Below are 57,671 nucleotides of genomic sequence, written 5' to 3'. Positions count from 1 at the left end.
GACTGGGCTGGTCGGCTGACTTGCAGCCTTCTGACATTCAGTTCATCCAGCGCTTGATGAATGACTCCCACGACCTGGGTTTTATCGATACCACGCTCAAGACCGAACAGATCGTGGACACCTCCTACCTGGAAAAAGCCTCGCGCTGAGTCTGTCATGTCCCTGCCAAAACTGAACTGGGGATGGGCGTCGTTGCCATTCCTGCTACTGATATGGATGGCGCTGGCCAGCCGCTTTCCGACCTACGTCCTGCCCCAGCCCTGGGATGTCGCCCGCGAGGCTGTTCGCTGGCTGGGTGATGGTTCCCTCTGGCTGCAAGTCAGAGCCAGCGTTCTGGAAGAGGTCGGTGGTTTCTGCGCTGCAGTGATCGTCGCGATTCTGCTGGGCACTGCCGGTGGTCTGTCCCGGCGTTTTCGCGATTTCGTCTCGCCGCTCAACAGCCTGTTCATGGCCATCCCGCCCATCGCCTGGGCGCCGTTGATCATGATCGTTTTTGGCTTGGGCTATTTCGCCATCGTGCTGGTGATCTTCATCGCGGCGGTGTTTCCCATGGCGGTAACCATTCAGGAGGGCGTGCAGAGCATTGGTGGCGGTGAAGTCCGCGCGGCCCGCACCTTGGGCGCCAATCCCTGGCAGTTGCTGGCCCACGTCTATTTGCCAGCCTCGTTGCCCTTCGTGACGGCTGCTTTGCGCATCGGCTTCAGCCAAGGCTGGAGGGCGCTGGTCGCTGCGGAAATGATCGGGGCGTCGCAAGGCATCGGCTGGATGGTGTCGATGGGCGGCCAGATCGGCAACAGCAGCCAGGTGTTGCTGGGCATTGTTCTGATCGGGCTGATTGCCTGGCTGATGGAAAGCTTTGTGTTCAGGCGCATCGAGCGGCACTACCAGAAATGGCGAGTGCAATGAGTCTGCGGATTTTCTTTCGAACCACCCCAAACCTTCAGTGGACCACTACCGAGGTGTCATGTGAGTAACGCTTTCGATCCCCGCGAAGCCGGGCATTATATTGCTCCGCAAGGCCTGTACGAACGAAACAAGAAACGCCCGTTCCTGGGCAGTATCAGCTGCGACCGTGACACCCTGATCGCCGGCCAATGGGATGAAATCACCCTGGTCTATGAGGTCGGCGGCAGCGGTCTGGCCGATGGCGCCTGGTTGAAGCTGGCGTTCAAGTTCTACTCTGACTGGGCGCTGTTCCAGACCTCGAACCCGACCGGACCCAACTATGTCAGCGCCGAATATCAGGCTGGCGAACTGGCGCCCGGTCAGAGCCAGGCCACGGTGCAACACCTGAAAGTGCGGTTCGACCAGAAGGGCCATGAGCGACCGTTTCAGAAAGCGATCATCATCGACATCATCGACGGCTACCTGAACCCGGGCGATAAAATCACTATTCGCCTGGGGGATCGTCGGCAGGGCGGTGCGGGGACACGGGTGCAGAGTTTTGTTGAAAAAGAGTTCCGCTTCCGTCTGTTCATCGACCCACTGGGCAGTTCGAAATTTGCTGAAGTACCAGGAGATCCCTTGCTGAATATCGTGCCGGGCCCGCCGCAGACGGTGCAGGTGATCGTGCCTCGGTTGGTCAGTGCGAGTGAAGCATTCGACGTGCTGCTCAGGGTCGACGATGCCTGGGGCAATACCTGCCGCAACCTGCCACTGACGGGCCTCCTGACCCTTGTCGACCCTGAAGGGATCGAGCGTCACCAGCCGTTTACCTTGGCCGCCGAAGGATGGGCGATCACTCGTTTGAGCGGTCTCGAACTGGATGCGCTGGGTGAATGGCGCCTGTCGGCCAAGGTTGACGCGCCATTTGTGAGCACGGCTCAGGCGTTCGTCACCGTCGATCAGGCAGGAAAGGCATTGCGTCCGCTGTACGCCGACCTGCATGTGCATTCCGACGACACGGTGGGCACCAACGACACCCTGTACAACCTCAGCTACGGTCGCGACGTCGCCGGGCTCGATGTGCTCGGCTACACCGCCAACGACTTCAACATCACCGAGCAGCGCTGGGATCAGGCGGTCAAGCTGATTCATGAACTGAACGAGCCTGGCCGGTTCGTCTGCTACCCCGGCACTGAATGGTGCGGAAACTCTTGCGCGGGCGGCGACCGTAACGTGGTGTTCCTGCATGACCGAAAACCGGAGTTCCCCTTTGACAATCAAGGTCGGCTGGTCCGTTCTTTCGAATGGAACGAGTTCACCGCGGGCACCATTAAACCGGGCGCCTGGCCGGTGGATGAGCTGTACGCGGCGTACGCCAAGGATCCCGAAGGCCACCTGATGATGCCGCATGTGGGCGGGCGACGCTGCAACCTCGACTGGCACCATCCGGAGCTGGAGCGGTTGATCGAAGTCGGCTCGGCCTGGGGCCAGTTCCATTGGGTTTACGCCGAAGCGCTGGCGCGTGGTTATCGGGTCGGCGCTGCGGCCAACAGCGATGAGCATCAAGGGCGCTGCGGCGGCGGTGTTCCCGCCACGGCCGTGTTCGGCTCTCGTGGTGGGCTGACCGGCGTCATAGCCGATGGTTTTGATCGTGCCAGCGTCGGCAAGGCGCTTCGCGCGCGCCGCACCTTTGCCACGACCGGTGAGCGTTCGTTTGCCAGCCTGCGTCAGGGCAAGCACTTCATGGGCGAAGTCTTCACTGCCGATTCGGATGCCACGCTCGACTATCGGCTGCTGGGCGAGGCGGGCTGGGAGCAGGTCGATCTGTTCGATGGTGAAACGCTGATTTGGTCGCGTAACCTGCATCAGGAGCTGGGGTTCTCCAGTCAACGCATTCGTCTGCGGCTGGGCGGTGCCCGAATCAAGGATCGCTATCGCGGTGCTTACTGGACTGGCGAGATTCGTGTCACCGGTGCGGTGATCAAGGATTTTCGTGCCTTTGGCCTCGACCATCCCGAGCAGACCGTATGGCGTAAGGACGCCACAGGGCTGGCCTTTCGCACTGATACCAATGGCGATACCGACAGCATCGAAATCGACCTGTCACAGTTGGCTGGAGCCAACATCCAGATCAACAGCCGCATCGACAATTACATCAAAGTGGGCGACCCATCAGAGCCACAACCTTATGTGCATGCGCCTACGGTGGTGATAGCGCTGACGGGTGAAGAATTGCTGGCGCACGGGCAAGTGATTGAAGCATTGCCGGGGGCCGAGTTGAAAGTCTCCCTCGAAAGGACCACGGCCGCGCCGTTGCCCCGTGAGCTGCTAGGACAGATCGACCTTGCCCGGTTGAATCTGGAAAAGGGCCGCGAACATCCGCTGTTCATTTGCGCGCGTCAGCGTGATCAATCGAGGGTGTGGACGTCGGCCTTGTTCCTCAGCGTGTAAATCCTCTGGGCGACATCCCCGACAGTTGCTTTGCTGTCCAGGGTTTCGCAGCCAGCCAGCCGATCGCCGGCAATGACACCGAGGCCGGGCGCACGGCGAACCGTCGTGTCGATATTCGCCTGGTGCCGGAAGTGGGGGCCTGTGGGCAACCTTCATGAAACGGTCATGAGGTGGGCAGCTATGCTGAAATCATTACGGGTCATCACCGTCGTGCTGCTTTGTCGCCCCGTCTTCGACGCCGCGCTGTCGCAGCAAACTGGGTCCCTGTAGGAGCTGCCGAAGGCTGCGATAAGGTCGGTACGACCTTCAGCGGTATCAAGAACGCGACCGGTTTCCGGTCGATCGCAGCCTTCGGCAGCTCCTACAGGGGATCAGCGTTTGGTTGAAAATTGCATAAAATTTATATTTATTTTTCAACGACTTATAGGTTGTTTGACAGGAGATTAATCATGAACGGTTTTCTGGTGATTTTCTTTACTCAGCAGAGTCGTCGCTATCAGGGAAAAATGCTGGGTGACTGGGTCGTCGACCTGGCGAAAGAGCTAGGCCTGCGAGGCGCCACGCTGTCGGCCGGCATAGAGGGTTTTGGGCACACAGGCCATCTGCATTCGTCCCACCTTTTTGAGCTTGCCGATCAGCCAACCGAGATCCGTCTGGCGATTACCGAGCAAGAGTGCGTTCGTTTGTTCGAGCGCCTGGAGGCCGAGGATATTTCCTTGTTCTACATAAAGGCGCCGATCGAGTTGGGCACTGTCGGCAAAAAAGCCGATAAATCCAGCCAAGCCTCCTGATGCTGTTATCGGCTGACAGGGATTTCCAGCGTTGCACAAAGCCCCCCGCCCGGAAGATTCTCCAGGCTGACTCGACCTCTCAGGCGGATGGCGATCGTTTGTACGATGGTCAATCCCAGCCCTGCGCCATGGGCATTGCCTCGACTGTAGAAACGCTCGAAGAGCCGCTCTCGATCGGCCTCGTCGATACCTGGTCCCTGATCTTCGACAGCGAGTTTGAAGACGCCATCGACTTCTGTCAGACGAACCGTGATCAAGCCGTGTTCCGGTGAGAAGTTCGCTGCATTAGTCACCAGGTTATTCAGAGCGATGTTAATGGCGGCGGGATCGGTATCAATGAGGTGAGGGGCATCACTGACATCGAAAGACAGCTCAAGGCCCTTGCTCAGCAACCAGGGGGTCAGTTGAATCAGGCTGTCGCGCACCGTGGCCGCCAGGTCGATGGCCTGCAGGGGTGGGGCGACCGCCTGAGGTTCAAGTCTGGCCATGGTCAGCAATTGGTTGACCAGCCGGCTGGTGCGATCCACGCCGACGATCAGATACTCGAGTGACGCGCGCCGTTCTTCCTCGGTGCCTGCCTCCAACAAGTTTTGCGCATGCACCCGAAGTACCGCCAAGGGTGTTCGCATTTCATGGGCCGCATCGGCAATGAAGCGCCGCTCCCGGCCGAGAACCTCTTGTATTTGCGCAAGCATGCGATTGAGTGCTGCCTGCATGGGTTCAAGTTCGCTGGGTAGCGGCTCGATTTGCAGAGGGGCCAGAGAGCCAGAGTGGCGAGCGCGCAGGGTCGCTGCCAGATGGGCCAGAGGCTTGAGCCCCCAACCAATCGCCAGCCAGATCACGGCAACGAGGATCAGGCTGCCGAGCAGATTTGGCCACAGGGTATGCAGCACGATGCGATCGACCAGCTCGAGTCGCACATCTTCACGCTCTCCGACCCAGATGCGCAGGTTGTACTGTGCATCGTCGAGAATGAAGGTTCGCCATTGATGATTTTCCGGGTCAACGAAACTGCTGAAGCCAGCGTTGGAGGGAGCTTGAGTAAAAGTGGGGGCACTGGCGGTGTAAACGAGGCGTTCGCCTTGTTGATTCCATACCTGAAAGGCGATCTTGCTCTCATAGGGATGACCGTTGACTTTAGGCGAGGCCTGGCTGAGTGCCAGGTTAAAGGCCTGGTAGAGCTCTGCATGCTCTTGACTGGCCATCGGCATGCGCATGATGCCTTGCAGCAGTCGAGCGTTCTGGGCCAGTTGGGCATCATAGACCTCGGCAATTTCATGATTGCTGTCATGCAGGTTGAAGAGGCTCATGATCAGCAGGCCGATCAGCAACAGGCCGAGGATCAGCGTCATTGTGCGCCGTCTGATGGACGTCATCGGCGCTCTTCCACCAGATAACCCACACCACGAATGGTCCGGATCAAGCCAGAGGAGAATTTCTTGCGCAGATTATGGATATGCACTTCGAGGGTGTTGCTTTCCGCCTCTTCATTCCAGCCGTAAAGCGACTGGATCAATCGTTCGCGAGTCATGACGCGTCCGGGAGGGGATAGCAGTTCATAGAGCAGCTGGTATTCCTTGGGTGTCAGCGCAACCGCATCCCCATGGTAGGTCACCTGCTGGGTGCTCGGGTCCAGACTGATATCGGCATGTTCGATCAACACCCGTGCGCGACCTGCACTTCGGCGCAGCAGAGCGCGCAGGCGGGCTTTCAATTCAGCAAGATCGAAGGGTTTGATCAGATAGTCATCCGCGCCTGCGTCCAGGCCGGCAATACGGTCTTCGGTGGCATCGCGTGCCGTGAGGATCAACATCGGCAGTGTCGAGCCACTCTGGCGCAAGCGGCGTAACACTTCGAGGCCATCCATTCGTGGCAGCCCCAGGTCGAGCACGGCCAGATCAAAGGTTTCGCTGAGCAGCGAATGTAGCGCGCTGCTGCCATCTTTCAGCCAGTCGACGGTGTAACCCTCTCGGATCAGGGCCTGATGAACACCTTCGCCGAGGGCGATGTCGTCCTCGATAAGCAGTAGGCGCACGGATGGCTCCTGTCAGTTAAGTTTCTTGCCTACAGACTACCGTCGATGCTTTCCAATGCCCAGACCGGACAGGTCTACCCAATCAGGCAGGAGACTGTTCAGGCGTACGAAGAAGCGTTCAGGCCAGCCCGGGTAGAGATCGCGACGATCACCGGCAATCGCATGGACAACCGCCTGGGCGACGGTTTGCGGGTCGTCGACGTTTGATTTCAAGGCGTCGTTCAAGGGTTGCGCCGCAGGGCTGCTCATGGAGGTCCGAACGGTACGGGGCGCCACATACAGAACACCGACACGAGTATCGGCCAGCTCGCGATTCAGGGCTTCGGAGAAGCCGCGCAGGGCGAACTTGCTTGCACAATAGCTGGCGTAACCCGGGTAGCCCATGGCGCCATAGGTGGAGCCGACATTGACCACCATGGCGCTTTTTGCTTCTTTCAACAGTGGCAACAAGGTACGCGTCAGGCAGATCGGGGCGCCGATGTTCAAGGCCAGCATGGCGGTAATTTCGGCGTCATCCAACTGTTCGAGCATGGCGAAGTGGTTGATGCTGGCGGCATTGATCAGCAGGTTCACATCGCCCATCGCCTCGGCTGCCGCGAACACTTTACGGCGGTCAGTGAGGGTGGTCAGGTCAGCTGACACCCAGCGCAGGTGGCGCGGATAATGCGCGAGTAACGGTTCGAGTGGCTCTTTGTGTCGAGCCACAGCCAACACAGTGGCGCCACTGGCGCACAGTGCACTGGCAATGGCCTGGCCGATCTCGCCGCTGGCGCCGGTCAGGACCACCCGAGCCTCAGCGAGCCGCATCGGCGTTTCCGACATGCAGGGGTAAACGGATGTTCCAGTCGAAACCGGGCATTGAGATGACTCCTCCCTTGGTCATAAGGGGTGGAGTGTCGGCGGCAAGTCTTAACGGTGTCTGAAGATGCGTTTGCGCGATCGGCTGGCGGTCTTCAGACTGGCTTAAGCCTGGAGAGTCAAGATGCCCAGGCCTGCAAGGTGATGGTTGGATCACTCAGGCTTTATATAGCCGCCTGAAATATTCGGGCAGCACACTCGACATTTACGAGGTCCGCTTATGAACCGCAGCGCAGTGCCGCAGCGTTATGGAAAACTGTCGATTACCCTGCATTGGCTGATGCTGGCGCTGTTTATCGGTGTCTATGGCTGTATCCAAATCAAAGGGCTTTTACCGCGAGGGGATGCATCAAGGGGCCTGTTTGTCGGGCTGCATGTGCTGTTCGGGCTGGCGATCTTCGCGCTGGTCTGGGTGCGATTGTTGGCTCGCTTGCAACCGAGTCCACCCATCTTGCCGCGTCCTCCCAACTGGCAGACCGGCTTGTCACACCTGACGCATCTGGCGCTTTACGCGCTGATGATCGCCACGCCGATACTCGGCTGGCTGATGTTGGCGGCAGGGGATAAACCTGTACCGTATTTTGGTTTCGTGCTGCCTGCGCCGATCACAGTCGATCCCGCATTGGCGCGGCAAATGAAGTACTGGCATGAATTGATCGGCAGCGCCGGTTACTGGCTGATCGGACTGCATGCCGCGGCCGGGCTTTTTCATCACTATTGGGTCCGTGACAACACGCTGCGGCGGATTTTGCCACGTCTGCGCTGATAGCACTCGTGCTGCCAGACCTTCCCGGGCGGCGCATCAGCTCCCGCTGATCGACAACGCCGCCAGGGCGCCGATCAAGGCTGGCGGCATCACCAGGATACCCAGGCGCAGGAAGTCGATGGCACTCACGTGCTCACCTTCGCGGCGCACGGCGATAAGCCAGAGCAAGGTGGCGAGGGAGCCGGTGATCGACAGGTTGGGCCCAAGATCGACGCCAATCAACAGGGCACTGGTGGTTGGCGTGGGCAGGTGAGCGAGATGGCCTGTCGATCCGGCGATCAAGCCGGCCGGCAGGTTGTTGATCAGGTTGCTCGCGATGGCCACGATGATTCCGGCACCCCAGGTCGCCTGGTGGCTGGAGTGCTCGGCGAGCGACGCCAGTGCGTGTGCCAGGGTATTGATGACGCCGGTTTGCGACAGCCCCTCGACCAATACAAACAAGCCCGCCACCAGCGGCAACACCCCCCAGGACACACCCCTGAGTACAGGCATTGGATTCATTCGCTGACGCATGTGGATAAGGCTCGCCGTCGCGATACCCGCGCAGAAAGTCGGCAGCCCCAATTGCAGATCGAGCGCCGACGCCAGTAGCAACAGCACGGCAGTTAGCACAATGCCAAACGCGGTCAGGCGTGCGCCGCTCGACAGTGGTTGCAACGCGATGACCGTTTCCAACGGTTTGCGAAGATGATCGCGCTGGCAGAAGCGCAGCACGGCGTAGGTCAGGCCGATAGCCGCCAGGGAGGGTAGGGTGAATTGCCATAGCCAGCTGATCAAGGGCGGCATATGGCTGCCGAAAACCACCAGGTTGGCAGGGTTGGAGATGGGCAATACAAAACTCGCGGCGTTGGCAATGAACGCACACACGAACAGGTAGGGCAGCGGCTCTGCCTTGGCCGCTTTGGCGGCGGCGTAAACAGCGGGGGTGAGCACGACTGCGGTGGCATCGTTGGAGAGGAAGATCGTCACCAGCGTACCGACCAGGAATACCAGGTCGAACAATCGCTGTCCCGAGCCCCGGGCATGTTGCGCTGCATACATGGCCAGCCAGTCGAAGAGCCCTTCCTGACGCGCCAGTTCGGCGAGCACCATCATGCCGATCAGAAACAGGTAGACGTCGCCGCCCTTGGCAATCGCGGCCAGGGCCGAGTCGAGCGGAATAAACCCGAGCCCGGTCAACAGCACGGCCGCACTGAGGGCCCAAACATATTCCGGCACATGCCAGGGGCGCAGGATCACCCCACAGATTGCCAGCGCGGCCACAATCCAGATGACCGTGTTTGGATCAAGTACTGGCATGCATGCTCCTTGAATTGAAAGCCGAGAATAGAAAGGCGAAGGTGGTGCGCGGCGAGTGTTGCGCCCAGGAATGATCTCTTCATGGGAAGCAACGTTCGAGAAGGTGAGAGGCGCCCTGTGAGTGACCGGTCACAGCTACGTAGTTTTCCCTCGCCAATGTCAGACAAATCTTCTACCACCGTAGGACTCAGACTTATTAACATGGAAGCGCCTGTGGGCAACGTCTGTCGGTTGCGCTCGATGAAGGCTGACGCTAACCTTCGCGGGTCGCTGCAAAATCAGCGATCGGGTTTGGTCACCCGTCCAATGTCAGGCGCACGAGCGCCAACCTCAGCATCTCAGGCGCTTTTTTTGTGCCCGAGGTAATGCTTCATGGTGGGCTGTGCGTGGGGCACCTTCGGGTGCGCCGGGTGCCTGACTCCTGGTTGACCAACCCGCGTACAGCTCGCCACCTATCGTTTGGTCACGGTAATGGCGGCTCCATCAAGTCAGGAGATCCACCATGGTCAAAATCACCCCCGATCCACCACAGACAAACACTACCCCGCCCCGCAATCGATTCACACCACGTCCTTCTCGCGCCACCCAACATAACCTCCCGGACAGACTGTTCCTGGTCCGCAGCCACATCAGCGCCGAAGAAGCCCTGACCACCGCCAGCGAAATCCTCGACTGCGCCGCCGCCACTGCCTACGAATCCGCCGAACAACTCGACGCCAACAACCGAAAAATGGTCGTGGCCGTCGCGTATCTGCTGGAAACCGCGCAGGAATTGGTGGAAGCCGCGTTGGCGGCTGAACGGCCCGAAACCTGATCGCCGCCTTCGCAGCGGGACGCGTAGTTGCAAGCCTGCTCTCATCAAACAAAAAATAACGCATTGTTTTTTATGCCTTTTATTTGGCCATAACTAACTGCATCCCAAGCTTGTGTGCCTTGCGTTCCAGGGCACGCAGTTGACGGTGTCGACTCTCGGCTTCATAGGCTTCCATACCTCGCTCCACGTAGGGTTGGCCTTTGGTCAACATGACGTAGATCAGGCGGGCCAGTTGATGCGCGGTGGCTTTGATGGCGCACGCGGTATCCATGCGCGCCAACCGGGCTCGATGGCTGGCGCCGATGAAGCTCTTGTCGTTGCGCGCGTTGGACGCGGCCTGCTTCAAGGCCTGCGCGGCTCGATTCGAGACCTTTGGCGGACTACCAGGCAGCTGCCTGCCGCCGGATATCCGGGTCGCAGGTGCCAGGCCGAGCCAGGAACAGAAGTGTTGTTGCGTGGGAAATCGCGATAAATCAGGCCCGATTTCGCTCGCCAGTGCCAAAGCGGTTTCGACGCCGATGGTGGGAATAGCGGTCAAATCAACGCCCATTATTTTTCCCAGCGCACGGTGCAAACGGGCTTGCTCGGCTGACGAGCGGTGCGGGCTGCGCAGTGTCTTGGCCGGCGGCAGAGGTTCATCGTTCAATACCGGCAGTCGATCAATGGCGTGAGCGATGGCCTGATCGCATTCGGCAATTTGCTGTTCCAGAAAATCATGCGTCGCCATTTCCTGAGCCAGGGCATGCAGATGCTCGGTTCGCCAGTTACCGCGCAGGCTGCGGGCAATGGTTTCATGATCGGCCTTGATGTGACCGTTTCGAAAACCGGCCAATACGTACGGATCACGCTCGCCGCCGATGATCGCGTTGAGGATTTTCTTGCCCGTCAGGCCGGTGATGTCACTGATGACAGTGGCTAGCTGGATGTTCATCTGGGTCAAGGCTTTCTGCATGCGATTGACGCTCTTGGCCTGATCGCGAACTTTCATTGCGCGCTGGCGAACCAGAGAGCGCATCGAGCAAATGTCGTCGGCGGGCCGAAAGGCGCCTCTGAGCAAGCCGTGGGTCATGAGCTGCCAAATCCACTGGCAGTCCAGCACATCGGATTTGCGCCCGGAGGTCTGGCGGGTGGCGCGGGAGTTCACCAAATACACCTCGAAGCCCCGTGCATCGAGGATTTCAAACAGCGGTATCCAGTAGACCCCGGTTGCCTCCATGGCCACGACATTGATCTTCAACGCTTCGAGCCAATCGGCTAATGCGAGCAACTCGTCGGTGAACGTTTTAAACGAGCGGACAGGGGTGTCGCTCTGGTCGGGGTTGACCCCCACCCAATGCTCGCGACTGCCAATATCGATACCCGCACAATGAGGGTGAACCACTTCAAAACGTTTCTGCTGGTTCTTGCGCGCCATGACAATTCCTCGCAGGATTGAGGGGCGCGCGGGGAGCACGGTGGCGAATGGATTCACTCTCTCATACGTGGTCACAGCTTGCTGTGCCGACAACGACTCCACGCCGATACCGTGCGGACCACTCTCCCATGCGGGTGCGTACACACCAGTGATGGCTACGGTCTTGGTCCCCGCGCGCGCTTCGATTCTACGACGTGCCCCAGTTTGCTGCGCGACAGCGCGGCGTCGAAGACGCGGCGAGGCCTCCCATCAAACAACCTGTAAACCATTGGGTTTAAAAGATTATTTTTTGGAATGCGGGATCAACTGTGGGAGCGAATTTATTCGCGAATACGGTCTATCAGGCGCCGACGATGCTGGATGTGCCGACGCCTTCGCGAATGAATTCGCTCCCACGGGGATTCAGGGTGAACCCAACACCAAGTTTGCTGCGCGACAGCGCGGCGTCGAAGACGCGGCGAGGCCTCCCATCAAACAATCTGTAATCCATTGAAAAATAAATATGAATTTTATGAAATTTTCAACCAATCGCTGATCTCCTGTAGGAGCTGACTTGTCTGCGATCCAGTGCGAAGCGCTGGCAAAAATGGTGAATTCACCACCGCTGGAAGGTCCTTCGGCCCTTATCGCAGACAAGTCAGCTCCTACCCTCCGGGCAGAATCGAGATCCAGTTTGCTGCGCGACAGCGCGGCGTCGAAGACGGGGCGGGATCTTTCATCAAACACCCTTTAAATCATTGGTTTTAAATAATTATTTTTGGATGTGCAGGACCCACTGTGGGAGCAGGTTAAGTTTCCCCCGCCATCACTGATGTCTGGCGACGGCATGCAGGGGGTATCAGGTCGCGTCATGAAAAATGACGCCGAGGGTATGGCGGCGCCCCGAGTGCAAGCGGCTGACACCGTGGCGCATGTTGACCCGATAAAAGCCTCGTGTGCCCTGTATCGGGCGAACAGAGACCGCGAACACCACGGCATCACACTGGGTGAGAGGAATTACCTGCGGACGGGATTGCATGCGAGGTCGCTGCTCGGTCAAGACGAATTCACCACCTGTAAAGTCCTTGCCCGGTGCCGATAACAGAATGGCGACTTGCAGAGGGAAAACATGCTCGCCATACAGGTCTTGATGCAGGCAGTTGTAGTCGCCAGGACCGTATTGGAGCAGCAAAGGGGTAGGGCGCTTCTGGCCCGCGGCGTGGCAGCGCTCGATAAAGTCTTTGTGCACCAGCGGGAAACGAACAGGAATCTGCATCTGTTGGTTCCAGTCGTTGGCGATAGGCACCAGATGCGGGTAGATCGCGGCGCGCAGGTCCTGGATCAGCGTTGGCAGCGGATAACCAAAATACTGGTACTCACCTTTGCCGAAGCCATGTCTGGCCATCACCACCCGCGAGCGGAAGGGTTCATTCTGCTCATAGAGTGACGCTACGCGGGTGCACGCTTCGGGGGACAACAGCTTGGGCATGACGGCACAGCCATTCAGCTCCAGTTCGCGGCGAATAGCCTGCCAGTCTTGTGCGGCTATTCGCGGAATCATCCCTGATTCGAAAGAGGCTATGTGAGTGCTCATGATCGTGCCCTGGTGCAAAGTGGGTGCGAACAAGTCTAGGGCGGGGCGGAGTGGGGATCACTCCGCGTCTTGCGGTCAAACTCGTGGAGGGTGTGTGGATGATCGCAGTCGCCCTCCTGGGTCAGAGTAGAGGTTGGAGGCTGGTTTTGATGGCTGTGATCACACGGTTACGGCCTTGGTGTTTGGCGTGATACAGGCGTTGATCGGCTACACGAAGAATCTCGTCGATGGTGTCGCCGTCGCGGCCGGACTGCGAGACGCCGATGCTCACTGTGACCACGGCTAGCCGCTGCAGGCCGCTCTCAAAGGCAGTATTTGCAACCTCGGTTCGCAGGCGCTCGGCGATTTCGCGCGCGCCTTCGAGTAAAGTCTGAGGCAGCAGTATCATGAACTCTTCCCCGCCCACTCGGGCAACGCCGTCATACGGCCGGATCGAATCGAGGCATTTCTGCACGAACCCCTTGAGGATGTCATCGCCAACCTGATGCCCGAAGCGATCGTTGATGGCCTTGAAATTGTCCAGATCGAGTGCCAGTACGGAGAACGGCGCACTGCCGCGCTCGACCCGGCCAATCTCGCCTTCGACCTGCTCGATGAACCGACGCCGATTGTCCGCGCCCGTCAGTGGATCGGTCGCCGCAAGGTGCCCGAGTTTTTGATTGGTGCGCTGGAGCTCCTGCAGTGCGGTCTCGGTATACGCCATCGCCTCGGCAAGACGCACCATCAGTTCCTCTTGGCTGTAAATTGTCGAGAACGACCGCGTGGAAAGGAACGCCTGCACCACCCCATAGCTCAACAGGAAGAATCCAGCGGCGAAGATCGCATGAGCGAGCCACCACATGTGGTTCCACGGACGCCCGAGGATGAAGGCGAGGGATGACAACGCGAACGCTGTGACCGAAATGGCGAAAATCACCATCAGCGGCGAACGGTTACGGCGCAGCAGGAGCACTATCACGTTCAATGTGGAAAGAACGAGGGCACCGCCTTCCATCGAGAGGCGCACCGCGAGGTTGCCGGCGATCGGCGAATTCGCGACGTACGCCACTGCCAGGTCCACCAGCAGGAACAGACCTATCCAGGTCAACCACCGGCGGGGCTTCATGCGTTGGTCCGCGGCGTCGGGTGGGCGGTGGTATGACAGCAGTCCGACTAACAGCAGAATCGCCATGACCAGTCGGGAGGCTGGTCCATACAGCAGGAACAGCCAGAGATTGTGGTGTGCGAGCCCAGTGAACGCACCATGCAGCGCGTAGATCAGCACAAACCCGAGAAAGCCGAGCGTCATCCATCGCAACAGCGGTTCTCCGGATGACTGGTAGCAGCGCCACGTTACGTAAGTCACAAACAAGCCTTCCAGGGTGGCTGCCGTGATTGCAATTATATGGAACGTGTGGTCCTCGAATATAAGGGTGGGGTCCTGAAAGAAGAACAGGTAGCCAATCAGATAGGCCGGCATAAGCGCAAATCCTGCGAGGAGCAAGCAGGCATACACCTTGATCACGAGATGTATGGCCTCGGGTGGCTCGCTGGCGACGACGATATTGCTCATGGTTCCCTCCAATTTCAATTTGATTTTGCAAATAGCGGCCCGGCGTCGGTTCTAAAGCCGGATACAGGCCAGCGATACCTCGCATCAATGCGCGTAAAAGTGTTGGACGCTTCCCTCCCTGAGTCGACGTGGTCAACGCTGCGGGCAGCTTCCAGCCCTCCCAAGCTTCTTATTGGCTGCCGATTGGCCGTGAGTCTAGACAACATCTATTGCATCCGAAAGCTGCATGACGGATTCCATATTGATATCAGCTACGACGGGACAGCTTAGCGAGCAGCCCGGCGGCCTGCCAGCGGATCATTAACAATCAGCAGGGGGGCGATTCATTGCGAGCGTAGCAGGTCATTGGCCCGTGACGGTCCTCAATGTCGAGATCTCATCCCATCGGAGCGGCTACCCGCTACCCAAGTAGGATACGGGCCCGGTTCCAGTCTTCGTAGACTGGTGTCTCAGACAGCGCACTTGCGGGAGGCGATATGCAGCAAGCCCAGACCGATGGCGTAGTGAGCGCGATGTCGATGGCAACCGAAGCGCATGAGGTGGCACAGGAGCTGGCGCGGCAGCTATTGCATCCGCATCTGGGTTTTGTGCTGTTCTTCTGTTCGGCCGAATACGATTTACAGGCGCTGGGCGCGGCGTTGCAGCAGAACTTCGGCGGGATCCGCCTGGTGGGCTGTACCAGTGCCGGGGAAATCACCCCCGACGGCTATGGCCGAGGCTGCGTGACAGCGGTGGGGTTTGATTATCGGCATTTTTCCATCGCTGCCGAGCTGATCGATGAAATGGAACACTTCAGCCTGATCGACGCGCAGCAAATGGTTGAAAGGCTGGTCGGAGATTGTCGCAGCAACACCCTGGCGCCGATCAAGGGCAACAGTTTCGCGCTGACCCTGCTCGACGGTCTGTCCAGCCGCGAGGAAATGGTCCTCGCCGCGTTGAGTGCGGCCCTGGGCGATATCCCGCACTTCGGCGGCTCTGCCGGAGACGACAACTACCTGACCCATACCCATGTTTATTTCGGCGGTAAATTCCACAGTGGCGCGGCCGTGGTGCTGTTGGTCAATACCTGGCTGGACTTCGAAGTTTTCACCACTCACCACATTTTGCCGCGTGCGGAAAAACTGGTGGTCACCCGTGCGGACAGCACCATGCGGCGGGTTTACGAACTCAATGCCGAGCCTGCGGCCGAGGAATACGCGCAGATCATCGGCGTGCCGGTGGCAGAGCTCAATCACCGGATTTTTGCCGCTCACCCGTTGGCCGTGCGGATCAACGAGCAGTACTACGTCAGGGCCATTCAACAGGTCAACCATGACCTGAGCCTCAGCTTTTACTGCGCGGTGGAGAACGGCATCGTGCTCACGGCCATGACGCCGGGCCCCTTGCTGCCTAACCTGCAGGCGCTGTTCGGCGGCTTGCAGGAGCGTCTGGGTTCGTTGTTGCTGACCATCGGCTGCGACTGTTTCCTGCGGCGCCTGGAGTTGGAAGACGACGGCAGCGTCCAGCAGATCGGCGCCTTCCTGCGCGAGCAGCGGGTGATAGGTTTCAACACCTACGGAGAGCAGTTCAATGGCATGCACATCAACCAGACCTTCACCGGCGTCGCCATCGGACGGAACCGTGCAGCCTTCCCCCGCTGAGTTGCTGGAGCACATCGCGCAACTGCAACAGGACAATCAAAAGTTGCGGCGGATCAACACGGCGCTGATCGAGCGGGTCGAATCCGGTGTTTCGCGGGGCAATGACTCGTATGCAGCCTTTCAGCATTCGGTGGTGCTGGCCGAGCAGGTCAGGGAGCGCACCGATGCGTTGAACCACGCCATGGCAGAGCTCAAGGCCAGCAATCATCTCCTGAGTGAGGCGCGCCTGCGCGCGGAAACGGCGCATCAGCACTTGGTCGATGCCATCGAAAGTATCTCCGATGCGTTCGTGCTGTTCGATGAGGATCAGCGCATCGTGCTGTTCAACAGCCGCTTCAAAGCGTTCTGGGCCAACAGCCGGGTGCGGATCATCGGCGGCATGCGTTTGGCCGAGGTCAAGCGCCTGATGGCCAGTACCGGACTGTTCATCGAGGAACCGCGTTGCAGCGCCGACCAACACCTGCTGTATCGTCTGAACGACGGCCGCTGGTTGCAGGTCAGCGAGCGGCCTACCCGCGAGGGCGGACGGGTGATCCTGTTTACCGACATCACCGAGGTCAAACTCAGCGAAACCGCTCGCCGCGAACAGGCCGTTGCGCAGAAGTCGCACCTGCTGCAGCGCGCTGTCGATAACCTGTCCCAAGGTGTGGCGATGGTCAACGCCGAGGGGATCCTGGAACTGTGGAATCGTCGTTTTCTGGAATTGAGTGGCCTGGCCCCGGTCGCGGCGCATCGGTCCTTCGCGGAGGTAATTGCTGACAGCGAGCTGAATCTACTGACGCCGGCCAGTCGCGACGCCAACGGTCGGGTGATCCATGAACGCGAGCAACGGCTGTTTGACGGGCGGGTGCTGGAAATTCGCACGCATCCATTGCCTACCGGCGGTTTCGTCAACACCTTCACCGACATCACTGAACGCTATCAGCATGCCGAAGCCCTCAGCGAGAGCGAGCGCTGGATTCGCCTGATCACCGACCATGTACCGGCGCTCATCGCCTACCTGAACGCCGACCTGGTCTATGAGTTCACCAACAAGGTGTATGAAGAATGGTACTGCTGGCCGCGCGGCGTGATGCTCGGACAGAGCCTGCGGGAAGTGCACAGCGAAGAGCATTATCAGCGGCTTGAAACCTATGTCGAGCGTGCGCTTTCGGGGGAGAGCGTGACCTTCGAATTCCCGGAGACCAACATCAACAATCAGGAGCGCTACATGCTGCGCTCCTATGTGCCCAATCGTCTGGCCAGTGGCGAAGTGGTCGGCATTTTTGTGTTGATCCGCGATATCACCGAGCGTCGCCGCACCGCCGAAGCGCTGCACCAGGCCTATCAGAACCTCGAACAGCGAGTCCGTGAGCGCACCACCGAGCTGACCACCCTGAACAGTCAATTGCTGCGCGAGATCGACGAACGCACTCGTGTGGAATCGCGCCTGCGTGAAGCCAAGCTCGACGCCGAGCAGGCCAACCTGTCGAAAACCAAATTTCTGGCCGCCGTCAGCCATGACTTGCTTCAGCCGCTCAACGCCGCTCGCCTGTTTACCAGCGCCTTGCTGGAGCGCCGCGAACCGGTGGCCAACGCGATGCTGGTGCGCAATGTCAGCAATTCGCTGGAGGACGTGGAAAATTTGCTCGGCACGCTGGTGGACATCTCCAAGCTCGATGCCGGGGTGATCAAGGCCGATATTGCGCCGTTTGCCCTGAGCGAACTGCTGGAAAACCTGGCCGTCGAGTACTCACAAATCGCCAGCAGCGAGGGTTTGCGCCTGGAGTTCGTGCCCTGTTCGGTGCTGGTACGCAGTGATATCCAGTTGTTGGCGCGGATTCTGCGCAACTTGCTGAGCAATGCCATCCGCTACACCACCACAGGCCGCGTGGTACTGGGTTGCCGTCGGCATCGCCAGCGTCTGTCCATCGAGGTCTGGGACACTGGCATCGGCATTGCCGAGAACAAGCTGGAGGAGATTTTTCAAGAGTTCAAACGCGGCGATGTGCAACGGCCGAATCAGGATCGCGGGCTGGGTCTCGGGCTGGCGATCGTCGAAAAGATCGCGGGAATACTGGGGCACAAGATCAGCGTGCGCTCCTGGCCCGGTAAGGGCTCGATGTTCGCCATTGAGGTACCGGTGACCCTCAGCGCGCCCAAGGCGCAGGTCCAGTTGCACATGAACGAGCCGATGCTGGAACGGCTGCGGGGGGCGCGGATTTGGGTACTCGACAACGATGCAGCGATTTGCGCGGGGATGCGCACGCTGCTGGAAAGCTGGGGCTGTCAGGTGGTGACCGCGCTGTCTGAGCAGGACCTGGCCCGGCAGGTGGAGAACTACCATGCCGACGCCGACCTGCTGATTGCCGATTACCACTTGGACAACGGCAAGAATGGCGTCGATGCCGTGGCCGCGATCAACGCCCGGCGCGGTTCACCCTTGCCGGCGCTGATGATTACTGCCAATTACAGCAATGAACTGAAGTTGCAAATGCGTGAGCTGGGCCACACCTTGATGCACAAACCGGTGCGCCCCATGAAGCTGAAAACCGCGATCAGCCATCTGCTCGGGCAGCAAGCAGATTGAAGCTGTGGGAGATTCCACCCCGTCTTCGACGCCGCGCTGTCGCGCAGCAAACTGGGGGCCTGTAGGAGCTGCCGAAGGCTGCGATAAGGTCGGTACGACCTTCAGCGATCTCAAGAAAGCGACCGGTTCCCGGTCGATCGCAGCCTTCGGCAGCTCCTACAGGGGATCAGCGTTAAGCTGAAAATTTATGCTTTATTTTTCAACGATTTGATCCAAGGTCATCCGCACAAAAACAAACGCCCCGACAAGTCGGGGCGTTTTTGTTTTTGTGGCATCGGTGAGTTGTACTGACACTTGCTGTGATTTAGGCGCGAGGTGCGGTACTTAAGTTGTGCTCCTCGTTTTAGCACGGTCTTACACCGCATTTGACTGGTTATACCCACTGACCTAAAGCACTGAAACATTGCAGCCAAGGCAGTGTATGGCTAGACGCCAGACCTTTTGATAATCGCCTCCGACATCTCGTCCCTGTTGCGGAGCGCGCCATGCACAACAATAAGAATTATCAACGTCGATTCCTGCCGGTGTTCATTGCCGGCCTGTCCACCCTCAGTTTGAGCCAACTGGCCAACGCTGAAATCATGCTATACGACAAGGACCAAACGACATTCTCCACCGATGGCTACATCAACACCTTTTACGTGAACAGCAAAGTTGACCGACCGGGCGATCAGTTCGATCGTAGTCAGGCCCGGGTGAAAATGGGGTTCTTGCCCAACTACCTCGGCTTCAACATGAGCAAGCAAGTGGACGATCTGAAGTTGGGTGCACGAGCGTCGTTCTGGGTCACTATTAACGATAGCCAGACCAATGGCACTGCTACAGCGATCGATGTCCGCCAGTTCTACGGCACAGTCGCCAATGCGGGATGGGGCGAGGTGCTGATCGGTAAGGACTTTGGTCTGTTTGCGCGCTCCAATATCCTGCTCGACGAATTACTCTCCGGCTATGGCCAGGTCAGCGATAGCCTGGGTCTGGTAGACGGTGGCGGGGTGTCTTTCGGCAATATTGGCAGCGGCTATCCCTATCCTTTCCCCACCTCTCAGATCACCTACCGCTCTCCGGTCATGGATGGGTTACGTGTAGCGGTGGGCATCATGGACCCGGTGGACACCAATAACAGCAGCGCGCTGGGCAAGGCTTACCAGAATAATCCGCGGACCGAGAGCGAGGTTACTTACCAGTTCGATGTGGCCGGGGCGAAAATTTACAGCTGGGTCAACGGCAGCTATCAAACCTCTGACAACACCGATCCGAGCGTGAATTCGGTTACGTCGAAAGGGCTGGGTTATGGGGTTCAGGCGAAGATGGGTGGCTTGTCTCTGACCGGTTCGGGTTTCCGGGCCAAGGGTATCAACCCGTTCTTCACCAACAACGCCGGCGAGGCGACTCTGCGTGAAGTAGACAGCGTTGGCTACTTGCTGCAGGGCTCCTACAAACTGGGCAAAAACCGCCTGGCGCTGTCGTACGGCAAGACCAATGACGATGGCAATGGCGTGGTTGGCACCGGCGCCGATTACGACACCCGTGGTATAGCGCTGTTTCATGACGTCAATGACAGCCTCAAACTGGTCGTCGAGTACAACCAGTTCCAAATCAGGGGGCACGAAACCACTGCCCAGAACGAAAACACCGATACCTTTGCCGTGGGTGCCGTCCTGACCTGGTAACGGTCGCGGTATGCCTTGCTCCCACAGAGGATATGCACCCTACTGTGCAGCCTGCGTGGGAGCAGGCTTGCAACTACGCGTCCCGCTGCGAAAGCGCTGGCTCAGCCATCCGCTCTGGCAGTAAGCACATTCCATGTAGGAGATCCCGCCCCGTCTCCGTCTCCGCGCTATCGCGCAGCAAACACGGCCCCTGTAGGAGCTGCCGAAGGCTGCGAAAGGCCGGGGCCGCGCTCGACCGGACGACCTTTAGCGGTCTCAAGAACGCGACCGGTTCCCGGTCGATCGCAGCCTTCGGCAGCTCCTACATGAGTTCTGTATGCAGCAATCTGTGGCGGATCTCGGACCCGGTGGGAGCGGACTTGTCCGCGAATGATGCGACTCGGTGCGTCGGTAACTCCGCCTTCTCAACGCCGCAGATAAGCCGCGAAATCGATATCCCCGGCGCTGAGAATCGCCTGGACGCGGTTGTGCACGTTGAGCTTGCGCAGGATTGCCGAGACGTGGGCCTTGACCGTGGTTTCGGCAATTTCCAGGGTGTAGGCGATCTGTTTGTTCGATTCGCCCTTGGTCATCCGTTCCAGCACCATCAATTGCTTGCGGGTCAGGGCTTGCAGCAGTTCGGGGGGGAAGCTTGGCGCGTTGTTCATGCTGCGTCGGGTACCGCTCGTCTGCGAACGGATAATGTCCGAGGGCAGGTAGACATTGCCGCTCAGGATCTGCTTGATCGCTTCAGTCATCTGCGCCCGTGGCGAAGACTTGGTGATAAAGCCCACTGCACCATAAGTAATCGCCTGCAGCACGATCTGTTTGTCTTGTTCGGCCGACACGATCACTACCGGGATGGTCGGCGCCTCGTTGCGCAGGTTGATCAGGCCATTGAGGCCGTGCATGCCTGGCATGTTCAAGTCGAGCAGAATCAGATCAAGGTCGTCGTGCTGCTGGGTCAGTTGCAGCGCGCTTTCCAGATCGGCAGTCTCCATCACTTCGCTGCCAGGAAAACCGTCGCTGATCACGTTGGCAATGGCTTCGCGAAACAGAGGGTGGTCGTCGGCAATCAGAATTTTGTACATGGCCTTTCACCTCGTTATTTTGATTATAGTGTGGCGGCGGGGCGCGTCTGTTATTCAGGGAAAAGGCTCAGGTTGAGCCGGTTGCACCGGAAGATCGGCTGCTTGCCAGGCATCGAGACCATCACGGTACCAATAGAGATCGCTATAGCCCGTGACATACGGGATACGGGGCACGCAGCATAAGGAGTCGTTCCTTTTGTTATAGCTGTATTACATGTCACTGCCGGTGCTTTGTGAATGCGACGATAGACAGCAAAACCAGTACTAAAGTACTGGTTTTACTCTGCTTGAGCGCTGTGTACTCAGGTTGCCCGACGCAACGCCGCGTGTTGAGGGTTGAAGGTCAGCACCGCCAGCAACGAAAACAGCAGACACAGGCCCAGACATACCGCCAGTGCCAGTGGATTGAAGCGTTCATACAAGGCGAAGCGCACCAGCTCTACCGCGTGGGTGAAAGGGTTAAGGGCGCACAACCAGTACAGCCATTCGCTGGCTTCGCGCATTTTCCACAGCGGGTAGAGCGCCGAGGACAGGAAAAACAGTGGGAAGATCACGAAATTCATCACCCCGGCGAAGTTCTCCAATTGGCGGATGGCGTTGGACAAAAGCAGCCCAAGTGCGCTGAGCATCAAGGCCACCAGCAACATGGCCGGCAAGGCTGCCAGCAGGCCCCAGGCGGGCGGTTGCACGCCATAGATCCAGGCAATGGCCAGAAAGGCATAGACCTGGAGCAGGGAGATCAACGAGGTGGCGAGCAGTTTGCTGGCCAGTAAAAAAGCGCGCGGCAGCGGGCTGGTCAACAGTACGCGCATGCTGCCCATTTCCCGGTCATAGACCATCGACAGCGAGCCTTGCATACCATTGAACAGCAGGATCATGCAGGCCAACCCCGGAATGATGTAGACCTCATACGGGATGTAGGTGTCATAGGGCTCGATGATCGCGATGCCCAGCGCGGCACGGAACCCGGCGGCAAACACCAGCAGCCAGAGCAGGGGCCGCACCAGTGCACTGAGAAAACGCGTGCGCTGCAGAATGAACCTGAGCCATTCGCGCAGAACGATGCCGCTAAAACAGTGCCAATAAGCGTTCATCCGTTCGCTCCTGCCGTGGGCGCGCCTTGCGCTGTGGGTAACGTAGTCAAACGGTGAAACGCGGTGCCCAGTTCGCCGCCATGTTCGGCGCTCACCGCAGCGGCCTGACCCGACGCCACCAGGCGGCCTTGATGCAGGATCAGCAAGTCATCCTCCATCTGCACTTCATCGAGCAAATGGGTGGCCCAGAGCACGCTGATTTCCTGTTCGCGGCACAGGTTGCGTACATGGTGACCGAGCGCCAGACGGCTGGCCGGATCGAGGCCGACGCTGGCTTCATCGAGCAATAACAGGCGTGGTTCATGCAGCAGCGCGCGGGCAATTTCTATCCGTCGGCGATGGCCACCATTCAGCTCGCGAACCCGTTCACGCCGCCGTTCAGTCAGTTGCTGTCGGGCCAGTTCGTCTTCGACCCGGCGGTTCGCCTGACGTCCGGACATCCCATGCAGCGCAGCGTGGTAGCGCAGGTTCTGTTCGACACTCAGGTCCAGATCCAGTGTGCTTTGCTGAAACACTACGCCCAACTGGCGCAAGGCCGGGCGCGGGGTGTGACGAAGCGAACTGCCGCCGACGCGGATCTCCCCGCGCTGCAGGTCGTACAGTCGGGTCAGCAGCGCGATCAAGGTCGACTTGCCCGCGCCATTGGGGCCGAGCAGCGCCGCGAAACGTCCGGGTGCGAGGCTGAACGCTACATGACGCAGCGCCTCGCGCGGACCATAGGCGAAACTGAGGTCATCCACTTCAAGGGCATTCATGGGGTGACCACCACGCCCCACGGATAACGGCCGACCTTGATCGACTTGGTCACCTTGAGGCTGTTGACATCGATCACTGATACGTCGCCGCTCACACCATTGGTGGCGAGCAATTGGCTTTGGTCTGGGGTAAAGGACATCTGCCAGACCCGACGGCCCACCAGCAAGTAGTCAAGGACCTCAAGCGTTTTGGCATCGACCACTGCTACATGGTTGGCCGGGCCCAGTGCGACGAACGCGTAGCGGCCATCGGCACTGAGCTTGATGCCCACGGGCTGGACCTTGTCCGGGTGCACACCCTTGATCTGGAAGGTCAGGGTCTTGAGGATCTTGCGGGTGGACACGTCGATCACGCTGACGGTGCCGCCCACTTCTGCCGAGGCCCATAGTCGGGAGCCGTCCTTGTTGAATTCGACGAACCGGGGTCGTTGATCCACCAGGGTGCTATCCGTCAGGGTCTGGGTGCTGGTGTCAATCCAATGCAGCATGTTCGTGGTTTCACTGGTGTTGACTGCCCATTTGCCGTCAGGGCTGACGGCCATGCCTTCGGGCTCGACGCCGACATCGACTTGCGCCAGCACCTTGGAGGTATCGGTGTCGATCACGGTCACCAGCGCATCGTCTTCGTTGGAGACATACAGCCAGCGGTCATTGGGGTGCAGGGCGAATTGCTCAGGGTCTTTGCCGGAGGGCAACTCTTTGATGATCTTGTGGGTGGCGACGTCCATGACCTGCACGCGGTCGGAGTCGCTGGCGCAGATGTACAGCAGCTTATTGTCGTGGGATAGCAACAGCCCCCTCGGACGCAGCCCCACGGGCAGGGTTTCGGTGACCTGCAGGGTGTTCATGTCGATCAGGCTCAGGCTGTTGTCTTTTTCGTTGGAAATATAGGCGGTGGCCGCCAGGCTTTGCCCCATGACGAGCAGCAGGGCAGTGGCTATCAGGGTGCGGCGCATGGCGTGTTCCTTTTTGTTGGACTTTCTTGTTGGTGTTCTTCGTTGGAATGGTTTGTTGGCGAGTCGAGTCATTCGAAGTGGCAGGTCACTTCAGGCTTGTCGTAGCCCAGGGTGTCGAGTTCAGTCACCGGATGCAGGAAGCCATCCTGGGGTGAGGTGCTGACCAGCGCCCGGGGCTGAACGATAGGAATCGGTTGGCGCAATTGGCCATTCCACGCGCGATAGCTGAGCTTGCGGCCCTTGAAACCATCCAGCGGTAACTGGTCGCTCAGTTCCATGCGGCGAATGATCATGGGATCGGTCTGGCGCGACTTGGTCACTGCGCTGGCAATACTGCGCACGGCCATCCAGGCGGCGAAATCCCGATCATTCATCCAGCGTCCGGCCAGGGCTTCGAAGCGTTTTTGCAGCTGCGCGGCGCCGTAGGTTTCCACGGTCTTGTGCCATCCCACCGGGGTCAGCCCTTGAGTGCCCGCTACCGGGCGCGGATACCAGGTCTGGTAAGGCACGTATTCACCAAAGTCGCCGCGTTCGTCCGCCACCAGCACCACGTCGTATTCAGTGGTCTGGGTGAACAACGGCATATCGGCTTGGGCGCTGCGGCGCTGGTCGTTGTCAAAGCTCCAGGCTTTCTCGGCGACGATCGTGTGGCCAAAGCGTTTGGCGGCACGGCGCAAGGCGGCGGCATAAGCCTGATCGTCCGGGGTCTGGCCGACAATCAGCAGCCAGCGGTTCCAGCGCCGTACGGTGAGGAATTGCGCGAGGGCGTCGGCGAGCATGGCCCGGCTCGGCAGGCTGTGCAGCACGTTGTTCAGGCAGGCCGTGCTGCGCAGGCTGTCATCGGCGCTACCGGCATTGAACAACAGGCTGTCGGGCAGGGCGGCACTCAGTTGGCGCAGGGTGTCGGCGGGGGCGTTGACGACAAACAACCGCAAGCCTTCTTGATGCAGCGCCTGTGCCGCTTCGAGCAACGCTTGCGGGCTGTCGGCGGTGGCGGCGTGCAGGTTGTAGCTGTGCTTGAGAAAGCGCCCGGTGCTGTTGCTGTCGATGATCGCCAGCTCGGCGCCGCGCAGCCCGGCGTCACGGGGTTCCGGGATGACGTTCGAGAGCACGGGGCCGGTGTCGGGCATAAAGGCCAAATAGCCGATTTCAACCTTGAGCGGTTCATCGGCGGCTTGGCTTTGGGTCGCCAGCAAGGCTGCCGTGGCGATGGCGAGCAGGTAGAACAATCCGTAACTGACAAGCTGGCGCATGGGGTGACTCCACTACAGGTAGCGCCAGCATAGGAACCGATCAGGCCCAGGGAAATATGCAGAAGGTACCAGTCTGCCAGTACCAAGGGAGTAGGCCCGTGAGCCGGCTTTATACGCCTTACTACCAAGGGAGGAGAAGGCGGCCACCAAAGCAGCATTCGGCTGCACGAGCGTGGTTCATAAGATGGCGGCAGAGTATTTGCGTGCAATCCTGAGGGCATAACAATGACAACAAAACACAACGCTTTACTGATCGTGGGTTTGATCGCCGGCCTGGTCGGCAGTGGTCTGGTCTCGGCTCATGGCAACGTCGTGCCGCAAGCGGTGGCCACCGAAGGTCTGACTCCACTGGGCCCTGAGTGGCGCAGCGAAAACCCTTATCGGGACTCCAAGGAGCATGACCGGGCGCTGGAAATCGGCTCGTCCGCCTACAACCAGAACTGCGCGGCCTGTCATGGCCTGGAAGTCATCTCCGGTGGCATCGCCCCTGATCTGCGCAAGCTGGATGTCGGCGCGGCAGGTGATGAGTGGTTCGTCGAACGGGTGCGAAACGGGGCCGTGCGTGATGGTCGGGTGTACATGCCGAAGATGGCCGATTACTTGAGCCAGGAAGCGCTTTGGGCCATACGGACCTATCTGGACAGCGTACACATCGACGGGGAGTGACGGCCATGCGGTTGTTCGCGCTGATGTTGAACAGGCAGTCAAACAGACAGGCGAACAGACTGTTGAATAGCCTGTTGTTGAGCGGCCTGCTGCTGTGTTGCCAGGCGCTGCAGGCGCAAGTTCGCAGCTACGACACGATGATCGAATCCGGGGTGCTCAAGGTCGCGGTCTATGAAGATTTCGCGCCTTACAGCTTCCAGGACAATCAGCAGCCGCGCGGCGTCGATGTCGACCTCGCCGCGGCCTTGGCCAAGGCCCTCGGCGTGCGCCTGGAATTGCTCTGGGCGCCCCCGGGGGAAAAGCTCGACGATGATTTGCGCGACTCCATCTGGCGCGGCAGCAACCTGCGGCACCAGCAGTTGGCCGATGTGATGATGCGGGTGCCCTATGACCGGGATTACTCGCTCAAACGCAACGATCAGGGCGAGTTGGAAAGCGGTCATGTGGTGATGTTCGGTCCCTACCAGAGCGAATGGTGGCAGGTCGCCTATGACCGCCGACGAATGGACGCGGTGCCCAGCGTCGCGGTATTTCAGGAGCATCCCATCGGCGTCGAAGTGGACAGCGTTCCGTCGTTCTACCTGACGTCGGTGTTCAACGGCATGCTCAGCGCCAAAACCCACCACTATCCCAGCGTGCAGCAGGCGTTTGTCGCGATGCAGGGCGCCGAGGTCGACGCGGTGATGGGGATGCGCGGGGAAATCGACTGGCAAATGCACCAGGCCCATGATTCAAACCTGGCGCTGGCGGAAAACGCTTACCCGAACATGGGACGGCAACGTTGGGAAATCGGCATGGCGGTGCATGAAAGCAACCATCAGATGGCCTATGCCCTGGAGGAAGCCCTGGAAACCCTGATCCGCGACGGCAGCGTGCAAAAGATCTATGCCAGTTACGGTCTGCGTTACGAGGTCCCGGAGATGTATCAATAGGAGATCCCGCCCCGTCTTCGGCGCCGCGCTGTCGCGCGGCAAACACGTTGCTGGGTTCACCCTGAACCCCTGTGGGAGCAATCGGGGCGCGTAGTCTCATTCGCGAAGGCGTCGGCACATCCAGCATTGTCGGCGCCTGATAGACCGTATTCGCGAATAAATTCGCTCCCACATTGATCCCGCATTCCAAAAAATAATCTTTTAAACCCAATGGGTTATCTTCTGTTTGATGGGAGCTGCCGAAGGCTGCGAAAGGCCGGGGTCGCGCGCTATGAAAAACACCACATGCAACGGGTCGACGACCGGCCATAAACCGGTCCACCTACTAAGGAACTAGAAAACTCCACATTGCGGGCAATTGTTGTCAAGGCGTCCACCATCAAGAATCTGCGACAGACCGGGACACTTTCCCGAACACAACAAAAAAAAACGCAGAGGTAGCCTTCATGACCCAAGCCGCACGTCGCCAACCCTTCGCTCTGAGCCTGCTCTTGAGTGCCATGCTGCTGTCAGGCACCGCCCTGGCCGGGGTGACAGACCAGGAGATTCTCAACGATCCGAAGAACCCGGAGCAGATCGTCACCAACGGTCTTGGGGTTCAGGGTCAGCGCTACAGCCCGCTGGACATCATCAATACCGACAACGTCAAGGATCTGCGTCCGGTCTGGGCCTTCTCCTTCGGCGGTGAAAAGCAGCGCGGACAGCAAGCGCAGCCGATGATCAAGGACGGGGTGATGTACCTGACAGGCTCTTACTCGCGAGTGTTCGCAGTCGATGCGCGCACCGGCAAGAAGCTCTGGCAATACGATGCGCGCCTGCCGGATGACATTCGTCCCTGCTGCGATGTGATCAACCGCGGTGTAGCGCTGTATGGCGACCTGGTCTACTTCGGCACCCTCGACGCCAAGTTGGTGGCCTTGAACAAGACCACCGGCAAAGTGGTCTGGAGCAAGCAAGTCGCCGATCACAAAGCCGGTTATTCGATCAGCGCCGCGCCGCTTGTGGTCAACGGCAAATTGATTACCGGGGTTGCCGGTGGCGAGTTCGGCGTGGTCGGCAAAATCGAGGCCTACGATCCGAAGAACGGCGACCTGCTGTGGACCCGGCCCACCGTGGAAGGTCACATGGGTTACGTCTACAAGGATGGCAAGGCCATCGAAAACGGCATTTCCGGCGGCGAGGCGGGCAAGACCTGGCCCGGTGATCTTTGGAAAACCGGTGGTGCGGCACCTTGGCTGGGCGGCTACTACGACCCGGAAACCAACCAATTGTTCTTCGGTACCGGCAACCCGTCACCGTGGAACTCGCACCTGCGCCCTGGCGACAACCTGTTCTCGTCTTCGCGCCTGTCGCTCAACCCGGACGACGGCAGCATCAACTGGCACTTCCAGAGCACGCCCCATGATGGCTGGGACTATGACGGCGTCAACGAGCTGATCTCGTTCAACTATCAGGAAAATGGCAAAACCGTTCAGGCCGCAGCCACGGCTGACCGAAACGGTTTTTTCTACGTGCTCAACCGCACCAATGGCAAATTCATTCGCGGCTTCCCCTTTGTCGACAAGATCACCTGGGCGACCGGGCTGGATAAGAACGGCCGGCCGCTCTACAACGAGGCCAGTCGTCCTGGCGCTCCTGGCGCTCCTGGCGCTTCGGGCGGCGAAACCAAAGGGACTTCAGTGTTTGTCGCACCCGCTTTCCTCGGTGCGAAGAACTGGATGCCCATGGCCTACAGCCAGGACACCAAGTTGTTCTACGTGCCGTCCAACGAGTGGGGCATGGAGATCTGGAACGAGGACATCACCTACAAGAAAGGCGCGGCGTTCATCGGTGCTGGCTTCACGATCAAACCGCTTAACGAGGACTACATCGGCGTACTGCGCGCGATCGACCCGGTAACTGGCAAGGAAGTCTGGCGGCATAAGAACTACGCGCCACTGTGGGGTGGGGTCATGGCCACCAAAGGCAACCTGGTGTTTACCGGCAACCCTGAGGGCTTCCTCCAGGCATTCAATGCCAAGACTGGCGAGAAGGTCTGGGAGTTCCAGACCGGCTCCGGCGTCCTGGGTTCTCCTGTCACCTGGGAAATGGATGGCGAACAGTACATCTCCGTGCTGTCCGGTTGGGGTGGCGCAGTGCCGTTGTGGGGCGGTGAAGTGGCCAAGCGAATCAAAGACTTCAACCAGGGCGGCATGCTCTGGACCTTCAAATTGCCCAAAGAGTTAGTGGCCAAGCACTGAGGTTGATCGGTGGGGTCACGACGCGATGTTTCTGACCCCACACGCTTCACTGTTTTTTTACGACCCAATAATCCCCTTGTTGCCTGTTCAACCGACAGGCAACGACCCGTATAGAGGCTTTAATCATGATCTACGCACAACCCGGAACCCCAGGCGCTGTTGTTTCCTTCAAACCGCGCTATGGCAATTACATCGGCGGTGAGTTCGTGGCACCGGTCAATGGCGAATACTTCACCAATACATCGCCCATCAACGGTGAAGTGATCGCCGAATTCCCGCGCTCCACCGCCGCTGATATCGAGCTCGCGCTGGATGCTGCTCACGCCGCTGCCGATGCCTGGGGCAAGACCTCGGCACAGGATCGTTCGCTGGTGCTGCTGAAAATTGCCGACCGCATCGAACAGAATCTTGAAGTGCTGGCCGTTACCGAAACCTGGGACAACGGCAAAGCCGTGCGCGAAACCCTGAACGCTGACGTACCGCTGGCCGCCGATCACTTCCGTTATTTCGCCGGTTGCATCCGGGCTCAGGAAGGCGGTGCCGCAGAGATCAACGAGCTGACCACGGCCTACCACTTCCACGAACCGCTGGGCGTGGTCGGGCAAATCATCCCCTGGAACTTCCCACTGCTGATGGCGGCCTGGAAACTGGCGCCTGCGCTGGCAGCAGGCAACTGCGTGGTGCTCAAGCCGGCCGAGCAGACCCCGCTATCGATCATGGTGTTCGCCGAGCTGATCAACGATCTGCTGCCGCCTGGCGTGCTGAACATCGTTCAGGGGTTTGGCCGCGAAGCCGGTGAGGCCCTGGCCACCAGCAAACGCATCGCCAAGATCGCGTTCACCGGCTCTACGCCCGTAGGCGCGCACATCATGCATTGTGCGGCCGAGAACATCATTCCGAGTACCGTGGAGCTGGGTGGCAAGTCGCCGAATATCTTCTTTGAAGACATTATGCAGGCCGAACCGCAGTTCATCGAAAAGGCCGCCGAAGGCCTGGTGCTGGCGTTCTTCAACCAGGGTGAAGTCTGCACCTGCCCATCGCGAGCACTGATCCAGGAGTCGATCTACGAGTCGTTCATGGTCGAAGTGATGAAGAAGATCGTCAAGATCAAACGCGGCAATCCGCTGGACACCGAGACCATGGTCGGCGCTCAGGCTTCAGAGCAGCAATACGACAAGATTCTTTCGTACTTGCAGATTGCTCAGGAGGAGGGTGCCGTGCTGTTGACCGGCGGCGCGGCGGAACGTCTGGAAGGCGATCTTTCCAGTGGCTATTACATCCAGCCGACGCTGCTCAAGGGCAATAACAAGATGCGCGTGTTCCAGGAGGAGATCTTTGGCCCGGTCGTAGGCATCACCACCTTCAAGGACGAGGCCGAAGCCCTGGCAATCGCCAACGACAGCGAGTTCGGTCTTGGTGCCGGTCTCTGGACCCGCGACATCAACCGCGCCTATCGCATGGGTCGGGCGATCAAGGCCGGTCGCGTCTGGACCAACTGCTACCACCTGTACCCGGCGCATGCCGCGTTCGGCGGCTACAAGAAATCCGGCGTTGGCCGTGAGAACCACAAGATGATGCTCGACCACTACCAGCAAACCAAAAACCTGCTGGTCAGCTACGACATCAATCCGATGGGCTTTTTCTGATCTAAAAGCTTCGCGGGCAAGCCTGCTCCCACAGTCTGCAGCAATACGCAAAACTGTAGGAGCTGACTTGTCTGCGATAAGGTCGGCACGACCTTCCTACGCCCTGTGGGCAGACGCGGATCTCGATTCACCGCAAATTCGATGCATCACCCCCTACCAACGCACCCCCCAAACACCCCCCAAAGTAGCATTCGAACATTCACCCCCGCGTGTATTAATTGACTCACCGGAATTGACCGGCCCAAGAAGAGGATTGACCTATGTGGACCAAACCCGCGTTTACCGATCTGCGTATCGGCTTTGAAGTGACGATGTATTTCGCCAACCGTTGATCATTCAAGTCCCGGCCAATCGTTGCATTGGCCGGGGCATCTCCTGTTCGTTGGAGCACTGTTATGCTCATCCAGATTCTCGGGTCGGCCGCCGGTGGCGGTTTCCCCCAATGGAACTGCAACTGTCGCAATTGCGCGGGTGTGCGCGATGGCAGTGTGCGGGCTGAACGGCGAACCCAGTCCTCGATCGCGCTGAGCGACAAGGGCCAGGATTGGATTCTGTGCAACGCCTCGCCGGACATTCGTGCCCAGCTCGAGGCCACCCCTGTACTGCAACCGGCCCGACGCGTGCGTGATACGGCGATTGGCGCCATCGTCCTGCTCGACAGCCAGATCGATCACTGCACAGGGTTACTCAGCCTGCGCGAAGGCTGCCCGCATGACGTCTGGTGTACCGAAATGGTCCATCAAGACCTGAGCAGCGGCTTTCCTCTCTTCACGATGCTCAGCCACTGGAATGGCGGTCTGCGCTGGCAGCCCATCGAACTGTCTGAAATGGCCTTCAGCATCCCGGCCTGTCCAGACTTGCGCTTGACAGCGATTCCTCTGCGCAGCAGCGCCCCCCCTTATTCACCGCACCGCGGCAATCCCCACCCCGGCGACAACATCGGCCTGTTCATCGAAGACCTGAGCAGCGGCGGCACGCTGTTCTATGCGCCTGGCCTGGGGCAGGTCGACGACGCGCTTTTGAGCTGGATGCGCCGGGCCGATTGCCTGCTGGTGGATGGCACGCTGTGGCGCGACGACGAAATGTGCGTGTGCGAGGTGGGCGACAAGCTGGGCAGCGAGATGGGGCACCTGCCGCAAAGCGGGCCAGGTGGCATGCTCGAAGTGCTTGATGGTCTACCGCAGGCGCGCAAGATTCTGATCCATATCAACAACACCAACCCGATTCTCGACTGTGATTCCGTCGAGCGGGCGCTGCTTGAGCGACGAGGCATTGAAGTGGCCTTCGATGGCATGAGCATCACCTTGTAACGCTTGGCAACAGACCACAACAACAATAAGGAGTTTGGCATGCACCAGACCGTGATGAGCCCGGCCGCGTTCGAACAGGCGCTGATCGCCAAGGGCGCTTATTACCACATCCATCATCCCTACCATCAGGCCATGTACACCGGCCGCGCCAGCCGCGAGCAGATCCAGGGCTGGGTCGCCAACCGGTTCTACTATCAGGTCAACATTCCGCTCAAGGATGCTGCCATTCTGGCCAATTGCCCGGATCGGGAAACCCGGCGCCTGTGGTTGCAACGCATCCTCGACCACGACGGCGCACCGGGTGAAGAGGGCGGCATCGAAGCCTGGCTGCGCTTGGGCGAGGCGGTCGGCCTGGACCGCGAACAGATTCTGTCTCAGGAGCTGGTATTGCCCGGTGTGCGCTTTGCCGTGGACGCCTACGTCAATTTCGCCCGCCGCGCCGGATGGCAGGACGCCGCCAGCAGTTCACTGACCGAGTTGTTCGCGCCGCAGATCCATCAATCGCGTCTCGACGCCTGGCCGAAACACTATCCCTGGATCGAGGCCAGTGGTTACGACTACTTCCGCCTGCGGCTGAGCCAGGCCCGCCGAGATGTCGAACATGGCCTGCGCATTACCCTCGAACATTGCCAGACCCTTGAGCGGCAGCAGCGCATGCTGGAAATCCTGCAATTCAAACTGGATGTGCTGTGGAGCATGCTCGACGCCATGAGCATGGCCTATCAACTGGATCGCGCGCCTTATCACACGGTCACCGCCGAGCGCGTCTGGCATCGGGGCATTGCCCTGTGAGTACGATCAAGCGCGAGAGCATCCCGACACTCAGGCGCGGCTTTCGCCTGCAATGGGAACCGCGCCAGGGGTGTCATGTGCTGCTTTACCCGGAAGGCATGGTCACCCTCAACGACAGCGCCAGCGTCATTCTCGGCAAGGTCGATGGTCAACGCAGCGCGAACCTGATTATCGAGCAACTGTGCGCAGGTTTTCCCGACACTCCCGGGGTCGATGAAGACATCCTGGCCTTTCTAGAGGTAGCCCATGCCCAGCATTGGATTGAATTCAGCTAACCCGCCCGGCCCGCCGCTCTGGCTGCTGGCGGAATTGACGTACCGCTGCCCGTTGCAGTGCCCGTATTGCTCCAACCCGCTGGATTTTGCCCAGCAGGGTGCGGAGTTGAGCACCGCCGAGTGGATCGACGTGTTCCGCCAGGCGCGGGACATGGGCGCAGCGCAGCTGGGCTTTTCCGGTGGCGAGCCGCTGGTGCGTCAGGACCTGGCAGAGCTAATCAAGGCCGCGCGGGACATGGGTTATTACACCAACCTGATTACCTCCGGCATCGGCCTGACCGAGCAGAAAGTCGCTGATTTCAAGAAGGTCGGGCTGGACCATATCCAGATCAGTTTTCAGGCCGCCGACGAAGAGGTCAACAACATGCTCGCCGGCTCGAAAAAAGCCTTCGCGCAGAAGCTGGCGATGGCGCGTGCGGTCAAAGCCCATGGCTACCCGATGGTCCTGAACTTCGTCACCCATCGGCATAACATCGACCGGATCGAGCGGATTATCGATCTGTGCCTGGAGCTTGAGGCGGACTTCGTCGAGCTGGCCACCTGTCAGTTCTACGGCTGGGCCGAACTCAACCGCGCGGGCCTGTTGCCAACCCGGGAACAACTGGAGCGAGCCGAACGCATCACCAATGAGTACCGCGCGCGGCTGGCACTCGATAATCACCCCTGCAAGCTGATCTTCGTCACCCCGGACTACTACGAAGAGCGTCCGAAGACCTGCATGAATGGCTGGGCCAATCTGTTTCTCGACATCACCCCCGATGGCACCGCGTTGCCGTGCCACAGCGCAAGACAGCTGCCGGTGCAGTTCCCGAACGTGCGTGAACACAGCATCAGCCACATTTGGAATGAGTCGTTCGGTTTCAATCGTTTTCGCGGCGATGACTGGATGCTTGAGCCATGTCGGTCCTGCGACGAAAAGCACAAGGACCTCGGTGGCTGCCGCTGCCAGGCCTTCATGCTGACCGGAGATGCGAGCAATGCCGACCCGGTGTGCAGCAAATCGGAGCACCACGGCAAAATCCTCGCCGCCCGGCTGGAAGCGGAACAACCGATGACAGGCATGGAAGACCTGACATACCGCAATGAAAAGGCTTCCCGACTGATCTTCAAGGCGTAAGCAAATGGTCTGATTGCATTCGTACCAAGATGGGTTAGGCTGGCGCCCATCTCCGATAACAACAAAAACAGGCTTTATATGAGCCACACCATCAGTCAGTTGCGTAAATTCGTTTCTCCGGAAATCATTTTCGGCGCCGGCAGTCGCCACAGCGTGGGCAACTACGCGAAAACCTTTGGTGCCCGTAAAGTTCTGGTGGTAACCGACCCCGGTGTGATCGCCGCCGGTTGGGTGGCCGATATCGAGGCCAGCCTGAAAGCGCTGGACATCGAATACTGCCTGTACAGCGATGTCTCTCCCAACCCGCGGGTGGAGGAAGTGATGCGCGGTGCCGAGCTCTATCGCGAAAACCACTGCGACGTGATTGTCGCGGTGGGCGGTGGCAGCCCGATGGACTGCGGCAAGGCCATCGGCATCGTTGTCGCGCACGGGCGCAGCATTCTCGAGTTCGAAGGCGTAGACACCATTCGGGTGCCGAGCCCACCGTTGATCTTGATCCCGACCACGGCTGGAACCTCAGCTGACGTCTCGCAATTCGTAATCATTTCCAACCAGCAGGAACGAATGAAGTTCTCCATCGTCAGCAAGGCGGTGGTGCCTGACGTGTCGCTTATCGACCCGGAAACCACGCTGAGCATGGATCCGTTCCTTTCGGCCTGTACCGGTATCGATGCGCTGGTGCACGCCATTGAAGCCTTCGTTTCCACCGGCCACGGTCCACTGACCGATCCCCATGCGCTGGAGGCCATGCGCCTGATCAATGGCAACCTGGTGCAGATGATCGCCAATCCTGCCGACATCGCGTTGCGCGAAAAAATCATGCTCGGCAGCATGCAGGCCGGGCTGGCGTTCTCCAACGCGATTCTCGGTGCGGTGCATGCGATGTCCCACAGCCTGGGCGGTTACCTCGACTTGCCCCATGGCCTGTGTAACGCGGTGCTGGTCGAGCATGTGGTGGCGTTCAATTACAATTCGGCACCGGAGCGCTTCAAGGTGATCGCCGAGACCTTCGGCATCGACTGCCGTGGCCTCAATCATCGGCAGATCTGCCAGCGACTGGTGGCGCATCTGATTGCCCTCAAACACTCCATGGGCTTCCATGAAACCCTGAGCCTGCATGGCGTCAGCATGGCGGATATTCCGTTTCTGTCGCAGCATGCAATGGATGATCCGTGCATCCTCACCAACCCGCGCGCGTCCAGCCAGCGCGACGTTGAGGTGGTCTATGGCGAAGCCCTCTGAAGACCAGCAGCGAGCTCTCGCGGGTCTGCTGGGTCTGGGCAATCATTCCGCGCGCAAGAGCCACTACCCGGAACTGGCGGCGCGCCTTGACGAGCTGGAAACCGAGCGCAACCGCTACAAATGGTTGTTCGAGCATGCGGTTCACGGGGTTTTTCAGGCAAGCCTGCAAGAAGGGCTGCGCGCGGCCAACCCGGCATTGGCGCGAATGCTCGGCTACGACGATCCGCAGGAGGTGTTGTTTTCCCTGACAGACCTGGCCAGCAACCTGTTCGTTGGCGGTTCAGCGGAGTTGGCGACCATTGGCGAAGTGCTGCAACGCGAGCGCAGCCTGCTGGGCTATGAGACCCAGTTGCGGCGCAAAGACGGCAGCCATCTCGATGTGTTGATGAACCTGTTGCTCAAACCTGATCAGGACGGCCTGGTTGAAGGTTTCGTTGCCGACATCACTGAACGCAAATTGGCCCAACAGCACTTGCAGCAGCTCAACGATGAACTGGAGCAGCGCGTCACCGCCCGTACCGATGAGTTGCTGGAAGCAAACCGCAACCTGCAGCAGCAGATCGCTGAACGAGAACAGATCGAATCGGCATTGCGCGATGCCCGGGACGCCGCTCAAGCCGCTAATCGCAGCAAAGACAAATACCTTGCGGCCGCCAGCCATGATCTGTTGCAACCGCTGAATGCCGCGCGTTTGCTGGTCTCCACGTTACGTGAGCGGCAACTGCCGGTGGCGGAGCAGGTGTTGGTGGAGCGGACCCATCAGGCGTTGGAAGGCGCCGAAGACCTGCTGACGGATCTGCTGGATATTTCCAAACTGGATCAGGCCGCCGTCAAACCCGACATCGAGCTGTATCGACTCGACGAGCTGCTGGCGCCACTGGCATCGGAGTTTCAATCGGTGGCCGAAGCCGCCGGATTGAACCTGCGGGCGCGGATCGGCGACTTTGCGATACGCACCGATCTACGCCTGTTGACGCGGATTATGCGCAACTTTCTCAGCAACGCCTGTCGCTATACCGCTCAGGGCAGCATCCTGCTGGGCGCGCGGCGGCGTGGCGAGTTCCTGCGTCTTGAAGTCTGGGACACTGGGCGCGGCATCGCCGAAGACCGCCTGGATTCGATTTTTCTGGAGTTCAATCAGTTGGATGTCGGTCGTGCCGCTGACCGCAAAGGCGTGGGCCTGGGGCTGGCGATCGTTGAACGCATCGCCAAAATCCTCGGCTATCGGGTTCAGGTGCGTTCGCAACCGGGGCGGGGTTCGCTGTTTTGCATCGAAGTCCCTTTATCGCGCGAAGTACCATTGCCAGTCAGCGTCGTGGTGCAACAGCATCCCGGTGCCGGCAACCCTCTGCCGGGGCGCCGTCTGCTGGTGGTGGACAATGAACTGAGCATCCTCGATAGCATGGCTGCACTGCTCGGCCAGTGGGGCTGCGAGGTCTTGACGGCCACCGATCAGGTCAGCGCGCTGGCGGTGCTGCAAGGACAGGCGCCAGAATTGATTCTCGCGGACTTTCACCTCGACCACGGCGTCACTGGCTGCGAGGTGGTAAAGCACTTGCGCGAGCATTTCGCTCAACCCATCCCGGCCGTGATGATCACCGCCGACCGTAGCGATCAGTGTCGCCGGTCATTGCAAAAACTGGGTGCGCCGCTGCTGAACAAGCCGGTAAAACCCGGAAAATTACGGGCGGTGTTGAGTCAGTTGCTGGGTTAGTCCATCCTTACCGGCCGCGAGCACAAAGATTGCATAAGAAATCGCCGCCGGACTCTAGGGTCTGTTGACGTTTGGTGACGACCGCGACGGAGGCCCATTTGGCGCAGGGCAAGGCGCGAGGAACGCGGTTTGGTTGTTCCAAATAAGTTCCGAGTAACGCAGCCCTGCGCCAAATGGGCCCCGTCCCTTCGGGTTGCGCGCCAACGTGCGCGAGGCTGCGTTGCGGGATTTGCCAAGGGAACAACCATTAGCGGCATCCCGCGCCTTGCCTCGCACACGTTGGCATCGCAACGCGGTTCGCCACCAAACGTCAACAGACCCTAGGCTCAGGCCTGACACTCTTTTGCAGTGAGAAACAACACAATGCCCATGATTCCCCTGCTGATATGCGACGACTCCAATATGGCGCGCAAACAGCTGTTGAGGGCCCTGCCTACCGATTGGGGCGTGTCGGTGACCCTGGCGGCCAATGGCATGGAGGCACTCGAGGCCATTCGTCAGGGGTTGGGGCAGGTGGTGCTGCTGGACCTGACGATGCCGGAAATGGACGGGTATCAGGTACTGGCTGCGGTGCGTGCGGAAAATTTGCAAGCGCAGATCATCGTTGTTTCCGGCGATGTGCAGACGCAAGCGATACAGCGCGTCCTCGAACTGGGGGCGTTGGCCTTCCTGAAAAAGCCTGCCGATCCCGACGAACTCAAAAAAACTCTCGACAACCTTGGCCTGCTGGGCAAGCCTCAGACCGCTATTGCCGTCGCACGGGCTGTCCTTGAGCCGGCGACCAGCTTTCAGGATGCGTTTCGCGAAACCATCAACGTCGCCATGGGGCGCGCGGGGGCGTTGCTGGCCCGTGTGCTGGGTGTGTTCGTCCAGTTACCGCTGCCGAATGTAAACATGCTGGAGGTGGGCGAATTGCACATGGCGTTGGCCGACGCGCAAAGCGGCGAGCAACTGACGGCGGTCTGTCAGGGGTATATCGGCGGCGGCATTGCTGGCGAAGCGCTGCTGATTTTTCACGGCTCCGAAATCGCCGATATGGCGCAGTTGATGCAGCGGGATTCGGCCGAGTATTCCGATATGGAAATGCTCCTGGATTTGTCGACGATTCTAATCGGCGCCTGCTTGAGCGGAATCGCCGAGCAGATTGACGTGGTATTTTCCCAGGGACATCCGCAAGTGCTCGGCGAGCAGGGGGGGATCGAAGAGTTGATCCGGACCAACCAGCAGCGTTGGAAGAAGACCCTGGCGGTGGAAATCAGCTACAGCCTGGAAGGCCACAATATACATTTCGATCTGTTGATGTTGTTCACCGAAGACTCGGTAGAGCGGCTTTCAAAAAAACTCGCCTACCTGATGAGCTGAACCATGAACGATCGCATTGACATCAAAGAGCTTCATTGGCTGCTGGCTATCGTGCAGAGCATCGACGTGGGTGTCGTGGTGCTCGACCGGGATTACCGGGTGCAGGTCTGGAATACCTTCATGGAAAACCGTTCTGGCGTGGTGCCGAACGTGGCTAACAACCAATCGTTTTTCACGCTGTTCCCCGAGGTCAATCAGGCATGGTTTCGCAAGAAGGTCGACAGTGTGGTGACCCTTGGCACGCCGGCCTTCACTATCTGGGAACAACGACCTTATCTGGTGCACTTCAAGAACTACCAGCCGATCACCGGCCAGGAAGACTTCATGTACCAGAACACCACCCTGTTTCCGCTGCGCTCGACCGACAGCGAGATTGGTCACATTTGCCTGGTGATCTACGACGTGACCGACGTAGCCACCCAAAGGCACCAGTTGCAGGCGGCCAATGGTCAGTTGCAGACGTTATCGAACACCGACCGGCTGACCGGCTTGTACAACCGTGGCCACTGGGAAGAGGCGCTCAAACTCGAATACGCCCGATACTGTCGTTATGACACGCCCATGACGCTGATCATGTTCGACATCGATCACTTCAAGCGCGTCAACGACACCTACGGTCATCAGGCGGGCGACAAGGTGATCCAGCGCGTCGCGGAGACCGTGCGCGAACATGTCCGCGATGTCGATATCGCCGGCCGCTATGGTGGGGAAGAGTTCGCGGTATTGTTGCCAGGCACCCGCCAGGCCGGGGGCATGATCTTCGCCGAACGTCTGCGCAAGGCAGTTGAAGAGCAAGAAGTCATACATGACGGGCAGCGGATTCGCTGCACCATCAGCCTCGGCGTTGCGGATCTGAGCCAGCCGACACCCGACTACAAACACCTGATTGAATGGGCCGACCAGGCGTTGTACGTCTCGAAGGAAACGGGCCGCAATCGGGTGTCGGGGCATGAGTAGGCGGGGGTGTCGTAGGATCAACGCCTACAGGTGATTCGTGATCGCCTTAAATCCTTGGTTTTAAAAGATTATTTTCGGACATACCGGATCAATTGTGGGAGCGAATTCATTCGCGAATACGGTCTGTCAGGCGCCCACGATGCTGGATGTGCCGACGCCTTCGCGAATGAATTCGCTCCCACAGGATTGCGGTGTGTCTGACGGAGCGCGTCAAGCCATTCTGCTCCCACAACCTAGCGCGTCTCCGTCACCTTTTTCAGGAAGCGTGGTTGATCAGGGTTTCTGCCGCGTGCGGCTGCCAGGGCTTCGGCCATCAAATAGAAGCCCTGAATCATTGTCAGCGGTTCGAGCAGTGGATCGTCGGTCGGCACACTCGGCAAGTAGGCGAAGGGATTGCCACGAGGCGCGACCACGAGCACCTGAGCACCGCGTGCCCGCATCTCATCAGCGAAGACCAGCGTTCCAGCCTGTTCAGGACCCGAAGGGGCGAAGACCAACACCGGATAACCTTCTTCAATGATTTCCATTGGACCGTGCTTGACCTCGGCGCTGGAGAACGCTTCAGCCTGGATGCCTGAGGTTTCCTTGAGCTTGAGCGCGGCTTCCTGGGCGATCGGCAGGGCAGGGCCGCGTCCGATGACGATCATTTTGTCGACGTGGGCAAGCACCTTCACAGCGGCGGACCAATCCTCGTTTTGCGCGTCGGCCATCTGCCGGGGCAGCGTCTGCAGTGCGGCTGTCAGCCCCGAAGCCATGCCCAGTTTGTCGCCCAGATAGCCGACGGTCTGGGCGGCGGCCATGAGCATCGCCACATAGCTTTTGGTCGCGGCCACGCTTTGCTCAAGCCCGGCGGGCAGCAGGATGTGTGTGTCGGTGGCTTGCGCCAGCGCCGAGTCGGCGGTGTTGACGAAAGCAGCGGTCACCGCGCCGCGTTGTTTCAGGTAGCGCACACTGGCGATCAGGTCGGGACTCTTGCCGGACTGGGACAGCGCCGCCACCCAGCACTTGTTCAGGCGTAACGGCGGCGTGTGCAGGCTGACCAGGGACAGCGCGATGGAAAGGCTCGGAATGCCGATCTGGCTCATCATCACGTGGGCGAACCAGGCCGCGGCGTGGTCCGAACTACCACGGGCGACGGTGATCATCAGGTCTGGCAGATCATCCGCCAGTTGCTGCGCCAACGTCTGGATGGCCGAGTCGTCGTCCAGCATGCGCTGAAGCATCGTGGGAATGGAGCGGGTTTCATTCAACATCAATGACATGACGAGATACCTGACTCCAGCGATCAGTGGAAGCGCTCGGCGCTGTAGGGCGAAGGGTCGGTAAACGGCATGGCACCGGTCATCATCTCGGCCAGCAGACGGCCGCTGACCGGACCCAGGGTCAGGCCGTGGTGAGCGTGGCCGAAGTTGAACCACAATCCCGGGTGGCGGCTGGCCGGGCCGATCACCGGGCGCATGTCCGGCAGACACGGCCGGCGACCAAGCCAGGGTTCGGCATCGAGACGTTCGCCCAGGGGGTAGAAGTTTCGTGCCAGTTCTTCGCAGCGACGCAGCTGGATTTCATTGATCGGGTCGTCGCTGTCGGCGAACTCGATCCCGGTGGTCAGGCGAATGCCACGGACCATCGGCGCCAGGACATAACCGCCCACCGAGTCGAGAATCGGGCGATGCATAGCGGTGCCGGGTTTGGCCGCGTAGTGCATGTGGTAGCCGCGCTTGATCGCCAGCGGAATTCGGTAACCCAATGGCTCGAAAATGCCGCTGGCCTGAGGACCGAGGGCAACCACGGCTTCGTTGGCGATGATCAGGCCCTGTTCGCTCTGCACCTCCCATTTGCCGTCGCGCTGGCGTAGGGTCAAGGCATCACCGAGGACGAAGATACCGCCGCGCTTTTTGAACAGTTCGGCGTAACCCCGGGTCAATCCGCCCGGATCGCTGACGGTCTTGGGATCAAGCCAGTGAATGCCGCCGACGACGCTGGCATGCAACCCCGGTTCGCGCTCATGTACTTGCTGTTGATCGAGCACTTCATAGTTCAACGCGTATTCCTTGAGTGCCAACGCCTCTTCCTTGGCCTTGTCGAATGCGGCTTGATCACGGAAGGCTTCGATCCAGCCATCGCCTTGAATCAGGCCGGTCATGCCCGCCGGTTCCGCCAGCAGCTCATGTTCGATGACGCAACGCTCTATCAGCGGCCGCATGGCGCGGGTCGCGGCAGCCAGTCCCTTGGGCCCTGAGTGGCGCCAGTATTGCAGCAGCCATGGACCGGACTTGCGCAGATAACACAGGCTGTAGCGCACATCCGATTGCTGGTTGAGGGCGTAGCGCAGCAGGCTCGACAGCTGACGCGGGAACGCATAGGGAATCACGCTGGCCCGCTCGATCAGCCCGGCGTTGCCATGGCTGGTGCCATTACCCGGTTGGTCGCGGTCGAGCAACACCACTTTGCGGCCGCGGGCCTGCAGGTGGAGCGCGGTACTGACGCCGACAATACCGGCGCCGAGAACGATGGTTTCGCAATGCATGGGTAAATCCTTCTGATCCAAGGACTGCGAGTGGGTCGGGGTAGCAGTCGAGGCTGACCTTGTCGAGAATGACCTTAGCATTGTGCTGCGCGCCATGCGCAGTTTGGATTCGTCTATGGGCGTTAAGTCTGACCCGGTTAACGGCGGGTATAAATCACCAGCACAATGGCGCCTTGTGCGGAGCCCGCGGTATGCGCTGCATTGGGCGCCCGGCAGCAGTAGTCGCCGACGTTCAGGGTCCGGTCCTGATCAGAAAATGAACCCTCAAGCACGAACAGTTGCTCCAGCTCGCCTTCATGGGTGTGGCTGGTGACGTAGGCGCCGGGATCGATTTTCATCAATAAGGTCTTTTCGCCGCGACTGGCCTCTTCGAAGAGCGGCTTGATCCAGAAGCCCTCGGTCTCGGTGGCTTGCCATTCTTCCGTTGTCGCGCAGTAATAACGAGAACCCTGGATGGGGCCCTGAATGCCGGTCACCCCGGAAATTTTCCATGAGGGGACGTCGCTCTCTTCAATGGTCACGTTTCATTCTCCTTTATCGATGTCGCGTTGCAACCGGGATGCCCGCGTCATTCACAGGTCCTTGACCAGCCGTAGCGCGTCATAAATGGCGGCATGGGTATTGCGCGCCGACACAGCGTCACCAATGCGGAACAGCTGGAATGTACCCTCCGGGTGGGTCACCACATTCTGCGGATTGCCAAGGATCAGATCCTGTTGCTCAACGACACCGCCATTGCTGGAAGCGGCTTTCAACTCGAAATACAAGTCGTCCAGTGGTCGGGTGCCGTGATTGACCACCACCTGATCGACATGCCGGGTCTTGCGCGCACCGCCGTAGTCGCTGTCGATGGTCGCCAAAAGCCCCTGGCCTTCGCGCTCGACGGCGTGCAGGCGGAAGGTCACGGTGAAGGTGGTGTCGAGGGCTTGTAGCGAGCGCATGTACGGCACCAGGTTCATCGCCATGACTTCGGGGGCGAAGGTACGATCCGGGGTCATGATTTCGACTTTGGCGCCGCTTCTGGCGATGAACTCAGCCGCTTGCAGGGCGGCGTGATCGCCTGCGTCATCGAACAGCAAGACATTGGTTCCAGGCTTTACGTCACCTGAAATGATGTCCCAGGCCGAGACGACCAAGTCGTTGCCGGCGGACAGGATGTCGGTGTGAGGCAGACCACCCGTGGCGATGATGACCACGTCCGGATGTTCATCGTGGATGTTGCTGGCTTCCGCCCAGGTATTGAAATGAAAAATGACGCCTCGGGCCATACACTGAGCCATGCGCCATTCGACGATGCTGATCATTTCGCGTCGCCGCTCTGATCGCGCGGTGAGTCGAACCTGCCCACCGGCCTGATCGGCCGCTTCGAAAACCACCACCGAGTGACCCCGCTCAGCGGCCACCCGTGCCGCCTCCAGACCGGCAACCCCGGCCCCGACGATGACGATCTTGCGTTTGATTGTGGCCTTGGGGATCTCATGGGGCATCGTGGTTTCACGCCCAGTGGCGGCGTTGTGAATGCAATAGGCCGCGCCGCCTTGATAGATCCGGTCCAGACAGTAGTTGGCGCCGACGCAGGGGCGAATATCGTCTTCGCGGCCCTCGATGATCTTGCGCACGATGTGCGGGTCGGTCATGTGGGCGCGGGTCATGCCGACCATGTCGATTTTGCCTGAGGCGATGGCGTAGCGGGCGGTGGCGACATCCGGGATCTTCGCCGCATGAAACGTGGGGAAATCGGTTGCCGCGCGGATTTCTCCAGCGAAGTCCAGGTGCGGAGAGTTGCGCATGCCTTGAATGGGGATGACATCGGTCAGGCCCGCGTCGGTGTCGATATGGCCGCGAATGACATTGAGGAAGTCCACCATTCCGCTGTCCTTCAGGCGTCGGGAAATGTCCAGGCCGTCGGCCTTGGACAGCCCGCCCGGCAAGTCTTCATCGCCGGTGTAACGCACACCGACAATGAACTCATTGCCGACGCGTTTGCGGATGGCGCTGAGGATTTCGAAGGTAAAGCGCAGCCGGTTATCGATGGAGCCGCCATACGGGGCATCGAGGTGGTTGGTCAGCGGTGACCAGAACTGGTCCATCAAGTGCCCATAGGCTTGCAATTCGATGCCGTCCAGGCCCGCCGCCTTCATTCGTTCCGCAGCGTCGGCATAGTCTTTGATGATGCGCTCGACGTCCCAATCTTCCATCTTCTTCGGAAAGGAGCGGTGCGACGCTTCGCGCTCGAAAGAAGGCGACACCACGGGCAGCCAGTCGCCTTTGTCCCAGCGCGTCCGGCGACCCAGGTGGGTCAACTGGATCATCACCGCTGCGCCATGTTCGTGACAGGCATCGGTCAGGTCCTTCATCCAGCCGACCACTTCATCCTTGTACGCCAGGATGTTGTTGAACACTGGCGGGCTGTCACGGGACACGGCGGCGGAACCTGCGGTCATGGTCAGGGCGACCCCGGCCTTCGCCCGTTCCACGTGGTAGGCGCGGTAGAGCTCTTTGGGCATGCCATCCACCGGGTATGCGGGCTCGTGGGCGGTGGTCATGATCCGGTTTCTGAGGGTCAGATGTTTCAACTGGTAGGGTTGGAGGAGCGGATCATTAAGCATCGTCAGAACTCTCCGGGAGGGACATCGGGCTACGGTTGAAATGACGTTAGAGTGAAATGTACACCTGTGTCAACAGAGTAGACATAGGTGTACATTTTACTTGCACGGCCTCCGACAACCCGCTAGGATCGGGCCATGAAAGAACAAACCAAAACAGTAGAAACAGGCTGGAGAGGGTCGCTGGAAGGGTGGCTCGACGCAGCGTATGAAAGCCTGACGGAGTGCGGTGTCGACACGGTGCGGGTGATGCCGCTGGCGAAAAAGCTGGGGCTGTCGAGAACCAGCTTCTACTGGTTTTTCAAGGATCGCGAAGAGTTGCTCGCGGCACTGATCGAGCGCTGGCGGGTGAAAAACACCGGCAACTTGATTGCTCAGACCGAGTGTTATGCCGAAAGCATCGCGGAGGCGATGTTGAACGTTTTCGACTGCTGGTTGAATCCGGACCTGTTCGATTCACAGTTCGAGTTTGCCATGCGCAGCTGGGCGTTGCAGTCAGCTGAAGTGGCTGAGCATATCCGGGTGGCCGACATTGCCCGGCGCGAAGCACTGATTCAGATGTTCGTGCGCTTTGGCTATGAGTTTGACGCAGCGGATGTGCGGGCACGCACGATTTACCTGACGCAGATTGGTTATATCAGCACCAACACCCGAGAAGATGTGGCGGAAAGAATGCGGCGTATTCCCGAGTACGTGAAGATCTTTACGGGTCAGGAGCCGCAAGCGCGGGAGTTGAAACGCTTCTTTTCCCGTCATGGGTATGGGGTGGAAGAAGCCCCTCCATTGCAGCCTGATTGAGTGACTGACGGCGACGTCTGATTAACAAAGGCAGGTTCACATGTTGAGCGAACCCACGATAGGCATTATCGGTGGATCGGGATGGCTTGGCCGCTCGATTGCCCGGGCGATGTTGGACATGGCCTTCATCAAGGCTGAGTCGTTGATCCTTTCAAGTCGCACTGGAGCCAGTCCTTTCTCGACGAGTCCCGGCTCCGAGGTGATGCTGACACGCGATAACCAGGCGCTGGTGGACCGGTCGGATGTGGTCGTTGTGTCAGTGCGTCCGGAGCAGTTTCCGGACCTGAAGATCAACGCTGAAAATACCCTGGTGATCTCGCTGATGGCGGGAGTCTCTCTGCGCGACGTCGCGGCGCATACGGGGAGTCATCAGGTGATTCGGGCCATGCCCAATGCCGCTGCACAGATCGGAAAATCCTATACGCCATGGCTGGCCATGGACAGTGTCACACCCGAGCAGAAAGCCTTTACCCAGCGCCTGTTCGAGACCTGTGGAGCGGCGGATGAAGTGTTCACCGAACAGCACCTCAATTATCTGACGGCCCTGGTCGGAACCGGCCCGGCTTATCCGGCGCTGCTGGCCCGGGCCATGCTCGACCACGCGCTGGCCAGCGGTTTGCCTGTGTCGATAGCCAATCGCGCGGTGAAAGCGGTGGTGGTGGACGCCAGTCAACTGATCGGGGGCAGTCGTTCCCTCGATAAGCTTTTACAGACGCTGATCGATTACCGGGGCGTTACGGCGGCAGCTCTCGAAGTCATGATCGCCGAAGGTTTCAATAAAACAATAAAAGCAGGTCTGGATTCAGCGGTGTTAGCCGCCTGTTCGATGAATCCTCTTTCCCTTACTGCTGACACAAAGAAGGTCAATGAAGCGGGCGTTGATCATTCTTAACTTTGCCGCAATCGAGGTTAGCGTTTATGAATATAAAGTTTTTCTCGAAGACGGGACTTGCACTGGGAGTCTTGGCATTCAGTACGTGGGCTTCAGCCTCGGAGTGTGGCGATGTGACGATTGCCAACATGAATTGGCAGTCTGCTGAAGTCATGGCCAATGTCGACAAGTTGATTCTTAACGCAGGCTACGGCTGTAACGCCGATCTGGTGACGGGGGATACGGTTCCGACCATCACCTCCATGGTCGAAAAGGGCCGGCCCGATATCGCGCCGGAAGGCTGGATCGACCTGGTTCCGGAGGTCGCCAAGACCGGTATGCAGAGCGGCAAACTGGTCCAGGCGGCGCGTTCGTTGTCCGATGGTGGCTCGCAAGGCTGGTGGATTCCGAAATACATCGCCGACGCTCACCCGGACATCAAGAGTTTCGATGATGTAAAGAAACACCCCGAACTGTTCCCGGCGCCTGACGATGCGAAAAAAGGTGCGATCTACAACGGTCCCCAAGGCTGGGGCGGCACCGTGGTGACCAGCCAGTTCTATAAGGCTTACGGGTTCGAGAAAGCCGGCTTTGTTCTAGTGGATACCGGCTCGGCTGCGGCGCTTGATGGTTCCATCGCCAAAGCCTATGAGCGCAAGGCTCCCTGGTTGGGCTTTTACTGGGCACCCACTGCCTTGTTGGGCAAGTATCCGATGGTCAAGCTGGACAATGGCATCGCCGTCGATCCCGTGGAATGGAAACGTTGCAATACGGTCGCGGACTGTCCCGATCCCAAGCCTAACGGCTGGCCGCTGGATCGGGTCTTTACCCTGACCACCAAGACCTTCGCCGCTCGTTCTCCGACTGTCATGGCGTACCTGAACAAGCGGGCCTGGTCCAATGAAACGGTGAACCGCCTGATTGCCTGGATGACCGACAACCAGGCAACCGGAGAGGAAGGGGCCAAGTACTTCCTTAAAAACAACGAAGCACTCTGGAGTCAGTGGGTAACCCCTGAAGCGACAGGCAAGATCAAGGCTTCGCTTTAACCCCTGGGGTCTGTTTACGTTTGGGGCAATGCAGCTCGTCGCAGCGAGCTACATTGCTCCTGGTGCAGATAACAATAAAAACACCCATGTATTGAAATGACTGCCAGCGTTCTTACGGTCTTCTACAAAAGGGGAATGTTATGGAGTGGCTGATAAGCTTTCCACATATGGAGGACGAAAGACTTCGGGCTTTGAAGAAAGCCATCGACGGCGCCTTTCGACACTTCACCAGCACCTACGGCGATGGCTTCGAAGCGTTCTTTGAGCCGTTGCAATACTTCCTCAATCAGTCCGAACGGTTCATGACCACGACGCCATGGCCGGTCATCATTCTGATCGTCGCGTTGATTTCCTGGTTTGCCAGTCGTAACTGGAAAATTGTCCTGGGTTGCGTGTTCACGCTGATGGCCATCGGTTACCTGGATATGTGGACCGACACCATGAAGACGTTGTCGATGATCTTCGTCTGCACGGTGATATCCATTGTCGTTGGCTTGCCGGCCGGTATTGCTATGGCCCGCTCCAACCGCCTGCAGAATATCGTCAGTCCGGTCCTCGATGTGATGCAAACCCTGCCGAGTTTTGTCTACTTGATTCCGGTGGTGATGTTGCTTGGGATCGGTAAGGTCGCGGGGCTGATTGCGGTGGTGGTCTATGCCTTGCCGCCGATGATCCGTCTGACCAATCTGGGTATCCGCCATGTCGACGCCGAGATGCTTGAAGCGGCAGACGCTTTTGGCTCCTCCAGTTGGCAGAAACTGAAAAATGTCCAGTTGCCGCTGGCGCTGCCGTCGATCATGGCCGGGATAAACCAGACCATCATGATGGCGTTGGCCATGGTAGTGATTGCCTCGATGATCGGCGTTCAAGGCCTGGGCCAACCGGTACTCAAAGCGATTTCCAATCAGTATTTCACCTTGGGGATGTTCAACGGTCTGGCCATCGTCGGCATCGCGGTGATATTCGACCGGGTCAGCCAGGCTTACGGCAGAAGATTGCAAAAACACCTGGAGATGGTCCATGGAAACTAACCCCTCCAGCGATTTTGGCATCGAGATCAAACAGCTCTACAAAATCTTCGGCTACAAGTCTGAAGCCAGTATTGACCGGGTCAAACAAGGCATCAGCAAGGCTGAACTGCTGCACAATTACAGCCATGTCCTGGGCTTGAAAGACATCAACATCAGCATGCCGTCAGGCGCGATCCAGGTCATCATGGGCCTTTCCGGTTCAGGCAAGTCAACGCTGATACGCCACATCAACCGCTTGATAGAGCCTACAGCGGGGGAAGTTATAGTGGGTGGCGTCGACGTATTGAAGATGAGTCCGCGTGACCTACAGCACTTCCGCCGCCATACCATTTCCATGGTTTTTCAGAAGTTCGCCTTGCTGCCAAACCGGACCGTGCTCGATAACGCGGTGTATGGGCTGGAGATCCAGGGCCAGGCGCGGGCCAGGCAAGTGGAGGTGGCCATGCGCTGGTTGGAGCGGGTCGGGCTCAAGGGTTTCGAGAAACACTACCCGAATCAGCTTTCAGGCGGGATGCAGCAGCGGGTCGGGCTGGCGCGCGCGCTGGCCAGCGATGCGCCGATTCTGTTGATGGACGAGGCGTTTTCTGCCCTCGATCCGTTGATTCGGATGGACATGCAGTCGGTGCTGCTGGACCTGCAGAAAGAAATCAAGAAAACCATCGTCTTCATCACCCACGATCTTGATGAAGCGCTGCGTATCGGTGATCGAATCGCCATCCTGCGCGACGGTGAGGTGGTGCAACAAGGCACCCGCCAGGACATTGTCATGAAGCCCGCCGATGATTACATCGCCAACTTCGTCAAGGAAGTGAACCGCGGTCGGGTCATCAACGTGGAAGCAATCATGACGCCATTCATCAGGGTGAAGGCGGGTGCAAGACTGGCCGTGCCGATGGACACGTCATTGGAGTCGGCGGTCAAGCTGCTGGTTGAGGCGAGTCTGGATGAGTTGGTGGTCACCAACAGCCAGGCCCAACCGGTTGGGCAACTGACCTTGAAATCCATTCTGACGACGATGGTCACGTCCGCTGTGACCGAGGAGCCGGAGACTGTGGTTGAACAGTTGCATGCAGGGCTGCGCTGATCCAGGCTGGATATTACCTGCCTGAATACCGTCGAACCCTTGCGGGTCCGGCGGTGAGCAGCATCGTCGGCTTATTCGAACGCCGGCATTACATGCTTGATGAACAGTTCCAGCGATTTCTTTTTCTCGGCGTGGGGCAGGCTGTTGTCGCACCAGAAGCTGAATTCGTCGACGCCCAGTTCCTGGTAGTACTTGATCCGTGCGATGACTTCTTCTGGCGTGCCGATCATGGTGTTCTTGTGGATGTTTTCCAGTTCGAACTCCGGGCGACCTGCGAACTTCTCTTCCGGGCTCGGCGCCAGGAAGCCATTGACCGGAACCTGCTTGTTGCCAAACCAGGCATCGAAGGTGCGGTAGAAGCGCGAGATGGCCTTGGCCCCGATTTTCCAGCCCTCGGGGTCGTCGGCACTGTGGATATGGGTGTGGCGCAGTACCATTAGTTGCGGGCGCGGTACGTCCGGGTTGTTGGCGAGGGCGGCTTCGAACTTGTTCTTCAAGTCGAGCACTTCTTCGTCGCCTTTCATCAGCGGCGTGACCATGACGTTGCAGCCGTTCTTCACGGCGAAGTTATGCGAGTCGGGGTCGCGGGCGGCAATCCACATCGGTGGGCTCGGTTTCTGGATCGGCTTGGGTACGCAGGTGGAGGTGGGGAATTTCCAGATCTCGCCATCATGGGCATAGTCGCCCTGCCACAGCTTGCGCACCACCGGGACCATCTCGCGCAGGTGATTGCCACCGGTGGCAGCCGGCATGCCATCGGCCATGCGGTCGAACTCGACCTGATAGGCGCCACGCGCCAGCCCGACTTCCATCCGGCCATTGCTGATCACGTCAAGCAGGGCACATTCGCCGGCGACGCGCAGCGGATGCCAGAACGGCGCGATGATCGTGCCTGCACCCAGGTGAATGGTGGTGGTACGGGCCGCGAGGTAGGCCAACAGCGGCATCGGGCTCGGAGAAATGGTGTATTCCATGGCGTGGTGTTCGCCGATCCACACCGTACGGAAACCACCGGCCTCAGCCATCAGGGTCAATTCGGTCAGGTCTTCGAACAATTGGCGATGGCTGACTTCCTCATCCCAGCGCTCCATATGCACGAACAAAGAAAATTTCATGACGCAGTCCTCGGATCTTTTGTTGTTGGCCTGTCAGGTGCAGGTCTGATGCATGCAAAATAGTTCTGTAGATCAAGCAAAAGCTGGCAGCGCGCCCATCTTGCCGCGGCAGTACACCAGCGGGCGGGTCTGTTGCTGGGGCACGATCAGATTTTGCACCTTGCCGACCATAATGGCGTGATCGCCGCCTTCGTACTCGCGCCACAACTCACACTCGATAATCGCCGTGGCATTGCTCAGCAGCGGGTTGCCCAGCTCGCTGAGTGTCCAGTCGATCCCTTGCGCCTTGTCCTTGCCTTTGCGGGCGAAGGCATAGGCTTCATTCTGCTGTTCGCCGGAAAGCAAGTGAATGGCGAAGCGCTTGTTCTTGATCAGCACCGGGTAGGAATCTGAACTGTAGTTGGGGCAAAACAGCACCAGCGGCGGGTCCATCGATAGCGAGCTGAAGGCGCTGGCGGTCAGGCCGACGATTGCACCGTCGTCATCGAGTGTAGTGATCACCGTCACACCGGAAGGGAAGGAGCCCATGACTAGTTTGTAGACGTTCGCGTCGATCATTGGATTTTCCTCGGTGAGACGGTGGCGCTATGCGCTTTATTGGATGACTTATGTGTCTGATGGTATACCGTAATACTGTGTTTGCAAGTGGTTTTTGGCTGAGATGACGAACGTCTGTTTTGGCGGTAATGACCGTGTCGATCGCTTCGCAGGCAAGCCTGCCCACAAAGGCACGCGATATTCTGTGGGAGGCCTCGCCGCGTCTTCGACGCTGCGCTGTCGCGCAGCAAACTCGGTCCCTGTAGGAGCTGCCGAAGGCTGCGAAAAGGTCGGCACGACCTTCAGCGGTCTCAAGAACGCGACCGGTTCCCGGTCGATCGCAGCCTTCGGCAGCTCCTACAGGAGGTCGGTGTTTGGCTGAAAATTGCATAAAATTTATGTTTTGTTTTTCAATGGCTTATAGGTTGCTTGATGAGAGGCCTCGCCGCGTCTTCGACGCTGCGCTGTCGCGCAGCAAACTGGGGCTCGATTCTGCCCGGAGGGCGTAGGAGCTGACTTGTCTGCGAAAAGGGCCGAAGGACCTTCCAGCGGTGGCGCATTCACCATTTTTGCCAGCGCTTCGCACTGGATCGCAGATAAGTCAGCTCCTACATCAAATCGGTGTCGACTTTAAATTTATATTTATTTTTCAACGATTTACAGGTTGTTTTGAGGAGCAGGCTTGCCTGCGAACGGCGATACGCCAGGCACAAAAAAGCCGACGTCCTGTTCGAGGCCGTCGGCTTGCCGGGGAGGGGATCAGTGTGCGCCAGCGGCCTTGTTCAGGTCGCTTTCGGTCCATTGGGTGTAGACGCAGGCATCGGCCGCTGCCCAGCGCACGCGCACCGGATCACCGGTCTTGAGCGGCATGCCGGCGGCAGACAGCGCCTTGACGGTCATCGCCGTGCCACCGGAGGTGATCACGCTGCAGGTCTGGCTTTCGCCGAGGAACAGCACTTCAGTGACCTTGGCCGCCACGTCGTTCCAGCCAGCGGCGAGGGGCTCGCGGGCGGCCTGTTCGACGCTCAGGGCTTGAGCCTTTTCCGGACGAACCATCAGCAACACATCCTGATCGGTCTTCAGTCCCGAGGTCAGGCGAATCGACAGGGGCTGACCTTCAAAGGACGCCGCCGCATTGCCTTGGGCCTTGAGCTTGAGAAAGTTTGAGTTACCGAGGAACGAGGCAACGAACGCATTCGGCGGATTCTGATACAGGTCATAGCCACTGCCCAGACCGACGATCTTGCCATGGCTGAAGATCGCGATGCGCTGCGACAGGCGCATGGCTTCCTCCTGGTCGTGGGTCACGTAGACGATGGTGATGCCCAACCGCCGATGCAACTGACGCAGTTCATCCTGCAGGTCTTCGCGCAGTTTTTTGTCCAGCGCGCCCAGCGGTTCGTCCATCAGCAGGATGCGTGGCTCGTAGACCAGCGCTCGGGCAATGGCCACACGTTGCTGCTGGCCACCGGAGAGTTGCGAAGGGCGGCGATGGGCATACATCCGACACTCCGCAACCAACGCCAGCAGGTTCGGGTCGCGTTCCTTGGATTTTAGGAACACCACGCCGATGTGCTGTTGCATGTGATAGCGCTCCTGCAAGGGGATCAAGCGCACGCGTTTTTCATAGACTGCTGCCTCGCAGGCCCTAGGAATTAGCAGCACAATAGTTAGTAAGCTTTTTGATTAAGTGGAGCATGTATAGGTCGTTATATGTCGATGGCAATATTATTACTAATGCATCTGGCAACGGCCTAAAACAATTGTAAGCACAGGCCTTCTTGCTGTGCTTTTGATATGGCATGTTTTGCGTTAGATACATCTAGCTTTTCAACGATGTTTCCCATATGAAATTTTACTGTTCTCTCGCTAATGCCGGCTATTAATGCAATTTCAGCGTATGTCTTTCCAATACTTGCCCATTTCAAAATTTCATGCTCGCGCTGGGTCAGCGGTTTAATAACGTTATCATTGAATAAAGAATCAAGCACATCAGGAGTTAGTGTAAGGATCTGATGAACCCGGATTAGAAGCATCTGAAGGTCGGCTTTATGCATTTCCACCATATGAAACAAGTTGGGCTCAACCGTGTCTGTGATGCTGAGCAGAGAGAACAGGCCGTTAGCATCGTGAAGGGTAAAGCTATACCCGTCTGTGAGTAAGTTATCTTCTGGTCTTTCAAAAAAATAATTAGCTAAGCTCTTCTCTAATTCAAATCTACACTCAGCCCAAGAAAATGGCGCGATGGAGTTCATGCCGAATTTTATGACCGGGTCAGTGAGTTGGTGATGGTTAGCTTTATATTCTTCAATCCAAGAGGCAGGATAATTGGTTATAAAAAAAGGGTTCCGAAAATCGGACTTTTTAACAATGAAAAAGACAAATTTATTGAATCCTTTCGCCTGCACTTGCTGCTCCAGTGCGTGCCGGATACGTGAAACTAGTGCTAGCGGGCTTTTGAAGCAGGGTTTTTTATCCATATTCATATGAGGGCTTGTAGTAAGGTGGTAGTGTAAGTATTGAGGTTGTTATCATTCTTTTAATTGGTCGAAATTTTCCATAATAACTAGATAGGACAATATAAGTACTTCTCATTTCATGGAGGGTTAATATTTTCATGGTTTTGTTGGCATAGTAATCTATGGAGTGAACAGATTCTTTCGAGTTAACACCGCTGGAGAGTGGCGCCAATCTCGAAAGAATGTGATTAGTTAGGCTGAATGAATTTCTAATATTCACGGTTTATTGTTATGTGTACAGAGATTCAAAATCTAGTAGAAGTTGACTAAGCGATACTCGATGCGAAAGTCCTGTATCCCTCTCGCGTTTCGTAATAATACCATCCCTTGAAAGTCTGTCGTCTAATGTGACGAAAATAGGCGTCCCTATTTCGTCATGTTTTTTTACAATATTGGCCGAGTCTTCTCCGATTTTTATCTCTACTTTTCCCGAGGATAGCTTTTGTAATTTTCGCTTTAGCGATGTAGCCATATCAATAGAGAAAATATCGTTTGAGCTTTTGATGTAAATGCAAGCTTTTACGGGTGCTAAGTGAGGTTTAATACGCAATATGATACGGCTATTACCGTCTGCTGAATCGGCATAGCTAAAAGATTCGAAAAGAATAGCCATAAGGCCGCGATCTACACCAGCGGCGGGCTCAATAACGTAAGGAGTAATTAGCTCATCGCCTCCTGGTTTTTTCAGAGCCATGAGTGCCCTAGAACTATAGTTCTTTAAAACAGAAGACTTGATATCTAATTTATCCTGAGATCCGCTGTGCGAGCCACAATCGAAATCACCGCGATTGGCAATTCCTTCAATTTCAAAAATACCGCCATCACTCTGCTTGTAGTGGATATCATACGTTTTACTGGAATAATGTGCTAACTCACTATTTATGACATCGTCAACAATTAAGTTGTCAGGATTGATGCCTTGCTGTTCCCACCAATGAAGCCTTTCATCCAGCCAATATTTATGCCACTTAGGTGCGTCCTCTCTAGGGATAAAATATTGAAGTTCCATCTGTTCAAATTCTCTCATCCGAACAGGATAGTTTGTGACATCCAATTCATTCCGAAACGCCTTGCCAATTTGAGCTATTCCAAAAGGTAGGGACGGGTGAGCGGTACTGACGACACTATCAAAGTTAGCGAAGCTATGTTGAGCTGTGGTAACCCGAAGGTGACAGTGCGCCGATTGGTCTTCTTCTGACCTTATCGACGTTTCAAAAATGCCGAACTCCTCATAATTAGCGTCTAAAAAACCAGAGTGCTTGTGAAGTAGGGGGGAGGTTAAGATCGCAGTTTCTATGCCGTTGACTTCATCCCGGTTATAGACCATCGCTTCCCACCAAGTCCTCCTCAAGTGGTTTTTGATTTCGGCACCAACTGCGCCATAATCAAATATGCCTGGCATTCCTCCGTAAATAGCACAAGAAGACGTAAATATACCTCTCCTCTGACAAATATTGAGAACATCCTCTAATGGTAGTCGGCTCATTCATATATCCTTATGAGTTGATGTTATAGGTGCTGATAACAGAATCAGCCTCGCCCAAACTAGGGCAAAGCTGATTGTTGAGGTGTCTAAATAGGTAGTGTTGTAATGGTGGGCTCTTTAGAGACGACAATATTGTCAATTAGACGGACTGAGTCAAGGTAAGCTGCGCATAGTACTGCAATCTGGGAGGTGGAATTTGATATCGGCTCGAGAGTGATAGCATCGACTAGGTTCAGGTAGTCTGGCTCAAATCCAAGCTTGGTCAAATCCTGTAGAGATTCATGTTCAATTGCAGAATAGTCTGAACGGCCAGACAGGATTTTCTGCCGGGCGGTAAGTAATACTTTGTATATTCCGGATGCTTTATTTCTGTCCGAAATGCTTAGATAGCTGTTTCGGGAACTCAGGGCCAAACCATTAGCATCTCTAATCGTAGGGACACCTATCACTTGGGTTGGAATGTTCAAGGTATACCTCTCCTCTGACAAATATTGAGAACATCCTCTAATGGTAGTCGGCTCATTCATATATCCTTATGAGTTGATGTTATAGGTGCTGATAACAGAATCAGCCTCGCCCAAACTAGGGCAAAGCTGATTGTTGAGGTGTCTAAATAGGTAGTGTTGTAATGGTGGGCTCTTTAGAGACGACAATATTGTCAATTAGACGGACTGAGTCAAGGTAAGCTGCGCATAGTACTGCAATCTGGGAGGTGGAATTTGATATCGGCTCGAGAGTGATAGCATCGACTAGGTTCAGGTAGTCTGGCTCAAATCCAAGCTTGGTCAAATCCTGTAGAGATTCATGTTCAATTGCAGAATAGTCTGAACGGCCAGACAGGATTTTCTGCCGGGCGGTAAGTAATACTTTGTATATTCCGGATGCTTTATTTCTGTCCGAAATGCTTAGATAGCTGTTTCGGGAACTCAGGGCCAAACCATTAGCATCTCTAATCGTAGGGACACCTATCACTTGGGTTGGAATGTTCAAGGTATGCACTAGCCGCCGACAGACAGCAAGTTGCTGATAGTCCTTTTCACCGAATAAGGAAAAGTCAGGCTGTACGATATTCAGTAACTTTGTAACTACAGTCGCAATAGCGCTGAAAAAATGAGGTCGTGACTTTCCACAGAACAGCTCCCCCAAAAATGGTACGTCAACCTTCATTTGGTACGCTAAGCCCAACGGGTATATTTCTGACACGGAGGGTGCGAATACAATGTCACATCCTACTTCTTCCAGTTTTGAACAATCATCATCTAACGTGCGTGGATATTTATCATAGTCCTCACCCTCGGCAAAGTGAGAGGGATTGAGAAAAATCCCTGCGACAGTAATGTCAGCAATTTTCTTTCCATGTTCGACCAAACTAACATGGCCGGCATGTAGGGCGCCCATCGTTGAAATGAAGCTGATCGTGTTATGCTTGCTTCGCTCAAGTTTTAGACGCGCTCTTAAATCACTTATGGTGTGGATAATTTCCATGGCCAACTCTCGTATTGATTTAAATATTTACTGTCCAGCTTTATGAAACTCGACCAAGTCGGATAAAGATGAAAATTTGTAGGTGGGCTCAACTGTGGGTTGGAACCCCGCATGAATTGCAAGCGTTCCGTTGAGTGTATTCGCTCGATTTATCCAGGCTGTATCTATGCCCATAGCTGCTGCGGGTTCGATGTCATGAAATCTGCTTACGCTGACGTGTAATAATTCGTTGCGATGGATTTTAAGATCAGACAATTGATCCAATAAATAGAGAAAATTTCTTGTGTCGGGCTTGAATGAACCTATAGTTTGGGCCGTAAATGTGCGATAAAATTTACATTTCAGCTGATCTTTAGTAGTTTCGATAGTGGCTTCATCAATGTTCGACAGAATAATAAGTTTGTGACTATCTGCCAAATAAGATAAGGCCTCAACAGTATCTTTAAATACAGGCCAGTTCGCTATGTTCTGCCCGAAAGATGAAGTTTTTTCCTTGTCACAGTTCCTGCCAAATTCTGATAGGACTTTAACGAGTGATTCGTTTATAGCGGATGGATAAGGTATGCTCGGCGAATTGTTGAGAAGCTTTGATTCATAGTCCAAAAAACTACCGATTAAATCAGCATTAGATGCATCTTGAAGTCTGTCATCAAATAGGTTTCGTAAGCTATTAACTATACCTGACTCCCAATCAATCAATGTCCCAAAGCAATCGAAGCTAATGGCGCGATAGTCTGATATTGCCATGATTTGCCTAGATCCGTAATCAAATTCGACAGCTTAAGGTTGTTGGTTGATAGCCATGTTGGGTTTTTCGAGGAGCATCTGGGTTACGTTGTTACTGTCGTCCAGAATTGCAACTTTT

At 57.7% G+C, this 57,671-nt stretch carries 51 protein-coding genes and 3 pseudogenes (2 of these 54 running past the window's edge); 28 read left to right on the top strand and 26 right to left on the bottom strand.

Going from position 1 to position 57,671, the window contains the following annotated elements; all coding sequences use genetic code 11:
* From AC1MEE_RS12590 to AC1MEE_RS12570, 5 genes and pseudogenes are all read left to right on the top strand, one after another.
* A protein-coding gene (locus AC1MEE_RS12590; protein WP_480415652.1) for an ABC transporter substrate-binding protein crosses the window boundary here: on the top strand, positions 1-149 show its 3' portion. It extends 853 nt beyond the left edge of the window; only the last 149 of its 1,002 coding nucleotides appear in the window; the start codon falls outside the window, past its left edge; the stop codon is at positions 147-149.
* 7 nt (positions 150-156) lie between these two features.
* Positions 157-906, top strand: coding sequence for an ABC transporter permease (locus tag AC1MEE_RS12585; protein WP_480415651.1), 750 nt, complete (start codon positions 157-159; stop codon positions 904-906).
* A 60-nt stretch (positions 907-966) separates the two neighbouring features.
* Complete coding sequence (locus AC1MEE_RS12580; protein ID WP_480415650.1) at positions 967-3,336, top strand: CehA/McbA family metallohydrolase domain-containing protein; 2,370 nt, start codon at positions 967-969, stop codon at positions 3,334-3,336.
* A gap of 5 nt (positions 3,337-3,341) precedes the next feature.
* Positions 3,342-3,494: pseudogene (locus tag AC1MEE_RS12575) on the top strand (OmpA family protein); the annotation flags it as partial.
* Between the two features lie 291 nt (positions 3,495-3,785).
* Complete coding sequence (locus tag AC1MEE_RS12570; protein WP_480415649.1) at positions 3,786-4,127, top strand: DUF190 domain-containing protein; 342 nt, start codon at positions 3,786-3,788, stop codon at positions 4,125-4,127.
* 5 nt (positions 4,128-4,132) lie between these two features.
* Here AC1MEE_RS12570 and AC1MEE_RS12565 read toward each other — a convergent pair whose 3' ends face one another.
* Genes AC1MEE_RS12565 through AC1MEE_RS12555 form a run of 3 tightly spaced genes read right to left on the bottom strand, consistent with a single transcriptional unit; the run spans position 4,133 to position 6,969 of the window.
* Positions 4,133-5,503, bottom strand: a complete 1,371-nt coding sequence (locus AC1MEE_RS12565; protein WP_480415648.1) for a sensor histidine kinase — start codon at positions 5,501-5,503, stop codon at positions 4,133-4,135.
* Positions 5,500-6,162 (bottom strand): response regulator, encoded by a 663-nt coding sequence (locus AC1MEE_RS12560; protein WP_480415647.1) that lies wholly within the window; start codon positions 6,160-6,162, stop codon positions 5,500-5,502. Before AC1MEE_RS12560 ends, AC1MEE_RS12565 begins: the two co-directional genes overlap by 4 nt.
* A 36-nt stretch (positions 6,163-6,198) precedes the next feature.
* Positions 6,199-6,969, bottom strand: coding sequence for an SDR family oxidoreductase (locus AC1MEE_RS12555; protein ID WP_480415646.1), 771 nt, complete (start codon positions 6,967-6,969; stop codon positions 6,199-6,201).
* Between the two features lie 271 nt (positions 6,970-7,240).
* On the opposite strand from AC1MEE_RS12555, the gene AC1MEE_RS12550 reads away from it, so the two are divergent.
* The gene (locus tag AC1MEE_RS12550; RefSeq protein ID WP_480415645.1) at positions 7,241-7,786 is read left to right on the top strand and encodes a cytochrome b; all 546 of its coding nucleotides are present in this window, start codon (positions 7,241-7,243) and stop codon (positions 7,784-7,786) included.
* Between the two features lie 36 nt (positions 7,787-7,822).
* Here the strand turns inward: AC1MEE_RS12550 and AC1MEE_RS12545 are convergent, their stop codons facing one another.
* Positions 7,823-9,085, bottom strand: coding sequence for an arsenic transporter (locus AC1MEE_RS12545; protein WP_480415644.1), 1,263 nt, complete (start codon positions 9,083-9,085; stop codon positions 7,823-7,825).
* A 502-nt stretch (positions 9,086-9,587) separates the two neighbouring features.
* On the opposite strand from AC1MEE_RS12545, the gene AC1MEE_RS12540 reads away from it, so the two are divergent.
* On the top strand, positions 9,588-9,899 hold the full coding sequence (locus tag AC1MEE_RS12540; RefSeq protein ID WP_480415643.1) for a DUF6124 family protein: 312 nt from the start codon (positions 9,588-9,590) through the stop codon (positions 9,897-9,899).
* Positions 9,900-9,978: 79 nt separating this feature from the next.
* On the opposite strand, the gene AC1MEE_RS12535 is transcribed toward AC1MEE_RS12540, so the two are convergent.
* The 3 genes from AC1MEE_RS12535 to AC1MEE_RS12525 form a co-directional block, all read right to left on the bottom strand.
* The gene (locus AC1MEE_RS12535; protein WP_480410955.1) at positions 9,979-11,313 is read right to left on the bottom strand and encodes an IS110 family RNA-guided transposase; all 1,335 of its coding nucleotides are present in this window, start codon (positions 11,311-11,313) and stop codon (positions 9,979-9,981) included.
* 838 nt (positions 11,314-12,151) lie between these two features.
* The gene (locus tag AC1MEE_RS12530; protein WP_480416223.1) at positions 12,152-12,853 is read right to left on the bottom strand and encodes a 2OG-Fe(II) oxygenase; all 702 of its coding nucleotides are present in this window, start codon (positions 12,851-12,853) and stop codon (positions 12,152-12,154) included.
* Positions 12,854-13,007: 154 nt separating this feature from the next.
* Positions 13,008-14,438: a GGDEF domain-containing protein gene (locus AC1MEE_RS12525; RefSeq protein ID WP_480415642.1), complete on the bottom strand. Its 1,431-nt coding sequence runs from the start codon at positions 14,436-14,438 to the stop codon at positions 13,008-13,010.
* Between the two features lie 476 nt (positions 14,439-14,914).
* On the opposite strand from AC1MEE_RS12525, the gene nosP reads away from it, so the two are divergent.
* From nosP to AC1MEE_RS12510, 3 genes are all read left to right on the top strand, one after another.
* Complete coding sequence (nosP, locus tag AC1MEE_RS12520; protein ID WP_480415641.1) at positions 14,915-16,078, top strand: nitric oxide-sensing protein NosP; 1,164 nt, start codon at positions 14,915-14,917, stop codon at positions 16,076-16,078.
* Positions 16,008-18,647, top strand: a complete 2,640-nt coding sequence (gene nahK, locus AC1MEE_RS12515) for a hybrid sensor histidine kinase/response regulator NahK/ErcS' (RefSeq protein WP_480415640.1) — start codon at positions 16,008-16,010, stop codon at positions 18,645-18,647. The genes nosP and nahK overlap by 71 nt, the downstream gene beginning before the upstream one ends.
* A gap of 485 nt (positions 18,648-19,132) precedes the next feature.
* Positions 19,133-20,317, top strand: coding sequence for a porin (locus AC1MEE_RS12510; protein WP_480415639.1), 1,185 nt, complete (start codon positions 19,133-19,135; stop codon positions 20,315-20,317).
* 404 nt (positions 20,318-20,721) lie between these two features.
* On the opposite strand, the gene AC1MEE_RS12505 is transcribed toward AC1MEE_RS12510, so the two are convergent.
* The 6 genes and pseudogenes from AC1MEE_RS12505 to AC1MEE_RS12480 all read right to left on the bottom strand — a co-directional run bounded on the left by AC1MEE_RS12505 (position 20,722) and on the right by AC1MEE_RS12480 (position 25,445).
* Entirely contained in the window at positions 20,722-21,387 is a 666-nt protein-coding gene (locus AC1MEE_RS12505; RefSeq protein ID WP_480415638.1) for a response regulator, read from the bottom strand.
* A 54-nt stretch (positions 21,388-21,441) separates the two neighbouring features.
* Positions 21,442-21,537, bottom strand: a pseudogene (locus AC1MEE_RS12500) (PQQ-dependent catabolism-associated CXXCW motif protein); the annotation flags it as partial.
* Between the two features lie 152 nt (positions 21,538-21,689).
* Entirely contained in the window at positions 21,690-22,481 is a 792-nt protein-coding gene (locus AC1MEE_RS12495) for an ABC transporter permease (protein ID WP_480415637.1), read from the bottom strand.
* On the bottom strand, positions 22,478-23,236 hold the full coding sequence (locus AC1MEE_RS12490; protein ID WP_480415636.1) for an ABC transporter ATP-binding protein: 759 nt from the start codon (positions 23,234-23,236) through the stop codon (positions 22,478-22,480). The genes AC1MEE_RS12495 and AC1MEE_RS12490 overlap by 4 nt, the downstream gene beginning before the upstream one ends.
* Complete coding sequence (locus AC1MEE_RS12485; protein ID WP_480415635.1) at positions 23,233-24,192, bottom strand: YVTN family beta-propeller repeat protein; 960 nt, start codon at positions 24,190-24,192, stop codon at positions 23,233-23,235. Before AC1MEE_RS12485 ends, AC1MEE_RS12490 begins: the two co-directional genes overlap by 4 nt.
* Before the next feature lie 68 nt (positions 24,193-24,260).
* The gene (locus tag AC1MEE_RS12480) at positions 24,261-25,445 is read right to left on the bottom strand and encodes an ABC transporter substrate-binding protein (RefSeq protein WP_480415634.1); all 1,185 of its coding nucleotides are present in this window, start codon (positions 25,443-25,445) and stop codon (positions 24,261-24,263) included.
* A gap of 225 nt (positions 25,446-25,670) precedes the next feature.
* On the opposite strand from AC1MEE_RS12480, the gene pedF reads away from it, so the two are divergent.
* The 13 genes from pedF (at position 25,671) to AC1MEE_RS12415 (ending at position 39,698) form a co-directional block, all read left to right on the top strand.
* Positions 25,671-26,111, top strand: coding sequence for a cytochrome c-550 PedF (gene pedF / locus AC1MEE_RS12475; protein ID WP_480415633.1), 441 nt, complete (start codon positions 25,671-25,673; stop codon positions 26,109-26,111).
* A gap of 23 nt (positions 26,112-26,134) precedes the next feature.
* Entirely contained in the window at positions 26,135-27,043 is a 909-nt protein-coding gene (locus tag AC1MEE_RS12470) for a substrate-binding periplasmic protein (protein WP_480416222.1), read from the top strand.
* Between the two features lie 446 nt (positions 27,044-27,489).
* Entirely contained in the window at positions 27,490-29,283 is a 1,794-nt protein-coding gene (locus tag AC1MEE_RS12465) for a PQQ-dependent methanol/ethanol family dehydrogenase (protein ID WP_480415632.1), read from the top strand.
* A gap of 125 nt (positions 29,284-29,408) precedes the next feature.
* Complete coding sequence (gene exaC / locus AC1MEE_RS12460) at positions 29,409-30,929, top strand: acetaldehyde dehydrogenase ExaC (RefSeq protein ID WP_480415631.1); 1,521 nt, start codon at positions 29,409-29,411, stop codon at positions 30,927-30,929.
* Between the two features lie 260 nt (positions 30,930-31,189).
* The gene (gene pqqA, locus AC1MEE_RS12455; protein ID WP_003253598.1) at positions 31,190-31,261 is read left to right on the top strand and encodes a pyrroloquinoline quinone precursor peptide PqqA; all 72 of its coding nucleotides are present in this window, start codon (positions 31,190-31,192) and stop codon (positions 31,259-31,261) included.
* Between the two features lie 63 nt (positions 31,262-31,324).
* Positions 31,325-32,239, top strand: coding sequence for a pyrroloquinoline quinone biosynthesis protein PqqB (gene pqqB, locus AC1MEE_RS12450; RefSeq protein WP_480415630.1), 915 nt, complete (start codon positions 31,325-31,327; stop codon positions 32,237-32,239).
* Between the two features lie 39 nt (positions 32,240-32,278).
* On the top strand, positions 32,279-33,031 hold the full coding sequence (gene pqqC, locus AC1MEE_RS12445; RefSeq protein ID WP_480415629.1) for a pyrroloquinoline-quinone synthase PqqC: 753 nt from the start codon (positions 32,279-32,281) through the stop codon (positions 33,029-33,031).
* Complete coding sequence (gene pqqD, locus AC1MEE_RS12440; RefSeq protein WP_480415628.1) at positions 33,028-33,306, top strand: pyrroloquinoline quinone biosynthesis peptide chaperone PqqD; 279 nt, start codon at positions 33,028-33,030, stop codon at positions 33,304-33,306. Before pqqC ends, pqqD begins: the two co-directional genes overlap by 4 nt.
* Positions 33,278-34,423 (top strand): pyrroloquinoline quinone biosynthesis protein PqqE, encoded by a 1,146-nt coding sequence (pqqE, locus tag AC1MEE_RS12435; protein ID WP_480415627.1) that lies wholly within the window; start codon positions 33,278-33,280, stop codon positions 34,421-34,423. The genes pqqD and pqqE overlap by 29 nt, the downstream gene beginning before the upstream one ends.
* A 78-nt stretch (positions 34,424-34,501) precedes the next feature.
* Positions 34,502-35,665 (top strand): alcohol dehydrogenase-like regulatory protein ErcA, encoded by a 1,164-nt coding sequence (gene ercA, locus AC1MEE_RS12430; protein WP_480415626.1) that lies wholly within the window; start codon positions 34,502-34,504, stop codon positions 35,663-35,665.
* On the top strand, positions 35,649-37,379 hold the full coding sequence (locus tag AC1MEE_RS12425; protein WP_480415625.1) for a PAS domain-containing hybrid sensor histidine kinase/response regulator: 1,731 nt from the start codon (positions 35,649-35,651) through the stop codon (positions 37,377-37,379). Before ercA ends, AC1MEE_RS12425 begins: the two co-directional genes overlap by 17 nt.
* Positions 37,380-37,742: 363 nt before the next feature.
* The gene (locus AC1MEE_RS12420; RefSeq protein ID WP_480415624.1) at positions 37,743-38,741 is read left to right on the top strand and encodes a response regulator; all 999 of its coding nucleotides are present in this window, start codon (positions 37,743-37,745) and stop codon (positions 38,739-38,741) included.
* Positions 38,742-38,744: 3 nt separating this feature from the next.
* Positions 38,745-39,698: a sensor domain-containing diguanylate cyclase gene (locus AC1MEE_RS12415; RefSeq protein ID WP_480415623.1), complete on the top strand. Its 954-nt coding sequence runs from the start codon at positions 38,745-38,747 to the stop codon at positions 39,696-39,698.
* Positions 39,699-39,931: 233 nt separating this feature from the next.
* Here AC1MEE_RS12415 and AC1MEE_RS12410 read toward each other — a convergent pair whose 3' ends face one another.
* The 4 genes from AC1MEE_RS12410 to AC1MEE_RS12395 form a co-directional block, all read right to left on the bottom strand.
* Positions 39,932-40,960, bottom strand: a complete 1,029-nt coding sequence (locus AC1MEE_RS12410) for an SIS domain-containing protein (protein ID WP_480415622.1) — start codon at positions 40,958-40,960, stop codon at positions 39,932-39,934.
* Positions 40,961-40,983: 23 nt separating this feature from the next.
* Positions 40,984-42,225 (bottom strand): NAD(P)/FAD-dependent oxidoreductase, encoded by a 1,242-nt coding sequence (locus tag AC1MEE_RS12405; RefSeq protein ID WP_480415621.1) that lies wholly within the window; start codon positions 42,223-42,225, stop codon positions 40,984-40,986.
* A 137-nt stretch (positions 42,226-42,362) separates the two neighbouring features.
* Positions 42,363-42,746 (bottom strand): cupin domain-containing protein, encoded by a 384-nt coding sequence (locus AC1MEE_RS12400; protein ID WP_480415620.1) that lies wholly within the window; start codon positions 42,744-42,746, stop codon positions 42,363-42,365.
* 51 nt (positions 42,747-42,797) lie between these two features.
* Entirely contained in the window at positions 42,798-44,834 is a 2,037-nt protein-coding gene (locus AC1MEE_RS12395) for an oxidoreductase (RefSeq protein ID WP_480415619.1), read from the bottom strand.
* 135 nt (positions 44,835-44,969) lie between these two features.
* Between AC1MEE_RS12395 and AC1MEE_RS12390 the strand changes: the two genes are divergently transcribed.
* The 5 genes from AC1MEE_RS12390 to AC1MEE_RS12370 all read left to right on the top strand — a co-directional run bounded on the left by AC1MEE_RS12390 (position 44,970) and on the right by AC1MEE_RS12370 (position 49,664).
* Positions 44,970-45,629 (top strand): TetR/AcrR family transcriptional regulator, encoded by a 660-nt coding sequence (locus AC1MEE_RS12390; protein WP_480415618.1) that lies wholly within the window; start codon positions 44,970-44,972, stop codon positions 45,627-45,629.
* A gap of 40 nt (positions 45,630-45,669) precedes the next feature.
* Positions 45,670-46,521 carry a pyrroline-5-carboxylate reductase family protein gene (locus tag AC1MEE_RS12385; RefSeq protein WP_480415617.1) on the top strand — a complete coding sequence of 284 codons (852 nt, stop codon included), beginning with the start codon at positions 45,670-45,672 and terminating at the stop codon, positions 46,519-46,521.
* A 26-nt stretch (positions 46,522-46,547) separates the two neighbouring features.
* Complete coding sequence (locus tag AC1MEE_RS12380; protein WP_480415616.1) at positions 46,548-47,549, top strand: ABC transporter substrate-binding protein; 1,002 nt, start codon at positions 46,548-46,550, stop codon at positions 47,547-47,549.
* A 167-nt stretch (positions 47,550-47,716) separates the two neighbouring features.
* Positions 47,717-48,580 (top strand): ABC transporter permease, encoded by an 864-nt coding sequence (locus tag AC1MEE_RS12375; protein WP_480416221.1) that lies wholly within the window; start codon positions 47,717-47,719, stop codon positions 48,578-48,580.
* Positions 48,570-49,664 carry a quaternary amine ABC transporter ATP-binding protein gene (locus tag AC1MEE_RS12370; RefSeq protein ID WP_480415615.1) on the top strand — a complete coding sequence of 365 codons (1,095 nt, stop codon included), beginning with the start codon at positions 48,570-48,572 and terminating at the stop codon, positions 49,662-49,664. Before AC1MEE_RS12375 ends, AC1MEE_RS12370 begins: the two co-directional genes overlap by 11 nt.
* Before the next feature lie 71 nt (positions 49,665-49,735).
* Here the strand turns inward: AC1MEE_RS12370 and AC1MEE_RS12365 are convergent, their stop codons facing one another.
* The 9 genes and pseudogenes from AC1MEE_RS12365 to panD form a co-directional block, all read right to left on the bottom strand.
* Positions 49,736-50,779, bottom strand: a complete 1,044-nt coding sequence (locus AC1MEE_RS12365; RefSeq protein ID WP_480415614.1) for an LLM class flavin-dependent oxidoreductase — start codon at positions 50,777-50,779, stop codon at positions 49,736-49,738.
* Positions 50,780-50,851: 72 nt separating this feature from the next.
* Positions 50,852-51,337, bottom strand: coding sequence for a flavin reductase family protein (locus AC1MEE_RS12360; RefSeq protein WP_480415613.1), 486 nt, complete (start codon positions 51,335-51,337; stop codon positions 50,852-50,854).
* A gap of 738 nt (positions 51,338-52,075) precedes the next feature.
* A pseudogene (locus tag AC1MEE_RS12355) lies at positions 52,076-52,816 on the bottom strand (ABC transporter ATP-binding protein); the annotation flags it as partial.
* Between the two features lie 254 nt (positions 52,817-53,070).
* The gene (locus tag AC1MEE_RS12350) at positions 53,071-53,802 is read right to left on the bottom strand and encodes a LuxR family transcriptional regulator (protein WP_480415612.1); all 732 of its coding nucleotides are present in this window, start codon (positions 53,800-53,802) and stop codon (positions 53,071-53,073) included.
* Between the two features lie 262 nt (positions 53,803-54,064).
* A complete protein-coding gene (locus AC1MEE_RS12345; protein WP_480415611.1) occupies positions 54,065-55,321 on the bottom strand; it encodes an aminoacyl--tRNA ligase-related protein in 1,257 nt (418 codons plus the stop codon).
* A gap of 86 nt (positions 55,322-55,407) precedes the next feature.
* Positions 55,408-55,788, bottom strand: coding sequence for a pantoate--beta-alanine ligase (locus tag AC1MEE_RS12340; RefSeq protein ID WP_480415610.1), 381 nt, complete (start codon positions 55,786-55,788; stop codon positions 55,408-55,410).
* Between the two features lie 142 nt (positions 55,789-55,930).
* Positions 55,931-56,806, bottom strand: coding sequence for a pantoate--beta-alanine ligase (panC, locus tag AC1MEE_RS12335; protein WP_480415609.1), 876 nt, complete (start codon positions 56,804-56,806; stop codon positions 55,931-55,933).
* Between the two features lie 27 nt (positions 56,807-56,833).
* Entirely contained in the window at positions 56,834-57,553 is a 720-nt protein-coding gene (locus tag AC1MEE_RS12330) for an HAD family hydrolase (protein ID WP_480415608.1), read from the bottom strand.
* Positions 57,554-57,586: 33 nt separating this feature from the next.
* Positions 57,587-57,671, bottom strand: the 3' portion of a protein-coding gene (gene panD / locus AC1MEE_RS12325; protein WP_480415607.1) for an aspartate 1-decarboxylase. The gene runs 293 nt beyond the window's last position; the window shows 85 of its 378 coding nt (coding positions 294-378); its start codon lies off the right edge, out of view; the stop codon is at positions 57,587-57,589.

The sequence above is a fragment of the Pseudomonas sp. ASL3 genome, from assembly GCF_056680425.1.
The sequence above is the reverse complement of the archived record's forward strand: the minus strand, read 5'-3'. Positions and strand labels throughout refer to the sequence as shown.

Bases quoted from the DNA above. Each gene is read 5' to 3' on its own strand.
- AC1MEE_RS12585 (WP_480415651.1), top strand. From the start codon at position 157: ATGTCCCTGCCAAAACTGAACTGGGGATGGGCGTCGTTGCCATTCCTG.
- AC1MEE_RS12570 (WP_480415649.1), top strand. From the start codon at position 3,786: ATGAACGGTTTTCTGGTGATTTTCTTTACTCAGCAGAGTCGTCGCTAT.
- AC1MEE_RS12565 (WP_480415648.1), bottom strand. From the start codon at position 5,503: ATGACGTCCATCAGACGGCGCACAATGACGCTGATCCTCGGCCTGTTG.
- AC1MEE_RS12555 (WP_480415646.1), bottom strand. From the start codon at position 6,969: ATGCGGCTCGCTGAGGCTCGGGTGGTCCTGACCGGCGCCAGCGGCGAG.
- AC1MEE_RS12550 (WP_480415645.1), top strand. From the start codon at position 7,241: ATGAACCGCAGCGCAGTGCCGCAGCGTTATGGAAAACTGTCGATTACC.
- AC1MEE_RS12545 (WP_480415644.1), bottom strand. From the start codon at position 9,085: ATGCCAGTACTTGATCCAAACACGGTCATCTGGATTGTGGCCGCGCTG.
- AC1MEE_RS12540 (WP_480415643.1), top strand. From the start codon at position 9,588: ATGGTCAAAATCACCCCCGATCCACCACAGACAAACACTACCCCGCCC.
- AC1MEE_RS12535 (WP_480410955.1), bottom strand. From the start codon at position 11,313: ATGGCGCGCAAGAACCAGCAGAAACGTTTTGAAGTGGTTCACCCTCAT.
- AC1MEE_RS12530 (WP_480416223.1), bottom strand. From the start codon at position 12,853: ATGATTCCGCGAATAGCCGCACAAGACTGGCAGGCTATTCGCCGCGAA.
- AC1MEE_RS12525 (WP_480415642.1), bottom strand. From the start codon at position 14,438: ATGAGCAATATCGTCGTCGCCAGCGAGCCACCCGAGGCCATACATCTC.
- nosP (WP_480415641.1), top strand. From the start codon at position 14,915: ATGCAGCAAGCCCAGACCGATGGCGTAGTGAGCGCGATGTCGATGGCA.
- nahK (WP_480415640.1), top strand. From the start codon at position 16,008: ATGGCATGCACATCAACCAGACCTTCACCGGCGTCGCCATCGGACGGA.
- AC1MEE_RS12510 (WP_480415639.1), top strand. From the start codon at position 19,133: ATGCACAACAATAAGAATTATCAACGTCGATTCCTGCCGGTGTTCATT.
- AC1MEE_RS12505 (WP_480415638.1), bottom strand. From the start codon at position 21,387: ATGTACAAAATTCTGATTGCCGACGACCACCCTCTGTTTCGCGAAGCC.
- AC1MEE_RS12495 (WP_480415637.1), bottom strand. From the start codon at position 22,481: ATGAACGCTTATTGGCACTGTTTTAGCGGCATCGTTCTGCGCGAATGG.
- AC1MEE_RS12490 (WP_480415636.1), bottom strand. From the start codon at position 23,236: ATGAATGCCCTTGAAGTGGATGACCTCAGTTTCGCCTATGGTCCGCGC.
- AC1MEE_RS12485 (WP_480415635.1), bottom strand. From the start codon at position 24,192: ATGCGCCGCACCCTGATAGCCACTGCCCTGCTGCTCGTCATGGGGCAA.
- AC1MEE_RS12480 (WP_480415634.1), bottom strand. From the start codon at position 25,445: ATGCGCCAGCTTGTCAGTTACGGATTGTTCTACCTGCTCGCCATCGCC.
- pedF (WP_480415633.1), top strand. From the start codon at position 25,671: ATGACAACAAAACACAACGCTTTACTGATCGTGGGTTTGATCGCCGGC.
- AC1MEE_RS12470 (WP_480416222.1), top strand. From the start codon at position 26,135: ATGTTGAACAGGCAGTCAAACAGACAGGCGAACAGACTGTTGAATAGC.
- AC1MEE_RS12465 (WP_480415632.1), top strand. From the start codon at position 27,490: ATGACCCAAGCCGCACGTCGCCAACCCTTCGCTCTGAGCCTGCTCTTG.
- exaC (WP_480415631.1), top strand. From the start codon at position 29,409: ATGATCTACGCACAACCCGGAACCCCAGGCGCTGTTGTTTCCTTCAAA.
- pqqB (WP_480415630.1), top strand. From the start codon at position 31,325: ATGCTCATCCAGATTCTCGGGTCGGCCGCCGGTGGCGGTTTCCCCCAA.
- pqqC (WP_480415629.1), top strand. From the start codon at position 32,279: ATGCACCAGACCGTGATGAGCCCGGCCGCGTTCGAACAGGCGCTGATC.
- pqqE (WP_480415627.1), top strand. From the start codon at position 33,278: ATGCCCAGCATTGGATTGAATTCAGCTAACCCGCCCGGCCCGCCGCTC.
- ercA (WP_480415626.1), top strand. From the start codon at position 34,502: ATGAGCCACACCATCAGTCAGTTGCGTAAATTCGTTTCTCCGGAAATC.
- AC1MEE_RS12425 (WP_480415625.1), top strand. From the start codon at position 35,649: ATGGCGAAGCCCTCTGAAGACCAGCAGCGAGCTCTCGCGGGTCTGCTG.
- AC1MEE_RS12420 (WP_480415624.1), top strand. From the start codon at position 37,743: ATGCCCATGATTCCCCTGCTGATATGCGACGACTCCAATATGGCGCGC.
- AC1MEE_RS12415 (WP_480415623.1), top strand. From the start codon at position 38,745: ATGAACGATCGCATTGACATCAAAGAGCTTCATTGGCTGCTGGCTATC.
- AC1MEE_RS12410 (WP_480415622.1), bottom strand. From the start codon at position 40,960: ATGTCATTGATGTTGAATGAAACCCGCTCCATTCCCACGATGCTTCAG.
- AC1MEE_RS12405 (WP_480415621.1), bottom strand. From the start codon at position 42,225: ATGCATTGCGAAACCATCGTTCTCGGCGCCGGTATTGTCGGCGTCAGT.
- AC1MEE_RS12395 (WP_480415619.1), bottom strand. From the start codon at position 44,834: ATGCTTAATGATCCGCTCCTCCAACCCTACCAGTTGAAACATCTGACC.
- AC1MEE_RS12390 (WP_480415618.1), top strand. From the start codon at position 44,970: ATGAAAGAACAAACCAAAACAGTAGAAACAGGCTGGAGAGGGTCGCTG.
- AC1MEE_RS12385 (WP_480415617.1), top strand. From the start codon at position 45,670: ATGTTGAGCGAACCCACGATAGGCATTATCGGTGGATCGGGATGGCTT.
- AC1MEE_RS12380 (WP_480415616.1), top strand. From the start codon at position 46,548: ATGAATATAAAGTTTTTCTCGAAGACGGGACTTGCACTGGGAGTCTTG.
- AC1MEE_RS12375 (WP_480416221.1), top strand. From the start codon at position 47,717: ATGGAGGACGAAAGACTTCGGGCTTTGAAGAAAGCCATCGACGGCGCC.
- AC1MEE_RS12370 (WP_480415615.1), top strand. From the start codon at position 48,570: ATGGAAACTAACCCCTCCAGCGATTTTGGCATCGAGATCAAACAGCTC.
- AC1MEE_RS12365 (WP_480415614.1), bottom strand. From the start codon at position 50,779: ATGAAATTTTCTTTGTTCGTGCATATGGAGCGCTGGGATGAGGAAGTC.
- AC1MEE_RS12360 (WP_480415613.1), bottom strand. From the start codon at position 51,337: ATGATCGACGCGAACGTCTACAAACTAGTCATGGGCTCCTTCCCTTCC.
- AC1MEE_RS12350 (WP_480415612.1), bottom strand. From the start codon at position 53,802: ATGAATATGGATAAAAAACCCTGCTTCAAAAGCCCGCTAGCACTAGTT.
- AC1MEE_RS12345 (WP_480415611.1), bottom strand. From the start codon at position 55,321: ATGAGCCGACTACCATTAGAGGATGTTCTCAATATTTGTCAGAGGAGA.
- panC (WP_480415609.1), bottom strand. From the start codon at position 56,806: ATGGAAATTATCCACACCATAAGTGATTTAAGAGCGCGTCTAAAACTT.
- AC1MEE_RS12330 (WP_480415608.1), bottom strand. From the start codon at position 57,553: ATGGCAATATCAGACTATCGCGCCATTAGCTTCGATTGCTTTGGGACA.